Origin of the sequence: uncultured Parabacteroides sp. (genome assembly GCF_905196875.1) — a bacterium.
Classification (GTDB): Bacteria; Bacteroidota; Bacteroidia; order Bacteroidales; family Tannerellaceae; genus Parabacteroides.
Map to the genome: position 1 here is coordinate 1 of NZ_CAJJWO010000044.1, position 43,491 is coordinate 43,491.

Annotated in this window: 35 protein-coding genes; 14 read left to right on the forward strand and 21 right to left on the reverse strand. The window is 43.3% G+C overall.

The features are described from left to right. Nucleotides 1-16 precede the first annotated feature (16 nt). The 4 genes from QZ076_RS14455 to rhuM all read right to left on the reverse strand — a co-directional run bounded on the left by QZ076_RS14455 (nucleotide 17) and on the right by rhuM (nucleotide 6,783). On the reverse strand, nucleotides 17-4,621 hold the full coding sequence (locus QZ076_RS14455) for a DUF6383 domain-containing protein (protein ID WP_293714181.1): 4,605 nt from the start codon (nucleotides 4,619-4,621) through the stop codon (nucleotides 17-19). 543 nt (nucleotides 4,622-5,164) lie between these two features. Continuing rightward, nucleotides 5,165-5,494, reverse strand: coding sequence for a hypothetical protein (locus QZ076_RS14460; RefSeq protein WP_293714183.1), 330 nt, complete (start codon nucleotides 5,492-5,494; stop codon nucleotides 5,165-5,167). Between the two features lie 77 nt (nucleotides 5,495-5,571). After that, a complete protein-coding gene (locus QZ076_RS14465) occupies nucleotides 5,572-5,742 on the reverse strand; it encodes an AbrB/MazE/SpoVT family DNA-binding domain-containing protein (protein ID WP_293714185.1) in 171 nt (56 codons plus the stop codon). Between the two features lie 201 nt (nucleotides 5,743-5,943). Continuing rightward, entirely contained in the window at nucleotides 5,944-6,783 is an 840-nt protein-coding gene (gene rhuM, locus QZ076_RS14470) for a RhuM family protein (RefSeq protein WP_293714186.1), read from the reverse strand. Between the two features lie 257 nt (nucleotides 6,784-7,040). On the opposite strand from rhuM, the gene QZ076_RS14475 reads away from it, so the two are divergent. The 6 genes from QZ076_RS14475 (at nucleotide 7,041) to QZ076_RS14500 (ending at nucleotide 10,722) form a co-directional block, all read left to right on the forward strand. After that, on the forward strand, nucleotides 7,041-7,391 hold the full coding sequence (locus tag QZ076_RS14475) for a CidA/LrgA family protein (protein WP_293714187.1): 351 nt from the start codon (nucleotides 7,041-7,043) through the stop codon (nucleotides 7,389-7,391). After that, nucleotides 7,384-8,082 (forward strand): LrgB family protein, encoded by a 699-nt coding sequence (locus QZ076_RS14480; RefSeq protein WP_293714189.1) that lies wholly within the window; start codon nucleotides 7,384-7,386, stop codon nucleotides 8,080-8,082. Before QZ076_RS14475 ends, QZ076_RS14480 begins: the two co-directional genes overlap by 8 nt. Before the next feature lie 169 nt (nucleotides 8,083-8,251). Continuing rightward, nucleotides 8,252-8,818 (forward strand): elongation factor P, encoded by a 567-nt coding sequence (gene efp / locus QZ076_RS14485; RefSeq protein WP_293714191.1) that lies wholly within the window; start codon nucleotides 8,252-8,254, stop codon nucleotides 8,816-8,818. Nucleotides 8,819-8,873: 55 nt separating this feature from the next. Further along, a complete protein-coding gene (radC, locus tag QZ076_RS14490; RefSeq protein WP_293714193.1) occupies nucleotides 8,874-9,560 on the forward strand; it encodes a DNA repair protein RadC in 687 nt (228 codons plus the stop codon). 71 nt (nucleotides 9,561-9,631) lie between these two features. Continuing rightward, entirely contained in the window at nucleotides 9,632-9,949 is a 318-nt protein-coding gene (locus tag QZ076_RS14495; RefSeq protein ID WP_293714195.1) for an SUF system Fe-S cluster assembly protein, read from the forward strand. Further along, nucleotides 9,946-10,722 carry a UDP-2,3-diacylglucosamine diphosphatase gene (locus QZ076_RS14500; protein ID WP_293714197.1) on the forward strand — a complete coding sequence of 259 codons (777 nt, stop codon included), beginning with the start codon at nucleotides 9,946-9,948 and terminating at the stop codon, nucleotides 10,720-10,722. Before QZ076_RS14495 ends, QZ076_RS14500 begins: the two co-directional genes overlap by 4 nt. 99 nt (nucleotides 10,723-10,821) lie before the next feature. Here QZ076_RS14500 and QZ076_RS14505 read toward each other — a convergent pair whose 3' ends face one another. The 4 genes from QZ076_RS14505 to folP all read right to left on the reverse strand — a co-directional run bounded on the left by QZ076_RS14505 (nucleotide 10,822) and on the right by folP (nucleotide 14,838). Further along, nucleotides 10,822-12,021: an acetate kinase gene (locus QZ076_RS14505; protein ID WP_293714199.1), complete on the reverse strand. Its 1,200-nt coding sequence runs from the start codon at nucleotides 12,019-12,021 to the stop codon at nucleotides 10,822-10,824. Nucleotides 12,022-12,042: 21 nt separating this feature from the next. Next, entirely contained in the window at nucleotides 12,043-13,059 is a 1,017-nt protein-coding gene (gene pta / locus QZ076_RS14510; protein ID WP_293714201.1) for a phosphate acetyltransferase, read from the reverse strand. A gap of 128 nt (nucleotides 13,060-13,187) precedes the next feature. Further along, the gene (gene cdaA, locus QZ076_RS14515) at nucleotides 13,188-13,973 is read right to left on the reverse strand and encodes a diadenylate cyclase CdaA (RefSeq protein WP_293714203.1); all 786 of its coding nucleotides are present in this window, start codon (nucleotides 13,971-13,973) and stop codon (nucleotides 13,188-13,190) included. Nucleotides 13,974-13,977: 4 nt separating this feature from the next. Beyond that, nucleotides 13,978-14,838, reverse strand: coding sequence for a dihydropteroate synthase (gene folP / locus QZ076_RS14520; protein ID WP_293714248.1), 861 nt, complete (start codon nucleotides 14,836-14,838; stop codon nucleotides 13,978-13,980). A 117-nt stretch (nucleotides 14,839-14,955) separates the two neighbouring features. Here folP and murF point away from each other — a divergent pair, with 117 nt between their 5' ends. Next, the gene (gene murF / locus QZ076_RS14525) at nucleotides 14,956-16,239 is read left to right on the forward strand and encodes a UDP-N-acetylmuramoyl-tripeptide--D-alanyl-D-alanine ligase (protein ID WP_293714205.1); all 1,284 of its coding nucleotides are present in this window, start codon (nucleotides 14,956-14,958) and stop codon (nucleotides 16,237-16,239) included. A 114-nt stretch (nucleotides 16,240-16,353) separates the two neighbouring features. Here the strand turns inward: murF and QZ076_RS14530 are convergent, their stop codons facing one another. From QZ076_RS14530 to QZ076_RS14560, 7 genes are all read right to left on the reverse strand, one after another. After that, the gene (locus QZ076_RS14530; protein ID WP_293714207.1) at nucleotides 16,354-17,499 is read right to left on the reverse strand and encodes a metallophosphoesterase; all 1,146 of its coding nucleotides are present in this window, start codon (nucleotides 17,497-17,499) and stop codon (nucleotides 16,354-16,356) included. A gap of 8 nt (nucleotides 17,500-17,507) precedes the next feature. Further along, nucleotides 17,508-18,962 (reverse strand): RagB/SusD family nutrient uptake outer membrane protein, encoded by a 1,455-nt coding sequence (locus QZ076_RS14535; protein WP_293714209.1) that lies wholly within the window; start codon nucleotides 18,960-18,962, stop codon nucleotides 17,508-17,510. 19 nt (nucleotides 18,963-18,981) lie between these two features. Continuing rightward, the gene (locus tag QZ076_RS14540) at nucleotides 18,982-22,344 is read right to left on the reverse strand and encodes a TonB-dependent receptor (RefSeq protein WP_293714211.1); all 3,363 of its coding nucleotides are present in this window, start codon (nucleotides 22,342-22,344) and stop codon (nucleotides 18,982-18,984) included. A gap of 44 nt (nucleotides 22,345-22,388) precedes the next feature. Next, entirely contained in the window at nucleotides 22,389-23,567 is a 1,179-nt protein-coding gene (locus tag QZ076_RS14545; RefSeq protein WP_293714213.1) for a FecR family protein, read from the reverse strand. A gap of 76 nt (nucleotides 23,568-23,643) precedes the next feature. Then, on the reverse strand, nucleotides 23,644-24,180 hold the full coding sequence (locus QZ076_RS14550) for an RNA polymerase sigma-70 factor (RefSeq protein WP_293714215.1): 537 nt from the start codon (nucleotides 24,178-24,180) through the stop codon (nucleotides 23,644-23,646). A 621-nt stretch (nucleotides 24,181-24,801) separates the two neighbouring features. Next, nucleotides 24,802-27,114, reverse strand: a complete 2,313-nt coding sequence (locus tag QZ076_RS14555; protein WP_293714217.1) for a DUF2339 domain-containing protein — start codon at nucleotides 27,112-27,114, stop codon at nucleotides 24,802-24,804. A 45-nt stretch (nucleotides 27,115-27,159) separates the two neighbouring features. Next, the gene (locus tag QZ076_RS14560; protein WP_293714219.1) at nucleotides 27,160-28,125 is read right to left on the reverse strand and encodes a helix-turn-helix domain-containing protein; all 966 of its coding nucleotides are present in this window, start codon (nucleotides 28,123-28,125) and stop codon (nucleotides 27,160-27,162) included. Nucleotides 28,126-28,235: 110 nt separating this feature from the next. Between QZ076_RS14560 and QZ076_RS14565 the strand changes: the two genes are divergently transcribed. After that, a complete protein-coding gene (locus tag QZ076_RS14565; protein WP_293714221.1) occupies nucleotides 28,236-29,129 on the forward strand; it encodes a PfkB family carbohydrate kinase in 894 nt (297 codons plus the stop codon). Between the two features lie 64 nt (nucleotides 29,130-29,193). On the opposite strand, the gene QZ076_RS14570 is transcribed toward QZ076_RS14565, so the two are convergent. Together QZ076_RS14570 and QZ076_RS14575 are read right to left on the reverse strand one after the other, a co-directional pair. Then, nucleotides 29,194-30,408 (reverse strand): MFS transporter, encoded by a 1,215-nt coding sequence (locus tag QZ076_RS14570; RefSeq protein WP_293714223.1) that lies wholly within the window; start codon nucleotides 30,406-30,408, stop codon nucleotides 29,194-29,196. Between the two features lie 62 nt (nucleotides 30,409-30,470). Next, complete coding sequence (locus QZ076_RS14575) at nucleotides 30,471-32,642, reverse strand: ATP-binding protein (RefSeq protein WP_293714225.1); 2,172 nt, start codon at nucleotides 32,640-32,642, stop codon at nucleotides 30,471-30,473. Nucleotides 32,643-32,856: 214 nt separating this feature from the next. Between QZ076_RS14575 and QZ076_RS14580 the strand changes: the two genes are divergently transcribed. Continuing rightward, nucleotides 32,857-33,429 carry a DUF4840 domain-containing protein gene (locus tag QZ076_RS14580; RefSeq protein ID WP_293714227.1) on the forward strand — a complete coding sequence of 191 codons (573 nt, stop codon included), beginning with the start codon at nucleotides 32,857-32,859 and terminating at the stop codon, nucleotides 33,427-33,429. A gap of 110 nt (nucleotides 33,430-33,539) precedes the next feature. Here QZ076_RS14580 and QZ076_RS14585 read toward each other — a convergent pair whose 3' ends face one another. Together QZ076_RS14585 and uvrA are read right to left on the reverse strand one after the other, a co-directional pair. Continuing rightward, nucleotides 33,540-34,682, reverse strand: coding sequence for an iron-containing alcohol dehydrogenase (locus tag QZ076_RS14585; RefSeq protein WP_293714229.1), 1,143 nt, complete (start codon nucleotides 34,680-34,682; stop codon nucleotides 33,540-33,542). A 4-nt stretch (nucleotides 34,683-34,686) separates the two neighbouring features. Further along, a complete protein-coding gene (gene uvrA, locus QZ076_RS14590) occupies nucleotides 34,687-37,473 on the reverse strand; it encodes an excinuclease ABC subunit UvrA (RefSeq protein WP_293714232.1) in 2,787 nt (928 codons plus the stop codon). A 101-nt stretch (nucleotides 37,474-37,574) separates the two neighbouring features. Between uvrA and QZ076_RS14595 the strand changes: the two genes are divergently transcribed. The 5 genes from QZ076_RS14595 (at nucleotide 37,575) to QZ076_RS14615 (ending at nucleotide 42,934) form a co-directional block, all read left to right on the forward strand. Further along, nucleotides 37,575-39,104: a family 10 glycosylhydrolase gene (locus tag QZ076_RS14595; protein WP_293714234.1), complete on the forward strand. Its 1,530-nt coding sequence runs from the start codon at nucleotides 37,575-37,577 to the stop codon at nucleotides 39,102-39,104. A 14-nt stretch (nucleotides 39,105-39,118) separates the two neighbouring features. Beyond that, nucleotides 39,119-39,976, forward strand: a complete 858-nt coding sequence (locus tag QZ076_RS14600) for an AraC family transcriptional regulator (protein WP_293714236.1) — start codon at nucleotides 39,119-39,121, stop codon at nucleotides 39,974-39,976. 123 nt (nucleotides 39,977-40,099) lie between these two features. Next, entirely contained in the window at nucleotides 40,100-41,011 is a 912-nt protein-coding gene (locus QZ076_RS14605) for a DUF5119 domain-containing protein (protein WP_293714238.1), read from the forward strand. 48 nt (nucleotides 41,012-41,059) lie between these two features. Next, nucleotides 41,060-41,983, forward strand: coding sequence for a hypothetical protein (locus tag QZ076_RS14610; protein ID WP_293714240.1), 924 nt, complete (start codon nucleotides 41,060-41,062; stop codon nucleotides 41,981-41,983). Nucleotides 41,984-42,052: 69 nt separating this feature from the next. After that, complete coding sequence (locus tag QZ076_RS14615) at nucleotides 42,053-42,934, forward strand: fimbrillin family protein (RefSeq protein WP_293714242.1); 882 nt, start codon at nucleotides 42,053-42,055, stop codon at nucleotides 42,932-42,934. Here QZ076_RS14615 and QZ076_RS14620 read toward each other — a convergent pair. Beyond that, nucleotides 42,890-43,213, reverse strand: a complete 324-nt coding sequence (locus tag QZ076_RS14620; protein ID WP_293714244.1) for a hypothetical protein — start codon at nucleotides 43,211-43,213, stop codon at nucleotides 42,890-42,892. The two genes, QZ076_RS14615 and QZ076_RS14620, sit on opposite strands and share 45 nt — an antisense overlap. Nucleotides 43,214-43,249: 36 nt before the next feature. Beyond that, a partial coding sequence (locus QZ076_RS14625; RefSeq protein WP_293714246.1) for a RagB/SusD family nutrient uptake outer membrane protein occupies nucleotides 43,250-43,491 on the reverse strand: 242 nt, incomplete at its 5' end.

The following is a 43,491-nucleotide window of genomic DNA, read 5'->3' on the forward strand; positions in this document are numbered from 1 at the left end:
GATTATAAATAGTTTCTTATTTTACGATTGCTTTTACAGCTGCTTCACCTTCAACAGCTACTACAACTACACCAGCAGGAGCTGCGATTGTAGCGTTGTCAGAAGAAAGAACTGTGTTGGCGATTGTCTGACCAAGAACGTTGCTGATAGTAACTTTCTTACCGGCTGCGCCGTTGATTGTTACATTACCATTACCAGCAATTACAGATACTTCAGAAGCGTTGATACCTTCGTTAGCAACAGGTTTGTCGTCTGTCTTAGCGATATTGAAACGTTCAGCATCAGCGATATCTTCTGTTAATACAGCTATACCATTAACCAAACGAACAAATTCGTTATTCTGTGTTTCAATGTAGAATTCTGCTTTCTGATCATCATTTTTTGTCAGACGGAACTGGACAGCAGCATTGTTAAAACCATTCTTGCTCAGGTCAATTGTATCATTCTTAGCATCTTTTGTTCCCTTGAACTTAGAGTCCATGATAACCAAAGAATCTCCCTGGTGAATTGCATCTACAAATGCCAGACGGGTATATGTTCTGCTTTCATACATGAACTTATCCAACATAGGCTTGTTTCCTGCATAAGCAGCTACAGAATCAGACAGGGTTACCAGATAGTTGGCACGAACCTGATCTACCAATTCGTAAGCATGACCATGATTTACCGGACAGAATGTTGTATCCGGAGTAAAGTCAGGACGTACAGCCAGCAAGTACTGAGGACGTGCTGTTTCGTTACGTACATAAGCTGTATCAATAAACATAGCTGCCTTGTTAGCACCATTGAACAGAGCACCCAGATAGTTAAGACCTGTAGGATCTGCATCGTAACCGGCTACCTTATTTGTTGTATTTTCATACAGATAACGATTATCTTCACGAGTTACATTGATCTTAGCCACATTAGTCCCCAGATTCTTCAGACCATCTTCAGGATCTGTTACACCCAAACGACGATATTTAGGAGCGTCTTTAGCTATCAATGCGAAAGTTGATGTACGACCGTCAACAACAGTTCCATAATAATCCCAGTTAACTCCCTGCGGTCCGTTTTCACCTTCCAGATCTTCCACGATCAAAATTGAAGGATAATCTTTTACAGATATCTTTTTCTTACCAAGTTCACCTGTCAGTGTATTAGTTTCATAATCCTTATCAGCTTCAATCAGCGCATAATAATGAGTATCCGCTTCTTTAAATTCTTTCAGGAAGAAAGCATCAATATTATTATAGTTTACTTTACCATTTGTCAGCGTAGAGTTAACCAGCTTAAACTTACCATTTTTATCACTAGCAATAAACAGTTTATCTTCATCCTTGACATTCTTGTTAGGAGTTTCTAACTGCAGGTAGTAAGCCATACGTTTCAACTCTTTAGCAACACCGTTTGCAGATGCACCATAGGCAAGAGAGTCTGTTGCACGGATTAAGCGGAAGTAAACCAAGTCTTCAGCATCTGTCTTTGCTACATTCAAGATAGAATCCTTATCACTGTAACCGACAAACAGATCAGAATTCAAATCGTTCAGATATTTCAGAGAGAATACAGTCAACTGATCTGCTGCTTCTTTGTTATCTTCAGGATTTGCAAAATAACCAAGTGTAACGTCTTTTGTAAATTCTTCCGGAACCGGAGTGAACAGTAAAGAGTCACCACTCATATTAGTGTACAGATTCTTTGTTGTTGTTGCATACATATACTGTTCCTGAACTCTGCCGTTATCATTAATGAACATCAATGGAGCGGCAGTCTCACGGTTTATGATAGAATTCAGATTTTCACCCTTTGCCTGCGTAACGATCCATTGAGCAGCAGGAATATGGTTTAAGTCCTGATCTTCCACAGTTGCCATAAACTGTCCACCTTCTGCTTCCAGCAACCAATTGTGAGTAATATAACGACCGTTCAAAAAAACCTTAATAGGAGTCTTATCATTGCTGACATATTGAATTGTGTAAACACCAGCCGGGATTGCAGAAGAAGGAGCGAAAGCAACATTCAAACCAATACGAGTATTTAATGTCGTTTTGTTGAATGCAGAGTTTTCAATCAGTTCATCAGCACCGATTGTTACTTCACGGTGTTTGGTAGCGTCGTTCAAAACAACGATCTTCACAATGTTTTCTTCTGTCGGAGTTCCGTTAACATCAACTGTATGCAGTTCCCATGATTTAACCATTTGCTGATTACTCATATCCAGATATTTAACATCTGTCAACGGATGTGCAAAACCTGCAGAACGATAGATCAAAGCATCTTCATCTTTCAACGGAGTTTTGATCACCAGAGAGTCTTCAGTAGGATAATAAGTGAACTGGAAGTTGTAACGCGCATTATAATCATGCTGTACATAAGCTGCAACATCCAGACCTTTAGTCGTTTTCAATTCAGGGTTCAACTTACCTGATGCAAATGTAAGATGTTTGTTTCCGCTGTTGCCAGTCAGGAAAGTAGTATCTACACGCAGGAAGTTTTCTGTGCTGTTCGGCATCTGCAATGAAAGATAACCATCGTATGTTGAAGGATATTTTTCATCCATTCCACCTAAAGCCTCTACCGCTGCAGCAATGGCAGTAGCGACAGATTCATTACCTTCTTCTTCTACATCCCCGGCAACCTCAGCCAATTCTTCAAAAGCATCTGTCACTTCCGACATGTTTGCATATTTTGATGCTACGCTAAAAGAGGTAATCGCATTGGCAACATGTGTTTTATCTACAGCTAAAGCAGCAGTTTCAGCATCTGTTGCAGCGGCAAGGTCTGCCTTGGCTAACTCTTCATTTTCAGTGAAAACAGCAATTACGGCATCCTGATCATTTGAAGATGGTTTAGTATATGCATCACCATCTTCCTTGCCATCCACCAATGCTATAAATTCATCCAGAACTTCTGCTTTCAAATCTTCAGTTGATGTCACTGTAGCAGCTGCTACTGCAGTCTTATATTCGCCAACAGTGTTAACACCTTTCAAAGCATCTACTGCAGTCAAAAGGTTTGCAGATAAAGTAACGTTAGCTTCCGCCGTCGTTACAGCATTTGCATATACAGTCGTTACTGCAGCAGCTGCGGCATCTCTTAATGCTTCATAAGCAGCGTCATCGATACCTGAAGTTGCATTGTCGCGAACATAATTAATAGCTAAAGATACCATTGTACGGTTGGCTTCAGTCTGATAACCAATAAGCTGATTTGTCAATCCTGCATTAATTTTGTCAGCATCAGTCCAACTTGCATCATAAGTAAAGGCTTCAATAGCAGCAGCTATAATATCCGCAGCTTCTTTATCTGCATCCGCTTTCTCTTTTGCTGTAGTATATCCGGCATCCAGTGATGCAGCACTTTCTTTAGCAGCTTTCAAGCTATAAGGAGTTACATCGCCTAAAGCGGCATAAGCAGCTCTCACTGTGCTATTGTCTGCATCGGAAACATCGACAACCTTATCGACAGCAACAGCAGCCTTAAGAGCTCCCCCTGTTGCAACGCCTAATTCTTTATCATCAGCCAATAAGTCTTTCAATGTATTTGCATCAGTCAGTTGCGCTGTAGCTTCAGTTACCAAATCAGTAAAATCTGATTTTTCAGACTTTACAGCATCTACTGCAGCCAGAAAACTTTTTGCATCTGCTGCTTCATCAGCAATACCTTGAAGAACCTGGATCTGACGATCAGTGTATTTATTATTGTTAACATCATCATCGTCCTCATCATCGTCATCCTCATCATCATTTACAGCCAGAGTCTCAATTTGTTCTTCACTCAAAGTACGAATCAAATCTGCGATATATGCGTTTGTATTAACCTTCTTTGCGTCTTCAACTGCTAATTTGCTATTTACAAGAACAGCTTGGTTAACAACATTCTCGCCCTGAGCCTCGACTGCTTTGTATTCACTTGTCCATAAGTTGGAAGATCCTTTGGATACATCCGGATTAAAGGTAAGTTTGAACAACTCACTTGCATTCGAAGCGATAAACATACTGTTCAAATCGGCAGCAGTAAGAGCTACACCCTGTACTGTCATCGGTTTCAATGCCAATGCAGAAGCACTATTCTCTTTTGCCTGTGCATATTTGATAGCACCTACTTTACCGCTTTTTACAGCTAGAGTCATTACTGAGTCCGGATTGCTGAAACGGTATTTCAAAGGAATAGGGTCTGACTTAATGCCAGATCCTTCAATACCTTCCTGCCATTCCCATGTAGCTATTTTCCCAGGGAATTCGTAATTAATATCAGCACTCAAACCATCTTTACCGGCATTTTCTGTAGAGAACGACAAAGGCAAATTGTTGTATGCACTTCTGAAAGTGAAGTAATACTTCTTTGTAGTGTTGTCGTAGGTAGTCCATTCGATCTTCCATAAAGTGGCTGCCAGGCTAACTTTATCACTTGCACCCACCATTTTTAATTGGTAAGTTCCGCCTTTCATAACCAAAGCCAATACTTTACCACTGCCATCACTCAGTTGGAAAGCACCTTCTTTTTTAAATGTGTTAGCTACAACTCCGGTCTGGTTAGAAAACAAGGTCATAGAAGATGATTTCTCCTGTGCCCCTGCCGTTCCAAAACTCGAAACAAGTAGTAAACCTGCTACCAGCGTAGAAAACTTTTTGTTCATAAATTTAAATTTTAATATTAATAATAGTGTTCCTAAAAACTCTTTTACAGCCAGTCTTCAGACAAGCCTATTTTAGCAAATGACTAGCTAAAACGTTCCTTTTTTCTAGTCATCTTTTTGAGGCGATTTTAACTTTGTGCGAAAAAGAGCTAATTTCATACTAAGTTTGTTATCCAATTGATAAGAAAGCAGATAGATTTGGAAAAATTATTTGGAAAAGAATTGTAGATTAAAAATTATGCTTTACCTTTGTTGACTAGAAAAAAGGAACGTTATTTCTAGTCATTTCTATTTTTTCGTACTTAACTATTCATCAATCAATTAACATCATATTTAAATCTTTTATATTATCTGTAAATAGGTACACGCGTACATTGATAATATACTGATAATCAATATACCAATTTTCTGATTTTTTACTACTTTCCCCAAAAGGGATGATTTTGGCCTATTTTAGGAGGGAACCGGTCACTATAATTCAAAACACAATAAAGGCCATCGTTTTACAACGACAGCCTTTATCTTTATTATATAGAAAGAAGTTTACAAGTTATTGATTTCTTCTTCGGAAAGGCCGGTGCATTTCCTTATAAAGTCAAGGGGAGCACCTTCTGCTTTCATATTCTTGGCAATGGATATTTTCTCTTCCGCTCTACCTTCTGTTCTACCTTTAATTATGCCTTTAGCTTCCCCTTTTGCCTCTCCTTCCTCTTTTGCAAAGTCCACGATATTCGTGCAATCGCGGTACACCTTGAGTGCCTCGTCATATTCCAGACGTTCCTTTTTAGTCAGATTAGCTATACCGGCTATCTTTTCCAATTTATCGAATAGTTGTTTTTGTGCCTTAAAGGGCATACGCTCCAATTTATCCATATTCTTTATTAAAAAAACTACAGTATAAACATTTCTTCCAGTGTTTCAATCAGGTTATCATCTCCTGCAGCATGCATCTATGATGCGGCAGCTTCCCAATTCCTACGTGGAACAAGCTTGATAATAATACTATTATCTCTATGCGTAATTGTTACCGGATCTTTGGCCGACAAATTTAAGCGCTTTAGAATACTGGCAGGTAATATAACGCCCATGCTGTTTCCGATTTGTATGATACGTCTTTTCATTATTATACTATATCATTTACACTACACAAATAGTGTAATAAATTTGTTGGGGAATTAATTTTGTTCAGAATTTGACAGTTATGAATGTTGTGTTCGTAGGGACGGGGTTTGCCCGCCCTCCTTCACCGTTTGTTATATCAGTGTCGCAAAGGGTGGGCAAACCCCACCCCTACGAGGCCTGTTATTTTAGTTCACATTTTTCTATAAATGCCTCAACAACTCCTGTATATCTAATTGCATTTTAGAGAAGGCGAACCATTTTTTACCCAAATCTTTTAATGAAGCGCCGATATGGTACAGTTCTCTTTCGTCTATAATGAGGAAACGGTCATGCGACTGGTGGAATTGCCGGATATCAATGGGTTCGTATTGCGAATTATGACGCAGCAAATCTAATGATAGTTGTTTGGATAGCTGGGCAGTATAGATCGTAACCGTTACTCCGGGAATGCGCTTGGTGAAAAGTGTCAATACTGTGTCATCAATATAGTTATCAATCAGGATAAGAGAGGTAGTAGCCGTACGGATCAGGTCAGCTACAAACTTATAAGCATCGAATAGTTGGCCATCATAGAAAACTCCTTCTACCGGCGGCAGCGATGTTTTCACAAAGAAGTCGATCTTTTGATCATGTTCAATTATTTTTGCTTCAATATTTTCGATTCTCTTATTGATAGAGTAGCCTTTAAGCAAATAGTCTTTTAAAATCTTATTTGCCCAAATACGGAACTGAGTTCCACGCTTTGATTTGACGCGATAGCCAACAGAAATAATAACATCAAGATTATAAAATTTCTGCATTCTTTTTACCACCCTGCTTCCCTCTTCACGAACTTGTAAGAAATCCTTACAAGTTAAATCTGCAATTAACTCCTGTTCTACATAAATATTCTTAATGTGTAGTGTAATATTTTGAGGGGTTGTCTCAAATAATTCAGCCATTTGCGCCTGGGTCAGCCAAACTGTTTCATTTTCCATTCTGACTTCCAACTGTAAGGTCTTTTCCGGTTGGTAAACAATGATCTCTCCTTGATTTTTCATAGCTATATAATTTCGTTTGTTACAAAGTTAGGATTATTATTTATTACATATCTGTTTTCTTCTCAAAAAATCATGAGAATATCACAAACAGGTTCATTATTTCCTATTAAATGAGCCATCTGGTTATAACACACCCACGTTAAATGTTGTTATTTAGCAGCCTCCTCCAACAAGTATTTATGTTAAATCACTATGTTATAGAACATATTTAATACAAAGCTGTTATCTTTGCAGTGACTATTAAACAGTAAAGAGATATGCTAAAACAAGCATTTTACATTCTGTTCTTCTATTTTACCGGAGAGTTTATCAGCTCTTTTATCGACGGTTTCATCCCCGGAAGCGTGATCGGTATGATATTGTTGTTTCTGGCATTGGTTTTCAAACTGGTAAAACCTGCAAATGTTAAGAAACTGTCGACTGTACTGACAGAGAATATGGGTTTGTTCTTCCTTCCGGCAGGTGTCGGGCTTATGACTTCGCTGGGTGTTATATCGCAATATTGGGCAGTCATTCTTACTGCATCCGTTGTCAGCACCATCTTAGTAATTGCCAGTGTCGCACTTATCCAGCAAAAACTAGGCAAGGAGGGCGAAAGCAATGAATAACCTCGCACAATCGGAAATATTTGCACTCACACTGGTAATCGGTACTTACCTGGCTGCACTGGCCTTATACAAGAAAACCCGCATCAGCCTTTTGCACCCGTTATTGACCTCCATCCTCGTTATTATTGTCGTACTAAAGACAATGGGCATAGAGTATGAGTCTTTTCAAAGAGGGAGTCATCTGATCCATTTCATGCTGGGCCCATCGGTTGTTGCACTGGGATTCGTACTCTATGAACAAATGCAGTATCTGAAAGGGAATGTGATCTCTATCCTCACCTCTGTATTCGTCGGTGCCATCGTCGGAATTGTGAGTGTGATCGTGATCGGTGACCTTATGGGAGCCGACCAGGCATTGATCGCCACCCTTCAACCGAAATCCGTAACGACTCCTATCGCTATGGGCATTGCTGAAAAGTCCGGAGGAATACCTTCGCTAACAGCTGTCATTGTTGTTGCCGTGGGTATATTCGGCAGTATCGTAGGCCCGTTTGTTATGAAAGTGTTAGGCATTGAAAGCCGGATTGCCAAAGGTCTGGCATTGGGAGCATCTTCCCATGGCGTAGGGACTTCAGTCGCTATACAGATCGGAGCTATTGAAGGTGCACTGAGCGGATTAGCCATCGGACTGATGGGAATCATGACGGCTATTCTGGTTCCTGTTATCAGTTTTATCATTTCCCTGTTTTAGGAATTTCCTGCATCAGGTAGCATTCGTAAATCATATCAGACTGATTTGCAACTCTTTTCTGAACAAAAAGAATGTTACATGTTGGTACTTTAATAGGAAAACACTACTTTTGTACCCGGAAATGACCGAAGATAATTCAATAAATCATTATAAATAAAAAATAGATCGTATGATTAATTCACAAGACATTAAAAACGGAACGTGTATCCGCCTGGACGGGAAATTATATTTCTGCGTTGAATTCCTTCACGTAAAACCAGGAAAAGGAAACACTTTCATGCGTACCAAACTGAAAGATGTAGTAAAAGGTGGTATCCTTGATCGCCGTTTCAATATCGATGAAAAACTGGAAGATGTACGTGTAGAACGTCGTCCTCATCAATATACTTACAGAGAAGGCGAACATTATCACTTCATGAATCAGGAGACTTACGAAGATATCATCATCGACAAGGCGCTGATTAACGGGGTTGATTTCATGAAAGAAGAAGAGATCGTAGATGTTGTTTCCGATGCTTCTACAGATACAGTTCTTTTCGCTGATCTGCCTGCTAAGGTTCAATTGAAAATCACTTACACAGAACCGGGTGTAAAGGGCGATACTGCTACTAATACATTGAAACCTGCTACAGTAGAAACAGGTGCAGAAGTTCGTGTTCCGTTATTCATCAATGAAGGTGAAATTATCGAAGTAAACACAGCGGACGGTTCCTATTGCGGACGCGTTCGTTCATAAGATAAAACAAGTAGGGGCGGTTCGCGAACCGCCCCTACAACCAAAACACATCGCTATGAAAATAAAAGAATGGGCAGAGGAAGACCGCCCACGTGAAAAAATGCTACTCAAAGGTATTACATCCCTCAGTGATGCCGAACTCCTGGCCATTCTCATCGGCTCAGGCAACAGCAGTGAAACGGCTGTCCAACTTTCACAACGTATCCTCAACAGCGTAGACAACAACCTGAATGCATTAGGCAAACAGACGATCCATGACCTGGTCTCCGGTTTCAAAGGAATCGGTAAAGCTAAGGCTATCACTATCTGTGCAGCTCTGGAACTGGGTAAACGGCGCAATCTGGCCGATCCCATCCTGCGCAACAGTATCCGGAGCAGTCGCGATGCCTACAATCTCTTTCATCCCCTGCTCTGCGATTTACCGTACGAAGAGTTATGGATCGCACTGACCAACCGGGCAGGGAAAGTGATCGGTAAAACGAAGATCAGCCAGGGCGGAACAGGGGAAACGTCCGCCGACCTCCGTATCATCCTCAAAACGGCAATCAATGGGTTGGCTTCAGGGATTATCCTCTGCCATAATCATCCGTCGGGAAACGTACGCCCCAGCTCGCAGGACGACACCCTGACCAGGCGGCTGGACAAAGCGGCAGACCTGCTGGAGATAAAGTTGTCAGACCACCTGATCGTTTCCGATGGGACTTACTTCAGCTATGCAGACGAAGGGAGACTGGGGTTGTAAAACATTTTCTCTTTTCTACGGTTTAGTATATAGAAGATATTAATGTATATTTGCATTCAAATTAAAGAAAGATGAACAACGAATTCCTCCAAACAGAAGAAGCGATTGTCGCCATGCTGAAGACAGTATACGACCCGGAAATTCCGGTCAATGTGTTTGATCTCGGCCTGATATATAAAGTTGATGTAGACGACAAAAAGAACGTCCGTATAGATATGACCCTGACTGCCCCTAATTGCCCGGCAGCCGATTTCATCCTGGAAGATGTACGCATGAAAGTAGAATCGGTAGACGGTGTGAACAATGTGGAAGTCAATCTCGTGTTCGAACCGGAATGGGATAAAGAAATGATGTCGGAAGAAGCTAAACTGGAACTTGGTTTCTTATGAATCCTTCGCGGAAGAAAATATATTTTGCATCGGACGCCCACTTGGGCGCCCGCTTTCACAAAGACCCGCTGGCTGTCGAGAAAAAACTCGTTCGCTGGCTCGACAGCATCAAGGAGGATGCACTGGCAGTCTATTTCCTGGGAGACATATTCGACTACTGGTATGAATATAAATATGTAGTACCCAAAGGGTTTACCCGTTTTCTAGGAAAACTCGCCGAACTGTCGGACAGTGGTGTAGAGATTCATATATTTATCGGTAACCACGATATCTGGATGTTCGACTATCTTCCTAATGAGATAGGAGCAACTATCCATCGGGATGTATTGACTGTCGATCTGTTGGGTAAACGTTTCTTTCTCGGACATGGCGACGAAGTGGATTACCGCAGTAAGGCTTTCCGTTTTATCCGTGCTCTTTTCCGTAACAAATTCTGCCAGTGGCTGTATGCCGGCATTCATCCCCGCTGGACTTTCGGCTTCGCTCTCGGATGGTCGCTGAGTAGTCGCAAAAAAGGGCTGGAAAAACACAAGACTTGTGAATCTCCCGACTATCAAGGTGAAGAGCGCGAGTATATGGTTCTCTTTGCCAAAGAGTATCTGAAAACACATCCGGATATCAACTTCTTCATTTTCGGCCACCGTCACATCATGCTCGACCTGATGCTCTCACGCACATCCCGCCTACTGATTGCCGGCGACTGGATGACGCTCTTCTCCTATATCGTATGGGACGGGGAAAACCTGTTTCTTGAACAGTTCGAAGCTGAATAACTTCACATAACGACATAAAAAAAGACTGCTCCAACCGGTGTCGGAGCAGCCTAAACACTAATCCTGTGTTTTGTAAGCTGTGAGGACTAGTACTATTTATTATTTACCTAATATATCCATTGTATCGGAAGCGATCATATATTCTTCGTCGGTAGGAACAACGATAATCGTTACCTTACTGTCCGGAGTGCTGATCACCATTTCTTCACCACGCATGCCATCGTTCTTCTTTACATCGATCTTCATTCCCATGTATTCCATGTTTTCGCATACGACACGACGGGTAGCCCACTGGTTTTCACCTACACCGCCTGTCCATACCAGGATATCGCAACCACCCATGGCAGCAGCATAAGCACCGATGTATTTCTTGATTCGGTAGTTATAAACATTCAGAGCCAGAATAGCACGTTTATCGCCTTCAGCAACAGCAGCTTCGATCTCACGCATATCGGAAGAGATACCAGAAAGCCCCTGAACACCGCTCTGTTTGTTGATCAGATCGGATAAGCCTTTCGCATCCAGTTTTTCTTTATCCATGATAAATGAAAGTGCACCTGCATCCACATCACCGCAACGGGTTCCCATCAGCAAACCTTCAACCGGAGTCAATCCCATGGAAGTATCTACGCTCTTACCGTTTTTTACAGCAGCGATAGAACCACCGTTACCTACGTGAGCTGTAATGATCTTCTGTTCTTCGTAAGGAACACCCAGGATTTCGCAGGCACGTTTCGATACGTAGCGATGGCTGGTTCCGTGGAAACCGTAACGACGAATACCATATTTCTTATACAGAGAATAAGGCAGACCGTACATATAAGCATAGTCCGGCATTGTCTGGTGGAAAGCAGTATCGAACACTCCAACCTGACGGATGCCCGGGATCAACGCGCTCATGGCACGGATACCTTTCAGGTTTGGCGGGTTGTGAAGAGGTGCCAGGTCGATGCACTCAACCATTTTACCGATCACCTCCGGAGTAATTTCCACACTTCCGCTGAATGCTTCTCCACCGTGTACCACGCGATGACCTACAGCGTCAATTTCGTTAAACGACTTGATACAGCCGTATTTATCATCTGTCAGTACGCTCAGGATAAACTCGATAGCCGCATTGTGCTCCGGCAATTCTTTATCCAGAATAACCTTCTTACCATCCGGCTGAGTGAACTTCAGGAAAGAACCCGGCAGACCCAGTTTCTCCACCCCACCCTGTGCAAGTACTTCATGTGTGTCCATATTGAACAACTTGTACTTTACAGACGAACTTCCGCAATTTAAAACTAATATCTTCATATCTTACTTGTTGTGTCTTTTTTACTTTTTAGCAGCCTTTAAGCCGATCGACTGATTGCTGGCGATAGCAACCATCTTATAGATATCGTCTACGGAGCAACCACGGGAAAGATCGTTCACCGGAGCAGCCATTCCCTGAAGGATCGGACCTACGGCTTCTGCATCACCCAGACGCTGAACCAGTTTATAAGCGATATTACCTACTTCCAATGTAGGGAATACGAGTACGTTAGCCTTACCTGCCACTTCGCTGCCCGGAGCCTTCAATGAAGCAACCGATTCTACCAAAGCAGCATCAGACTGCAATTCGCCATCGATCTTCAGTTCCGGAGCCATTTCTTTAGCCAGACGGGTAGCTTCAACGACCTTGTCAACCATTTCGTGAGAAGCACTTCCCTTCGTAGAGAAGCTCAACATAGCCACGCGAGGTTCTACACCTACGATATCGCGAGCTGTTGCAGCAGTAGCCACAGCAATACTAGCCAGTTCGGGAGCAGTCGGATTCGGCATCACAGCACAGTCGGCAAATACAAGGAGACCGTCTTTTCCGTATTCCGGTTTCTTTGTGAACATAAGGAATGCACCCGATACACAGCTCATACCTGGAGCAGTCTTAACGATCTGCAGAGCAGGACGAAGCACATTACCTGTCGTATTCTGTGCACCGGCAATTTCGCCATCGGCATCACCAGCCTTGATCATCAGGCAAGCCAGGAACAAAGGATCTTCAACAAGGACAGCAGCCTTTTCAGGTGTCATACCTTTTTTCTGACGCAATTGGAAAAGCAGATCTGCATAAGCAGCTTTCTTTTCATGATCTTTAGGGTCAACAATAGTAGCCTGTCGGATGTGGTTCAGACCGTAATTAGCTGCCAAAGAGGAAATCTCTGCCGGATTTCCAATCAGAATGATGTCGGCAACTCCATCGGCCAGTAAACGGTCGGCGGCTTTCAATGTTCTTTCTTCTGTTCCTTCGGGAAGAACAATACGCTGCTTGTCAGCTTTAGCGCGTGCAATAATCTCTTGCATTAAGTCCATAGTGGAAGATATTTTTTATAGTATTTAGTAATTGCTACTGTTTGCGGCTACAAAAGTAGACAAAATGCAACATAGAGTTTGCAAAAAGCACAAACTATTTGCAACCAGAGCTGTCACTTTCAGAACATTTAACAGTAATTCACGACTTCTCGCCCTCCGGAAAGGATTTGTTGAAGATCTTCGGCTGAAATATTGATCTCCAGTTTACCATTATGAGCAACGGATATCTTACCCCGTTCTTCCGATACAATAATTATCAACGCATCAGTTTCAAGAGACATTCCGAGTGCGGAACGGTGGCGCAGTCCCAGATCTTTCGGCAGACTGGCCTTCTGGGCAACCGGAAGAATACAACCTGCAGCTTTTATCCGTCCATCGGCAATAATCATGGCGCCGTCATGTAAAGGACTGTTTTTAAAGAATATATTTTCGATCAGGCGGGCATTGACATCGGCAGTGAACATTTCTCCCGTATGCTCGTAGACCGAGAGATCGACATCCTGCTGGATCACGATCAGGGCACCGGTCTTTTTACGGGCCATATTCATACAGGCTAAGACTACAGGGGCGACAAATTTCCCTTCACGTTCACTGTTCGTATCCCTTTTTGAAAAGAGTTTTCCCAGGAACTTCCATCCCCGGTGGGACCCCAACGCCATCAGGAAACGGCGGATCTCATCCTGAAACAGAATAACCAGCACTACAAAACCGACACTGATAAACTTATCGAGTATGGCTCCCATCAAACGCATTTCCAACACCTGCGAAACAAGAATCCATACTATAATAAACGAAACTACCCCACTAAAGATAGCCAGCGTACCCGAACTCTTCATCAGTTTGTATGTCTGGTAGAGAAAAAAGGCTACCAGCAGTACATCGATCAGGTCTTTTATTCCGAAATGCATCCACATAATATTATGAATTGATAGTCGACAATCGAGAGTCGACAGTTTTAGTAACCAGTTTCACAGCTTCGACAGCAGCTTTCACATCATGAACACGGAGGATATCGGCCCCGTTCATCAACGCCAGCGTGTTCAATACCGTAGTACCGTTCAGGCTATCGGCCGGCGTTCCACCCAGAAAGCGATAGATCATGCTTTTACGGGATATGCCCACCAGGAGGGGAAGATCGAACACACCGAACTCCTGCAGACGGTTCATCAGCAGGTAATTCTGGTCGACCGTCTTACTGAAGCCGAAGCCGGGATCGAGAATGATATCGTTCACGCCCAGCAAACGCAGTTCACGAACTTTCGTAGCAAAATACAACATGATCTCCTCCATCATATCCGTATAACCGGTATATTGTTGCATTGTTTGGGGAGTGCCTCGCATATGCATCATTATATAAGGCACATTCAGATCGGCTACTGTCGCAAACATGTTTTTATCCAGTTCGCCGCCGGATATATCATTTATGATGGCTACGCCATATTCCTCTACACATTTACGGGCTACATCGGCACGAAAGGTATCCACCGATACCACAGCTTCCGGATAATGCGTATTCAATATCTTCAACGCAAACGCCAGGCGCTCCATTTCTTCTTCCGGGGAAACCTCGGCTGCATCGGGACGGGAAGAATACCCGCCGATATCGATCAGCTCTCCGCCTTCCGAGAGAATTGCCTGTATCCGATCATTGATAGCAGCTTCATTCTGTTTACGGCTGTCGGCATAGAAAGAGTCGGGGGTTACATTCAAAATACCCATCACGACAGGAGTTGCCAACGACAAGAGTGTACCCTTAATATTGAGCGTTTTATCTAACATTTCGATCCATATTTCCAGCAAAGATACACGATTCTCATTTAAATATTCATTCTTCATTCCTCATTCTTCATTTAATTGTTACTTTTGCTCACCAATAATAAGCAAATGAAAAAAGCTATGAGTATATCAGAACTGTATGAATTGTTTATACACAATCCGAAAATAACAACAGACAGCCGCAATTGTCCGCGCGGTTCCATCTTCTTCGCCCTGAAAGGTGAAAGGTTCGACGGGAACCAATATGCGGAAAAGGCTTTAGCTACCGGTTGCTCCTACGCAGTAATCGATAATCCGGATTATGTCATTGGAGAGCGTACCATTTTGGTCGATAATGTATTGACAACTTTGCAGCAGCTGGCTTACCGCCATCGGAAAATGCTGGGCATTCCTATTATAGGAATTACCGGAACAAACGGTAAAACCACTACCAAAGAGCTATTGGCAGCTGTATTATCTACCAAATTTAACCTGCTTTATACCGAAGGAAACTTCAACAATCATATCGGCGTCCCGCTCACCCTGCTTCGTCTGACTCACGACCACGAAATGGCAGTGATAGAAATGGGGGCCAGCCATCCGGGAGATATCAAGGAACTGGTAGAGATCGCATTGCCCAACTACGGGATCATTACAAATGTAGGTCGTGCGCATCTGGAAGGTTTCGGCTCGTTTGAGGGAGTGGTGAAGACCAAAGGAGAGTTATACGACTATATCCGCCATACCAAAGGCAAGATATTTATTAAGAAAGAAAACAAAGACCTACAGGAGATTGCCAAAGGAATCGAACAGATCACTTACGGGAACGATGATAGTTCTTTCGCCTCAGGTCACGTTATCAGTTGTAACCCATATCTTACTTTCGACTGGAAACAGCAGGGTAAGATACATACGGTCGAAACGCATCTGATAGGCGGATATAACCTCGACAATGTATTGACAGCCGTAGCCGTGGGCCGTTATTTCAAGATTCCGGCAGAACGTATCAGCCGGGCTATCGCGGCATACGAACCGACCAACAACCGTTCGCAACTGAAGAAAACAGAACATAATACTTTACTGATCGATGCATACAATGCTAACCCGAGCAGTATGAAGGTCGCTATCGAAAACTTCACTTCCATGCCCGTATCCTCTAAAGCCGTTATCCTGGGGGACATGCGTGAACTGGGCCCGGCAAGCGACGAATTGCATGCCGAAATAATAGCAGAAGTAAAAGCAGGTAAGTTCGATAAGGTATTCCTTTGCGGAGAACATTTCCAGAAAGCAGGTAAAGAATTTGCCACTTATGCAACAACAGAAGAACTGATCGATGCATTAAAAGCCAACCCCTTAAAAGGATATCATATCCTGATCAAAGGATCGCATGGGATGGCGTTGGAAAAGACGGTGGAGATATTATAAGATAAAAGCTGTAATACTTTTTCAATAAAAAGAGCCATGCTTTCCTTTAAAAGCATGGCTCCTTTTATAAATTTCCATTAAGTCGACTTTGCAGTTTGAAAAGCGAAATCACTTTTACTCTTCTTTAATCAATGTTTTCTTTCCGGAGTCGTAAATGACATACATCCGGTTATCTTCCACCAATACACCGCGGCCACGCTTCTTCTCCATATTCTCTTTGTTGTCTACATTTACAGCAACCACACGATACCGATAGAAGGTAGAGATATCATCAAAGATGGTGTGTCCCACGAAAAGGCGTTTTGCCTGATACTTACTGAATATCTTCGGCAAGTCTTCCGGATATAAAGGATAATACTTGTCGGCACTATGTACCATTCCCCGATACCAGATCGGTCCGTAGGTCGCATACATGAAAGCAATATCATCAGAAGCCTTTTTACGTTCTTCTTTCGTGAGGAACAGTCCTTCACTCATAATCTTATTCACTTGGGGAATACTTTTATTCTTTTCCAGAAACTTCATACTGAGGCCGGCATGTACAAACAGGTTATCTCCTATAAGCTGCATAGTGTTTCGCATCGCCAGCCAACGCCCCAACTCTGTCTGTTCGTTCCATAGTTTCTGATAAGGGATATTCAACGTATCTGCCAAATGAAGATATTTACTTTTTGTATAACGCAGGTCACCGGCCAAAACCATCCCTTCATGATTTCCCAAAAGGAAAGTCATGCATCCGCCGGCCTCCTTCGCTTCCTTTTCTAATTTATAAAGCAACCAGTAAATAGGCAATACATCTTTTCCACGGTCGAATATATCGCCGATCACCACCAGATGATTCTTGCCGAACGACCAACGATAGTCCTTATCCACCACATTCCACTCTCTCAGAATAGAAGAGAAACACTCCCAGTTGGCATGAGGATCGGAAAGGACGATCATCTTCTCAGCTTGCTTGTTTTTCCATTCCGGACGTTTGATACGATGTAAAGTAACCGGAAACAGCTTTTCTCCTTTATCGGAATAAACGTCAAACGAAAAACCTTTCGGTACTGCCGGATAAGTCTGGTCATTCAGGTTGCCTGCCGTATCTACAGAAACCGACCGGAAACTACCGTCGGCATTATACAATAAATAAGGCCCGTCGGCAGAAAGTGACTCTACTTTTTCTTTATATTTCTTATCCGCACCCGACAACTGCACAAAGCAGCTTGTCAGGAGAACGAATAATACTATAAATTTATATTGGAAAGATTTCATATATCTATTTAATAACCTGGATTCTGTTGTGATGCGATATTCGGATTCGTATCAATTTCAAATTTAGGAATAGGAAGCACAACTTTATAATAATTCCGGTCAAATTTCTTTGCTTCATCCGGCATTGAGAGATGTTTCGTACTGCTGATAGCAGATATCTTCACATCTTTACGCTCTATTGTCTGGTTATTACGTAAAGCATCATACAGACGATGGCCTTCACCGTAGAATTCTTTACGACGCTCGTTCAATACACGTTCCAGTGAAAGCGTCTCATCCTTTACTGTCATTTCCGGATTTGCACGGTTCACGATCGGTTCAAGATACTCAACCGCTTTTGCATTATTGCCCAACTTAACAGCCGCCTCAGCTGCATTCAGATAAAGTTCGGACATACGTAACAACGGGATATTGGCATCTGCCGGGTTTTCATTTTTCTGTGGCTGATACTTATTGATATAAGCTTTTGCCTTATAGATTTCGTACACCTTGTTACGAACATCATCCGGATCCTCATTCAACAACCCGAAGAAAGAACTGGTCAGAATCATATCCGAATACCCGCTGCGCCAGCAAAGATATCCCATACTTTCTTTTCCCGGACTATCTACCGTCAGATTAACGATCTCGAAGAATACTTCACCGGGATCGGAAGCACTACGTTCATCTCCCCAGGCTGTGGGATATTCCTCGTTACTCCATAGATGATATTTATATTTCCCTGCACCGGCTATCGCCTCTTCTGCCACTTTCAATGCATTTTCATTATCACCCTTGTACAGGTAAGCACGGCTCAACAATGTCATAGCACCCCAACGATTCATCTTTCCGAAATTAAACTCCGGACTGAGTTGTGGAATGGCATCATTCAAGTCTTTAATGATAGCGTCGAAACATTCGGCTACAGTATTACGGGAAGGCTTACTATCGATCTGACGAACATCCTGCACGATACATGCTCCCCAGGAAGCACCGTTGTCCTTTGTATAGGGGTACCCATAAATACGGGTCAAGTCAAACAAAGCCAGAGCCCGGATGGTCAGTGCCTGTCCGATTATATCACTACGCTCTTCCTTATTCTCTTCTGTTTCTGGGATATTTACGATCTCTTCCAGAATGATATTCGCATTACGGGTAAGCTGATAAGGAATCTGCCATAAGGTGGAAGGGGCATTGTCTTTCGTATACTTCAACAAGTAATAGCTACCGGTACGCTTGGTTGCACCGTTAGCTTGTACATCATCAGCTGTTACATCGCCGTAATAAGTGATACGTCCGGAATAACCGTCCGAATTCTGCATGGCACTGTAGATACCGTTTAACGCATACTGAAAATCAGACAAACGTTCGAGAGAACCTTCCGAGGGTATCTCTGTCGATGAGTCTAAATCTAGCCAACCGTCGCCACAGGAAGTAGCGAACAGGGTTAAAACACCGGATAATATATAATTTAATGCTTTCATTATATTGTAGACTTTATGATTAGAAATTAACATTTAATCCAAAAGTAACCGAGCGTAATGGAGGAGTACCCCAAATGGCAGTACCACCACTAACTGCTTCCGGATCGTAATATTTATACTTCGCCCATGTCAGCAGGTTATTGCCGGATACGTACAGACGGACCTTGTCGATACCGGCAGCACTTGTCCATGCTTTCGGTAGAGAATAGCCGAATGTCAGATTTTTCAGACGAATAAAATTCGTGCTGTGCAAACGACGAGTCGTTGCATACGATTTCATAGAGACATCACCATTCAGGATAAAGCGTTCTATATCCGTCTGATCGCCCGGGTTCTGCCAACGGTCACGATAATAAATGGGGATATTGGCTTCAGGGTCATCGCCGCCATGTTCCGTTTTCTGCGCCCAGTTATCATACGAATAACCACCAAACTGGTAAGAGAGCATAAAGTTCAAATCAAATCCTTTATAACGCAGGTTGTTAGAAAGACCTCCCTGCACTACAGGATCTGCATGTTTTGTAGCGATACGGTAAGCTTCACCGGGATCTTCCGTAATTGTTTTATCCAGACTGCCGTCGGCATTCTGCTTATTGGTATAGAACTGAGGAACACCGGTTTCAGGATTAATACCTGCAAATTCAATCAAATAGAAGGTACGGTAAGGCATTCCTACTTTACGAATCTGCGAACCGCTGACAATTTCAGTCTGCACACCATCCAAACGAACGACCTTGTTCTTATTATGCCCCAAGTTAAATGTCGTATTCCAACTGAAATTCTTATTGGAAATATTCGTCGAATTAATTTCCAGTTCGACACCATGGTTCTTCACCTCACCGATATTCATCAGAAACTTATCGAAACCGGTTGTCATAGACAGTGGACGATCCATCAACAAGTTTTTAGTGCGGCGAGTATAGTATTCAAGCGTCACATTCAACCGGTTGAAGATACCGAAATCGAGCCCCAGATTGAAGTTATGATTGGTTTCCCAGGAAAGATCTTTATTTTCCAGTTGCGACTGCAAGATACCAGGCTGTTCCAGATAGCCTTCTTTGATAGAACTCAAACCCATATATCCGTAATAATCAGAAGGGAGCGTACCGTTCACACCATAAGAGGCTCTTACCTTCAAATCGGTAAGCTGATCTTTTAAGTCTATCATGAAATCTTCATCAATAACTCTCCATGCTCCGGAAACAGACCAGAAGCTACCCCAACGGTTTGAACTCGACAATCGGGAACTACCGTCCAGACGATAACTACCACCTAAATAATATTTATTCTTAAAATCGTAGTTTATACGTGTCAGATAAGAAACCAAGCGATATGCCCGGCTGTATCCTCCTACAGATTCAAGCTTCATTCCGTTTTCCACATCGTTTCTGTCGTAACGGGCAAAGTTTGATGATTCACCGGACAAATGGTCACGGTCATACATATCCGTTTCGTAGCCGGCCAATACATCCAAATGATGATTGTTGGCGATAGTTGCCTGATAACTCAAGGCATTTTCCCAAACCAGCTTTCGGTATTCATAAAAAACTTTTTTCATATCTCCATTCAAGTCTTCACCGTTTGAGGTACGCGGGTCATACCAGCGATCCCCTTTCGACAAGGTATAATCGTAACTCAATGTCGTCTTGAATTTCAGATTATCAATAAATTCATACTGCCCATAAACCGTATTGAATGCACGGGTAAGATGTTCACGGCGATAGTCGTAAGTAGCCGATAGCAAAGGATTGCGATCGGCAATGCGAATTAATTCGCGATTCCAGCTGCCATCTTCGTTATAAACAGGGTCGGAAGGTGTAACAGCACTCTTGGATGTATAAAAAGGAGAAGTATAAGAAGTTCCCTCATCGTTCACATCCTGGTTCACATTCGCAAATAAAGCTTTTACACCCAGGCTAAACCGCTTGGTTGCCTGATAATCGACATTTACACGGCCGGTAATACGTTCCAGACCGGAATTCAAAGCAACACCCTCCTGTTTCAGATAGCCCAAAGAACTATAATATTTGAATTTATCCGAACCTCCGGTAATAGAAGCTTCATAAGTCTGATGGCTACCCTTCTGGAACAGTACATCATCCCAGTCGATATATCCGCACCAGGGCTTCGGGGCATAATCGTCGATTTCACCGTCGGCATACTCACGGGCTTCTGCTTCCGTCATTTTTTTATGAACCATACCGTCGGCTACCAACCCGTCATAAATCAGATTGCGACGTTCTTCTCCACCCATTACTTCACGGTAATCCATAGCAAAGTCAGAGAAACCCCAGTCGGCTTTCAACGAAACCGAAGGTTTTCCTGTTTTTCCCTGCTTGGTTGTGATCAGGATCACACCGTTGGCTGCACGCGAACCATACAAAGAAGCTGCCGCAGCATCTTTTATAACGGTAATATTCTCTATATCCGAGGTATTGATAGTTGACATAATATCCATACCTGCATCTGATCCTGTGCTACTGATATTCCCGGAGTTTACCGGTACACCATCTATCACATACAGAGGTGAATTGGAAGCATTAAAAGATCCCATACCACGAATATTAATAGAGGAAGCAGCCCCCGGCTGACCGGATGTCGACGAAATCTGTACTCCGGGAGCTGCACCCTGCAATACCTGAGAGAATGAAACGGCCGGAACATCTTTCACCTCCGACGTCTTTACCGTTGAAGCAGAACCGGCATAAGCCGATTTCTTATATGTTCCATACCCGGTAATAACCACCTCTTCCAGTTGCTGGTTTTCCGATTCCAATACAATTTTCAAAGGAGTATTTCCCGATACACGTACTTCTTTCGGACTATAGCCGACAAAAGAAACAACGAGCGTTACATTCTTTTCGTCTTCCACTTCCAACGCAAAGTTTCCGTCCATATCGGTTGTCGTACCATAAACAGTACCTTTCACGATTATATTTGCTCCGGGAACAGTTTCACCTGTCTCATCGAATACTTTTCCCTGTACCATCTTTTTTTGCTGAACAACAGCAGCGCTTGCCATGTCCGCTGTATGGCGGATAGCCACCACTCCATTATGAATAGTATATGTCAGATTCGTTTTATCCAAACACTTATCGAGCACCTTATAGACATCTTCATTAGCAACATCCACCTTATTCACTTTCACATTCTGCACATCGGGAGTGCTGTATACGAAGGTAAAATCGGTCTGTTTTTGCAACTCCCAGATCACATCCCGCAAGGTTGCATTACTGAAAGCGACAGTCACAGTCGCACTAGGTATCGCCGAACGGGCGGGAGCTTGTGCAAGCCCGGTTGTCAGAAATAAACAGACCAGACCGGATATACAGAGGATTCTCTTTCCACTGCCTTCTCCGAAGTTCTCTTTGTCTTTTCTCATAATAATAAAATTTTAAATTAGACCTTATGCTATTTTGTTTTTAATCAATAGATAGTGATGTTTCGTTTCTCCACTTTCGTCTTTACTTTGCCGGTAGCCCTCAACAGTTCCAAGAAAGGATCGATTTCTTCATACCGGTTCAGGTTACATCCAAACCGAAGATTCTTCACATTTTCATTACCATAAATGACATTCACATCGTACCAGCGTGACAAAGCAGTCATGATATCTTCAAGCCGTTCGTCTTTGAAATAGATCTTTCCATGTATCCACGAAGTATAAAGAGATACATCTACGTGTCTGACTACCAGTTCGTGCGATTCATTATCGAGTTCCGCCTGCTGTGACGGTTTTAAATCTATACTTCCCCCTTCTTTCGTATGAATACGAACAGAACCGGTCACCAGCGTTGTTTGTATACAATGGTCGTCCGGATAAGCTGACACATTAAACGTTGTACCTAACACGCGTACATCTATACCTTTTGTTTTTACAATGAAAGGAGATCCACTTTTGCTGACTTCGAAAAAAGCTTCACCTGTCAGTTCCACTTCGCGGGCATCACCGGAGAAATGAACCGGATAACGCAGTGAACTCATTGCGTTCAAATGAACCAGGCTACCATCGCTCAGCCGAAGTTTATATTCTCCTCCACGTGGAATATCTATTTTATTATAGACTACTTCTTCTTTGGCTACGACATCAGTTTCTTTCTTATTATAGGCCAGTTCTGCACCTTTTACATTGATCTGTATACCGGATTCCTTGAGTTCATCCCGGGATTCGGCATCGAGACCGACCACTGTCCCATCACCGAGAGTCAATAAAGCCTTGCTCTCTCCCGGAGTTATATGCATAGTCTCAGCCAAAACCGGTTTCGAGAAAGTCTGTCCTTCGTCACGGGTAAAATGCCAGGTAAGGATTCCTGCGGCCAACGGAAGAAGGAAGATGGCGGCATACTGACAAATAGTTAGATAGAGTTTTTTGCGGCGTGTCACACGGATACGCTTCTGTACCTGTTCCCAGCCAACTGTCTTATCATATTTCTCTGCCCGACAGGAATGTGCATACAAGTTTTCCTTCCGGCACATCGACTCGAATAAACGGAGATTATGCTCAGAGGCATTTTTCCACCGTTCCAGCTCCAGCGCTTCTTCTTCAGACAATGAGTTTGTTACTGATTTAGCAATTAATGCTGCAATATAGAAATCTTGTTCCAACATTCCTGTGATCTTTTATTAAGTAAAACAGGCGAAGTTAAAAACAGGGTGAATGGCATTGAATATTTTTTTAACTGGGCTAGAGAAATAGTACGTAATAGTAGTATTCTTTGAGGAAAGAACGGAGTTTCTTATAGGCTCCTTTCTTTAGTGTATGTACGGTTTCTTTGGAGACGGACAGTTTTTCTGCAATCTCTGCATTCGAGTTATTCTCCAGGGCCAGCCGGATAATATTACGGCTTTGTGAAGGCAGTTTATCCACTGCTTCCATTACAACGCGGTGCATTTCTTCTTCTATCAGATAATCATGGAAAGTGGATTCTTCCATATAAGCAGCCGTTGTTTCTTTATATCCTGACACCACTTGGCGATGCTCCAGTTCGTTCAAACAGGAATTGCGGACACAGGTGTACATAAACGACCTGACCTGATAAATAAACTGAAAGTCATTTTGCTTCTGCCAAAGCCTGGCAAAACATTCCTGCACAATATCCGACGCTAATTCTTCGTCTTCCACATAGCGTTCCGCAAAGACACACAAAGGTACATAGTAGCGGTCAAACAGATTTCGAAAGACCTGTTCGTCAGTTAAATTTATTTTCTCGTCATTGCTCACACTCTTTTTATAATCGCCGGATATCTAACACTTTACTATTTTTTGGCGTTTAAAGTTACACAAAATTATATATTACACAAGAAAGCCCCGGAAATTTGAAACTTCCGGGGCCTTTTTTGTGTCTGTGTTCCTCCTTCGCAGGAGTACTGGCAGATGAACTTTATTTTATTACTTTAGTATTAAACTGTCACTTGTTCGCCCTCGCGGGGTAATTGGCCGATGGCCGCGTGACAGATTATTTTTGATTTAAAAAATTTCTTATTTTACGATTGCTTTAACAGCTGCTTCACCGATTTTCAAACTATCCCCGAAATTTGCCTGAAAAGTAGGTTATTTTCTCTTTTTCCAGCCATCTGTCGGCTACTACTACGGAGGCAGTTTAAACGATCTGGTATCTGCCGCCAATCATCTGCCGGGTAAAGGGAAATACATACCGAAGTAATCTTTGTTCGACACAGGTCAAACAGCTGTTCGACGAGTGTCAGACAGCTGTCCCATATGGGTCGGACAGCTGTCCCAGCACTGTCAAACATAAATTAAGTGAGGACTCAGCAAGAATAGGAAGCATGTAAAGAATATCAGAAGGAAGGAGAACAACAACAACACAAAGGTAATTGGTACTTACCCGTTTGCCGATAGATTGTCATCGTTATCCATAAACAACACCTTCTTCAGCTTCTGATACAGGAAGGACAGGACAAGCAGGATAATCCCCAGCATGATAAAGACAATGATCTTTCCGATCGTAGGCAGCAACCACAAATCGACAATGACCAACTTTAGAAGGACAACGCCAAAGACTGCCAGGCTAATCATACGCAGAATCTTCAGATGCAAACGCATACCAAACGACATTTGAATAAAGCCCGCAATACTCAGGGAAATGGAAAGGGCTGCACTCGATTCATTCTGTAAACCGGAAAGATACAGCATATTATGCACAGCAACTACCCATAGTATAGTTGAAGCAATTGCAATAAACGAAGTCATCAGGTTCGCCCTTTTCTGACGAAAATCGAAAGAACGGTAATACCATTTTCCAAGAAGAAACAGATGGATCACTACAATAACGAGGGACGTCCACTGCAAAATAAACAGGGAAGAATCACCATACTCGTTGGCAACCCGCGAAAGCTGGATAAACAAACAGCCGGAAAGCCCCGCTGCCACCGCGTAAACGGCAGAGAACCGCTCCATCGGAAAACGCTTCCTCAACCCTATCAACAGTAATAATAGAGAAAAGCCTGTAAAAGCCAGACAAGAACAACAGCTCAACGGCCAGTACGCTATATTACGGTAGAAATCTACAATAAACGAAAGATATACCACACTACAGGCTACCAGTAACGAAATCACACTAAAAGGAATATATTTCAGGCTTGCCGCCCCGGCAAACAGCTCTTTCTCCCGTTCCATCAACCAGGCAAACAAGCCAAAAGCCAACCCGGTAAAGATCCCGGTAGCAAAAGTACCGTTCAGCAACAAAGGCTGAACAAGACCTTCTGATAAGGCATTCTCCACATCTATCAGGAAAGAAATGATTGTCAGAAAAAGAAGAGCTAAAGCAAAATACTCGTAAACAGTCTGCCGGAACTTTGTGAAAAACCACAGGACAGCAACCATTTCGGTAGCCCAAAGCAGCGTAATGAAACTGCCTTCCAATTGGATAGGTATACTTATCGAAATAAAGGTCAGAAACATACCAGTCAATGCGGTAAACAGATAACCTGTATCCGGCTTTCTCCGACGTATGGCAAAAGCAAGAGATACGTTAACCAAAGCAATAAACAGGGTGAATGCACCTTTGATATTATAAGGCAACTGCAACTCATGGAGATACCATAAAGCAAAATAAAGATATATGAAATTATTCAATACAACAATCATCATCAGTGGCTGATTCGCTTTCTTATTATCCGTACGCAACACAGAAACGACAGGCAGCAGGAATATCAGATAAAACAAGGTAGAGAAAAGTAACAGATGGATCAATTGTCCGCTTCCGGCAATATCCAGGTCAGCCACCAGTGAATATCCCAGCATGATCACATAAGTAGCCACAAAACCGATAACAGGTAACTCACCCCATTTTTTATACAACGACAAACCGAACATACCCAGATTCAAAATTGTCAGATAAATAAACAGAACCAGATAATTCCCCATCCCGTTACTGACCAGGAAAGGAGCGATAAAGCCCCCCACCAGACCTATAATAGCCAGTTCACGCCGGTTGTAAACCACCGAAAGCAAGGACATCAACACCGTCAGTACCACCAATATAACAAACGCAACAGTCTGGCTGAATAAACCGTAATAATGATAAGCCATCGCCACCGTTACATAAAAAATAGCAAAAGCGCCACCCGCCAGCAGGGAACTGAATGTACGATAAGTGTTCTTCAGCCTTTGCGACACCACCAGCAAGCCACCGCCGACCACAAAGCCCAGGATCGTACGGAATACTTCATTTATCCAATCCTTATCGATCGCATATTTAACAAACAATCCCATCCCGACTACAAGGACTAGGATACCGATCTTTCCGAATAAATTCTCTCCGATATATTTTTCGTAATCGACTTTCTTTTTCTCTTTGACCAACCCGAACGGTTTGATCACAGGCTGCGGAACGACTTTCTTCTTTTCCGGCAGAGGGATAACTTCTGCTTCATTCGGTTCGTCTTCCGGCTCCGGTTTTACTTCCACTATACTTACAGGTTCTTCCGTGACAGGTTCAACCGCAACCTCTTCCGTCACCACAGTCGTACTTGTCTCCGATTGCCGTTTTATCTCTTCCAACTGAGATTCCACAAACTTCTTCAGACTATAAATATCTTTCCGGAGAGCATCTGTATGAGCATTCATCTTGCTTATATGAGAATATAGGCTGACCCACACGACAACGATCAGTACGACTAGTAGAAATTCCATAACGTTATATTTAAAGATCGCAACTAAGATACGGTTTTTTTTGGATTACAGGCAATCAATGATCGCCCTTTGCTTTTCAAAAAATAAGATACGCTGTTTCTCTCCACTGACAGAGATCATCGTCGATGACTTCAATAGCGACTGCATCCAGTTGTAAAAGATCTCATACGCCCTCTCGTCCAACGAAATAACCGAATTCAGGATAAAAGCACGGATCATACTGATACGCAGGTTCTTGGTTTCCAGATAACTGTAACTGGCATCAAAATTAATATTGGATATATAGAGTTGGATCGGATTACCGGTCTCGCTATATGTTCCCCTCGAAGCAAGAATCTCCAACCTATTAAGAAAATGTTGTAACTCTTGTTTTATCGAACAGACATCCTCTGTGTCGATCAGCCGGATACTGCTGTAATACTGGAGGTCATTTACTATATACTGGAAGATCAAAGGGTCCCACACGTAAGTAGTATTCTTTATATGTTTGGACTCGATAGCTGTTACGCGCTGGACCGCCAACAATTTCTCTGCTGATTCAATATCCCGGAAATGGACAGTCCTGTCCGAATGGCCATACTGGTTATACCATTTGAACAAATAAAAACGGGTGATATGTGTGTAATCGAGCAGAAAGATGGTTGGCAGAACATTCATACATTCCACATTACAGGAGGCCGGATCTTCCCTTGCTTCCTTCAGTCGTTCGTTGTACAATCCCCACATCCTGTAATCGTCTTCAATCGGATCGACATACTCCACCAGACTCAACTGGTAAGGACGGCTTTTAGCCGAGTTTGTTCCGACCAGATTATCCAACGAGATCCCTAATTTATTGGAGATCGCCGCAATCTCCGCGAAGGAGAAAGCCACATCGCCCCTCATACGACGATAAACAGCCTCTCTCTCCAGGCGCAGTAATTCAACCAATGTATTAGTCAAGGTAGCTTTGTGCGGTATCTTCTCTCTGATTGCGCCAACGAATTTTTCGTGAATCAGGTTTTTACTCATAACAACAATTTTAATGATCGTCAGTAGACAAAAATAATAAAAATAAAGATACGGTTCCTATCCGTTGCAATTTTGACTACTTTTGTGCGTATTTACAAATAATCAATAATATGCATGATCTTTGCTGTATAGGGCACATCACGTTAGACAAGATAGTGACCCCCAAAAATACCGTACACATGGCGGGAGGAACCGCATTTTACTTCTCGCATGCGATCAAACACTTCAACGATATAGATTACACATTGATAACCGCGCTTGCCGAATCTGAAATGAAGGAGGTCGACAGACTGCGGTCTGAAGGAATCGACGTCGCCGTAATGCCCAGCAAACATTCCGTTTATTTCGAAAACATCTATGGAGAAAATCAGGATAACCGTACACAACGGGTATTGGCTAAAGCCGATCCTTTCACCATCGATTACCTGAAAGAGGTGGAAGCAAAAATATTCCACCTGGGCAGCTTGTTGGCAGACGACTTTTCATTGGATGTAGTAAAATACATGGCTAACAAAGGGTTTGTCTCGGCCGACTCGCAAGGTTATTTACGGGAAGTGAGGGATAAAAATGTATACGCTACCGACTGGGTCGGAAAAGAAGAAGCACTGAAATATATCCATTTCCTGAAAGCCAATGAACTAGAGATGGTCGCACTGACCGGATACTCTGATGTTGCCAGTGCTGCTAAGCAGCTATATGCTTGGGGAGTAAAAGAGGTGCTGATCACTTTAGGCAGTCTGGGATCTGTCATTTACGACGGACAGGCATTCCATAAGATACCGGCTTATAAGCCGAGAGAAGTTGTCGACGCCACCGGCTGTGGCGACACTTACATGACCGGCTACCTGTATCAACGTGCCAAAGGTGCCGGGATAGAAGAAGCAGGCTGTTTCGCTGCTGCCATGTCGACCATTAAGATCGAAGCATCAGGTCCTTTCAACGGAGCCAAGGAAGATGTCATCCGTTGCATGGAAACAGCAGAACAACGTTTGCCGGAAATTTAAATTTAGAAAATTGTGAAGCAATTTTCGAGTAGGGGCGGTTCGTGAACCGCCCGATAATACCGAATCATTTAAAAGCTTTACTGAACGTAGTCATCAACAAGATACATAGACCTAAAAGACCTACCACCATATAGGCATATTCCATATTGAATGCCTGCGAAATAGCACCAATAAGTAGCGGGGCGATCAGTGAGCCTATAAAGCTGATACTCGACAGAATAGTCAGAGCAATACCGACCGGTGTTTTGGACTTTGCACCGACCAAGCTATAAATTGTAGGCACCATACTGGAAATACCCAATCCTACCAACATGAAACCGAAAGAGTTTACGATCACCTTCAATACCATCGAATCAAACGAACTTCCCAGTAGAGCCGATATAAAGAATCCAAGAAAAATAAAAGCACCGGACAACTGCAATACCCGCTGTTTACCTAATATCCGGTACGCATAATTAGCCAGGAAACGACCTACGGTCATCATCACCATAAATACCAGAAATCCGATCTGTAACGATTTCGGTACCCGCAATACCGACTCAAAGTACACTCCGCTCCAGTCAAACATCGCACTTTCCACGATCAAGGCAAATAAACCTACCAAACCGAGTTTGATAAGCAGCATCTCGGGACGTTTGATATATTGCCATTTCTCCGACTTATCTTCTTTTACAACTTCCTCCTCGACCTTCACCTGCTCCATATCTTCCTGCAAGTAACTCCGGCTAGACATCGTTATAAGAAGGATTATCACGGCAATCATCGTAAAATGCCAGAAAGGAGTAATACCGAAAACGATCATAATAAAACCAATCAGAGCTCCCAGACAGGCTGCCAGGCTCCATCCTCCGTGAAAAGAAGCCATGATCGTCCGCCCATAAAGACGTTCGATCCCGATCCCCTGCGTATTCAACGAGATATCGCATAAATTCCAGAATACGCCAAAGGAGAAAAGACATGCTCCCAACATATAGATATTCACGGCAGATCCGATAGCAAAAAGGGAAACGGCATATCCCATAATACTCACCTGCACCATGATACGGCTTCCCAGTTTCGACACCAGGTAACCCGCCAGTGGAATAGCTATGAATTTTCCAACCGGGATCATAAACAACACCATTCCCCAATAGAGCGCATCATTGACTGTGAATAGTTCTTTAATATCGGGAATACGACTCGCCCAACTAGAGAAACAAAGTCCCTGGGCAAGAAAAAAGGAAAGAACAGCATAACGTATATGTTCCTTCGGATAAGTAGCGAGGTTATTAAGATTCATTTTGTCAAATGTTTTGAACAAATAAAAATAGGTATATTTTCTTTATTTCGGTAATTTTTCCTTTACGAAGCCGGGGAAGATGTAAAAGCAGATGCAGATTCTTCTGGCAACGTAAACCAGAAGGTCGAACCTTTCCCTTCTTCAGATACCACCCCGATCTCTCCTCCCAAAGACTGTACAATAGACTGGCAAATAGATAGTCCTAACCCTGTGCCCTGGATGAAAGAATCGAACTTGGCAAACCGGTCAAAAACGTTTGCCAAGTTCCTTGCCGCAATCCCTTTACCGGTGTCCGTAACAAAAAAGCGCAAACCACCGTCGATATGCTCATACCCTATCCGGATCGAACCCGTAAACGTAAACTTACAGGCGTTACTCATAAAGTTGGAAAGTACCTGGATCAGGCGGTTTCTTTCCGAATATATTATATAGGATACATCCGGTATCTCGCAGATCAGTTGTACCCCTTCTTTGGTCCGGCTCTTATAAACCTGCTCCAGGTCACGAATGATTACAGGGAGATCCACCTCCGAATAATTAAAGTCGAGTTGTCCGGCTTCGATCTTCGACAAGTCCAGAATGTCATTGACCAGTTGCAGCAACAATTCATTGTTCGTTTCAATGATCCGGCAGTATTCCTCTACCTCATCCGGATCTTCTGCCATGGTTATCAGATTAGAGAAGCCGACAATTGCATTAAGCGGCGTACGGATCTCATGGCTCATATTGGCAAGAAAAGCACTTTTCAAACGGTTGGATTCTTCCGCTTTATCACGCAGGCGGATCAGTTCATTCGTCATCTTCAGGTCGGTTATATCACGACGGATACCCAGGATACGCGACACACGCCCCTGATCGTCATGTTCATACGATACTGCTTGCAACTCAAACCACCGCTCTTCCTGCTCGGGGAAAGCGATACGTGCCTGGATATCCATGACCTTATCACTGCCATTAATCAGATCGGCCAGTCCATCCTTTACCAGTTCCACATCTTCCGGATGCACATACGACAGATAATTAGCTTCCGAGATCACCCTTCTACCTTCATTTGTCAGATATCCTTGTGTATAGAAGGTACGTTCGACCACACTAAACTCCCAGGGTATGATCTGTGCAGCGTCGATCGTAAACTCCAGTTTAAGTTTATTCTGCTCCATCTCATGTTCTTTCTTCCGTACCTCCGTCGTATCGACAAGGATAGCGACGATATAACACCGCCCGTTACTATCCATCAATTTCGACTTGGTCGTTACGCCCCAACGGAAGCCAGTACCGGAAAGCTCGTTCATAAAAACACGGTCGAAAGAGATCGGGTGGTCACTATTCAACACCAGCTCATCCTCTTTCCTATATTTTTCAGCATTCGGATCATCCACCTCAAAGTCATTTTTTCCCAGCATGAACCTGCGGTCTCCCTGGTAGAATTCATTCACTTTAGTATTATAGAACAGATACCGGTAGTTGTCAGACACATCCTTTACAAAAAGTCCGACAGGTAAATTATCCACGATCGACTGCAGGAAAGTTTTCCACTTCAATATTTCTTCCTCCGCAGTAACCTGAGGAGTAACATCATGAATAAAGCAGATAACCCCTTCGTCGGCAAACGGAGCCGAATGGGCATTCATATAATAAGTAGTCTCAACACCAGACACCTCGTAACTGAACGAAATAGTTTTCCCCGTTTTCCGGGTTTTACCGATATTACAACCTATTATCCGGGAAGCATCGGCATGTGCCGGATACCTTTCTGCCACATCACTCATTGTTATACCGATCAGGTTCTCTTTCTTAATACCCAGCAATATTCCCTCCTGCGGATTTATGATATCCACAATCTTTAATTCCCGATCGTATACCAGAACCATACTAGGCATCGCCTCCAGCAACTGCATCATTTTCCTGTTCGCCGCCTCATAACTTTTTTCTTTTTTACGCCGATAATAAAAGATGGTAAAAAACAGGATAAACATAAATACGAGTAATGAGAGTATCAGTATGATCTCTAACGAGTGTTCGCACCAAAGGCCAGATTCTGCAGTGTCCTCCGACAAACAATGGAAAGAAACAGCCTCCTTTCCCCACAATACAGTAGAAAACAAAAACAAGCCACCCAAAAAGAATCTATACCTTATACTCGTCTCCCGGCCAAACAATGCCATAAACTTATTAATTTCTTTGTAGGCTGCAAATATACTCAGAAAAAAAGAAAAAGAAAATACGTTTATCATTGATTTATAGCCAGTTTTATCAAAAACAATAAGAATATACTTTGCCGGGAAATACAGACCCTTGAATGGACGCTTAAAAAAGATGGTTTAAAACGCTTCAAATAAAAATCTTATTTCTTTTTTCAATTATTATTTGATTTCGATGCAGCCTTTTGCCAACTCCTTTCATCTAATTAGTCGTACATAATTTATTAACATTAAAATAATAAGAAAGATGAAGAAGACGTTGAAATGGTCGCTTGTGATGATGTTAGCAGTATTTGGTTTAACTTTTGCTTCTTGTAGTGATGATGACGATGAGACCCCAACAGTACCGACAGTAGAAGAAGTTGTTGGAGAGTACAGTGGTAAAATGACTTATGCAATAGCTAAGGCTGCTGCATCAGAAGAAGTTCCGGGTACGACATTGGATCTGACAGTGAAGAATGATTCTATCAACTTTGACAAATTTCCTTTCGAAGCATTAGTAAAAGCAATTATCCCTAATGAAGAAGCGGCTAATGGCATTATTGCACAAGTTAAAGAAGTGAAATACAAAGTCGGTTACAAAGCAAAAATGAATGCTGCCAACGATTCTGTATACTTGACATTAGATCCTAAGCCACTAGCAATCGCTTTAGGTGAAAACATGGCTGTCAGTGTAACAATCACTGCAGCAAACGAAGGCTCTTATGCCGTTAATAAAAAGAATCTGAAGTTCAACCTTACAGCTACTGAAGCTAAATTAGGTGATACAAATGCTCTTCCGGCTCCGATTGTTCTGTCATTCGACATGACAAAGAAGTAATTTAGAAATATTACAACCTATATAAAGAAAGGAGAATGTTCTCGATATGAGACATTCTCCTTCTGTTTTATCTAACTCTTCACACTCTCAAGAGCAGAAAGAGAACTTTATTATTTACAATTCTCCAAAATCTGTTTAGCCACAGCTCCCGTTACATTTCCGGCATCACCATAAGCGACATTGGCTGCATTGAAGCGGCGCTCGATTTCAGCAATTGTTTCTTCGCCGATGTTTTCTTCCCCCAGACGGGTAGACAATCCCAGGCTACGGAAGAACTCTTCAGTCTTCTGAATAGCCTGATCGACACGTTCGTCAACCGAGCCTTCCGTGATACCCCAGACACGTTCGCCATACTGAAGGATCTTATCCTGTTTCTGCTGGCGGAGAGTACGCAGAGTTCCTGGGAAAACAATCACTAAAGTAGCGCCATGTGTCAGACCATGTAAAGCAGTCAGTTCATGACCGATCATGTGAGTAGCCCAGTCCTGTGTAACGCCCATGGCTATAAAGCCATTCAACGCCATAGTGGCTGAAAGCATAAAGTCGGCCATTACATTATAATCATGTTGATTCGCTTTGATCTTAGGAGCGATCTCAATAATAGTACTCAGGATACTTTCAGCCCAGCGATCCATCAGACGAGATTGTCCGGTCGTAGTCATATATTGTTCCATTACATGCACGAACGTATCAGCCAGACCGCAAGCGATCTGATGAGCCGGCAACGTAAAGGTCGTTTCCGGATCAAGTATGGAGAAGACCGGGAAATTGCTATAAAACGGATACTTCTCTTTCGTTTCATAGCGAGAGATCACTGCCCCGTTATTCATTTCTGATCCCGTAGCCGGCAAGGTAAGCACAGCTCCCATCGGAATCGTATCTTTGGCTGCTCCTCTTTTTACCAGATCCCAGGCATCACCGTCATACAATAAACCGGCAGAGATCAGCTTAGTCCCATCGAGGACCGATCCGCCGCCCACAGCCAATAGAAAGTCCACATTCTTTTCCTTACCTAAAGCGATCGCCTTACGCAAAGTCTCGATGGAAGGGTTCGGTTCGATTCCCCAGAACTCTACATACTCCCGTCCTTCCAAAGCTTTTACTACCTGGTCGTATACGCCGTTTTTCTTTACGCTGCCGCCACCGAAAGTAATCATGATGCGCTTACCGGCGGGAATAGCCTTGCTCAATTCCGCAATCATTCCTTTACCGAAGATCAGTCGGGTAGGATTCTGAAACTTGAAGTTGTTCATAGCTCTATAATTTTTCTTTTAAATACTTTCCTGTATACGATTCCGGACACATAGCCACTTCCTCCGGTGTTCCGGCACAAACCAGATAACCACCGGCGTTACCACCTTCCGGACCTAAGTCTACCAGATAGTCGGCACATTTGATCACGTCCATGTTATGTTCGATGATCACAACCGTATGTCCTTTATCGATCAAGGCATTAAATGCTTTCAATAATGTTTTTATATCGTGGAAGTGCAGTCCGGTGGTCGGTTCGTCGAACACGAACAAGGTCGGTTGCTGCTTTTCCTGTCCCAAGTAATAAGCCAGTTTCACACGCTGGTTCTCACCGCCGGAAAGCGTAGAAGACGTTTGTCCCAGTTTGATATAACCCAGACCGACATCCTGCAACGGTTTCAGTTTCTTGACAATCTTCTTTTCCTGTGAGCCGGGATACTGTTCGAAGAATTCGATCGCCTGGTTCACCGTCATTTCCAACATATCATAGATGTTTGCCCCATGATATTCCACATCGAGCACATCCTGTTTGAAACGTTTGCCGTGACAAGTTTCGCACTCGAGCGTGATATCCGCCATAAACTGCATCTCGACAGTGATCCGGCCATCGCCCTTACACTCCTCACAGCGTCCTCCTTCTTTATTAAAAGAGAAATATGCAGATGTATAACCCATTTGCTTGGCCAAAGGTTGTTCGCCGAACAACTTACGGATCTCGTCATAAGCACCGATATAGGTCACGGGATTAGAACGGGAGCTCTTACCGATCGAATTCTGGTCGACAAACTCGATACCCTGGATCAGATTCATATCCCCGCTCAATCCGGAACAATCCACCATCAGGCGGGCGGCATCATCCAGATAATGCTTCACTCCTTCATAAAAGATATCACGGACAAGCGAACTCTTACCGGAACCGCTGACACCCGTTACCACCGTCATCACATTCAGCGGAAACTTCACATCGATCCCTTTCAGGTTATTCTTACGGGCCCCTTTTACCTCTATATAATTATTCCATAACCGCCGGAAAGCAGGAACCTCTATCTTATCCTCCCCGGTCAGGTAACGGACGGTATGACTGTTACTACTGGTCTGCAGGTTGTTCACATCCCCCTGATAAACCACTTCGCCACCCAGACGGCCGGCTTTCGGACCGATATCGATAATATAATCGGCTGCACGGATAATATCTTCGTCATGTTCCACCACAACCACCGTATTCCCCAGCGACTGCAACTGCCGCAACACCTTCACGAGCAGATCGGTATCCCGAGAATGCAGACCGATACTCGGCTCATCCAATATATATAAAGAACCTACCAGGCTACTACCCAATGAAGTGGCCAGGTTGATACGCTGGCTTTCACCTCCGGAAAGAGAAGCCGACAGACGGTCGAGCGACAAATACCCCAGCCCTACATCCAACAGGAACTGCAGGCGATTCATGATCTCCGTCAACAGACGCTTTGCTACGGCAGCATCCGTTTCATCCAGTTGCAGGTTATCGAAAAATGCTTTGGCATCCGTAATAGGCAAAGTCACCAGTTCGGCAATATTCTTCCCGCCTACCTTTACATACAAGGCTTCCGGTTTCAGGCGGGCACCCTTGCAGGACGGACAGGTCGTTTTACCCCGGTAACGGGCCTGCATCACCCGGTACTGTATCTTATATAAGTTCTCTTCTACGAATTTAAAGAAGTCGTCGATGCCGTGTAGTCCCCTGGCACCATGCCACAAGAGGTCTTTCTCCTTTTGTGTCAGATCGTAATACGGACGGTGAATCGGGAAGTTATATTTTTCACTCTTGGCAATAAACTCCTTCAACCATTCTCCCATCACTTCACCTTTCCAACAGACTACCGCACCCTGATAAACCGACAGGCTCTTATCGGGCACCACCAGGTTCTCATCTATCCCGAGCACCTTACCGAATCCTTCGCAGACCGGACAAGCCCCTAACGGATTATTGAAGCTGAACATCATATCCGTCGGCTCGATAAAGGTGATACCGTCCGCCTCGAACTTCTTCGAGTATTCCTTCACGACCGTACCTTCGGCCGCATAGATACGGATGATACAAGTATCGTGTCCTTCGAAGAAAGCCGTTTCCGCCGAATCGGCCAGACGACTCTTCAACGTCTTATCGTCCGAAACGGTCAGACGGTCTACCAACAGTTCGATAGACGGAGAAGCCAATAACGACTCGTCTGCCAGCACTTCCGCCATACGGTAAGCCGTATCGTCGATCGACAAACGGGTATATCCTTCTTTCTGCAGGATCTCCAGTTGTTCTTTCATATTTCGTCCCTCGGGCAACACCACCGGGGCGAATACGGCAAAACGCGTTCCGTCGGGATAAGACAAAACCTCTTTGACAATATCTTTCACCTGGTGCTTCTTCACCTCCAGCCCGGAAACAGGCGAGATCGTCTTTCCGATACGGGCGAAGAGCAGTCGCAGGTATTCATAAATTTCCGTGGATGTACCCACCGTCGAACGGGGATTACGGGTGTTCACCTTCTGTTCGATCGCGATAGCAGGCGGAATACCTTTAATATAGTCACACTCCGGCTTGCTCATACGTCCCAGGAACTGGCGGGCATAAGCCGAAAGGCTTTCCACATACCGGCGCTGACCTTCGGCGTATAAGGTATCAAAAGCGAGCGAAGACTTTCCACTGCCGGATAATCCGGTGATGACGACCAACTTGTCGCGTGGGATCTCTACATCAATGTTCTTCAGGTTATTGACACGAGCCCCCTTGATAAATATAGAATTATTTTCAGACATAAATCTTTCCCTAATAAAGGATACAAAAATAGCAAAAAGAAATGTATCTTTGCCACAAGATTTGATAATGTGTTACAATAATCCCAAACCAACGAAAATTCATGAAGATCCAATATATCCGCCTGCTGCTGGCCATACTCCTATGTGCCGTAACGTCTTGTTCGACAACCAGACAGATATCAACTCAAAAAACAGAAGGAAAAGATAAACGGGAATTCAGGGGAGCCTGGATACAAACCGCATTTCAAGGGGAATACAAGGATATGACTCCCGCTCAACTCCGCAAAGACTTCGTTCGCAAACTCAACTACCTGCAGGCTTGTGGCATTAATGCCATCATTTTCCAGGTACGCCCGGAAGCCGATGCTTTTTATAAATCGGATATCGAACCCTGGAGCCGTTTCTATACAGGCGAACAGGGTGTAGCCCCGGCCGGAAACTTCGACGTGATGGCCTTCCTGATAGAAGAGTGCCACAAACGGAACATGGAATTTCATGCCTGGCTCAACCCTTACCGGGCAAGCACGGCCGGAAATACCCGTTTCGCCGATTCACATATCTATCACAAACACCCGGAGTGGTTCGTTACCTATAATAAACAGATCCTGTTCGACCCGGGATTGCCCGACAGTCGCCAGTTCATCTGTAAGGTGGTACGCGATATCGTAAGCCGTTACGACGTAGATGCCATCCATATGGACGACTACTTCTATCCCTATCCCGCAGCAGGAATGCCTTTCCCAGACGACGACAGTTTCCGGAAATATGGCCTGAATAAAGGATACACCTCTGCCCAACGGGGCGACTGGCGCCGTGAGAACGTAAACACGCTGATCCGCGAACTGAAACGGACCATCCTGCTTACCAAACCCTGGGTACGTTTCGGCATCAGCCCCTTCGGTATCTACCGGAACAAAAAAAGTACACCCGACGGCTCAGGCAGTAACACCAACGGCCTGCAAAACTACGACGATCTCTACGCCGATGTACTCCACTGGGTGAAAGAAGGCTGGATCGACTATAACATGCCACAGATATACTGGGAAATCGGGCACCCGGCAGCCGACTATATCACCCTGATCCAATGGTGGAATAAGAATGCGACACCCGAAGGTACACATCTTTATATAGGACAAGACGTCGCCCGTACCATGAAAGCCGACCAGCTGACCCGCAAAATGCTTTACGAACGTTCGCTCTCGAAAGTAAAAGGCAACTGTTTCTGGCCTGCCAACGAGATCCTATGGAACAACAAAGGCGTAGCCGACAGCCTGAAAAGAAACTATCACCGTTACCCGGCCCTGATCCCGGCTTATAGCCACATGCATAACCGCGCCCCGCAGGAAGTAAAAAAACTGAAAGCGGAATGGACAGCCGAGGGTTATAAACTGCACTGGCAAGCCGAACAAAGCCCTACAAATCCGGAACTTGCTTCTTATTTTGTAGTTTACCGTTTTGAGAATAAAGAACCGGTCGACCTGACTAACCCAGCCAAAATCGTAAAAATAACCCGGGAGGCAAGTTATTTAATGCCTTATAACAATGGAAAGCAAAAATATCACTATATTGTGACCGCTGTCGATCGTTTTCACAACGAAAGTTCAGGGAAGAGTAAAAAAGTTAAGTTATAAGACTTTAGGGCAATATGTTCTCACAAGATCTGAGATATACCAAATTCACGGATTGTGCCTCCTGTCCCGAATACAGGAAGCAAATCTTTAAATATCGTTCTTATCCGAAGGGGATAATAATTCCCCAGGAAAAATGCATGCAGAATACACTCTATTTTCTGCTGAAAGGAACCGTTGAAGTAAACAGTGAAGAACATCCCCACACTATCATCAGTGACGGCCAGTTCATCCTGCAACCGATCGGCTCGAAGGTGGAGTTCAAAGTCCTCGAAGCCGTAGAATGTATCCTGTATCTGTTCGAACGCCCGATCAACGTCTGCAACGAGCGTTTCAACAAAGGAGCAAGCATAGCCGAGACTTCCCGCCCCGAGGCCATCGTGATGGAAATGTGTCCGCCGTTGCGCTATTTCGTGGAAGGAGTAAGAATGTACCTGAACGACGACCTGTTGTGTGCCGGCTTCCTGCAGGCCAAACGGACAGAGTTGGTCTACCTGCTCAACTGCTACTATACATTAAAAGATCTTGCTGCGTTCTACTCACCGATCTACCGTTACAGCAAAAGCTTCCGTTACTTCGTTATGCAAAATTATATGAAGGCAAAGGATGTGGAAGCCTTCGCCCAATTGGGAGGGTACAGCACGCCAACCTTCCGCCGCCTGTTTAAAGAAACGTTCGGTGAACCGGCCTACCAGTGGATGCTGAAAAAGAAATGTGAAGACATCCAGAACGACCTAACCACCACCGAAATGTCTATTTCCGAGATCAGTTATAAATACGGTTTCGAGTCGCTGTCCAACTTCTCCCACTTCTGCCGGGCTAACTTTGGGCAGTCACCCCGTTCAATGCGTACTACAAAAGGCGAAAACCAGTAAAAATCAACGGTTATTGCATTTTTTACAACTTATTGAATAGAAAAAGCAATATTTTGCCTGTTTTTTCCCGATATATTTGCGTCATCAAAGAACATTAATTGATATTCAACGCATATTTACAGGATGAAGACTAAAGAGGCTGGTTGCTCATGTGGAATAGTAGTCTGCATATTTTTGATCATTACATGCTTCATAAAATGCAGTTCGAAAGATGAGTCAGAAAAGACATCCTACGGTTTCATTTCGTATTCGTTGAAATGGGAACAGGCCATGAGCGGCTACAAAACTCCCCAGAAATTACGTTATTGCTTTTATCCTCTGGAAAAGGGAGCCATGACACAGATCGAAGGCGATGCCGACGGTTTGAAGTTTACCCTACCTCCGGATAAATACCGTTTACTGATCTTCAACTGCGATGCAGATAATATTCAGTTCCGCAATATGGAGTCATTCGAAACGGCAGAAGCATACATCCCGGAGACAAAAGCATCCGGAAGCGTAACATCGGGACGTACTCCTTTATATGGGATAGCCATTAATGATCTGAAAGTGGAGGCCGACGAAGGCACACAGAACAAACGTGAGTTTAGTCCGACTCCATTGATCCGCGAAGTAACGCTCGACATAAAAGTCGACGGTATGGAACATATAAAAGACTGCAAAGGAGCGTTATCGGGCGTACCATCAGCTTTCAGCTTAAGCAAGCTGGAGATCGTACCGGATAAAACCACCACGGTTAACTTTGAAACAACAACTTCAGCGGAAGGTGTAAACACTAAAGTATTGATATTAGGCACCGCTCCGAAAAAAGGAGAAACCCCTCCCCCTACCCCTGCAAACGAGGTAAAGCTGGATTTCACCCTCACTGACGGCAGTACCACTTCCGCCACAATCGATTTAGGAGAATCGATAGGTAAGACGGAAGGCAACAACGTAAATGTAGACGTATCCGTAACGGTAGAAAAGACCGCTTCCTTCACTGTTAAAATCAACAACTGGGAAGTCTCTGCCGGCGACAACATGGTCATTGAATAAAACACTATTAGAAACAAATAAAGTGCAAACAATTTAAATTTGATAAGTATGAAAACATTAGTATTAAGTATGATTTCAATTGCTGCAACTGTTGCAGCAATGACCGCTTGTACAAGCGAGAGTAATGAGATAGACGACATTACAAAAAATGCAAAGGTGGAGATTAATGCTACCGCTGGAATTGGAGAAATTATAACCAAAACCGCAGGTGTAGTAAATCAAGGAGAAGCAATGGATGATATAGGATTTGTTAGAGTTGACAAAGCTGATGTTATATCAGATTGGGCCACTGAAACACTATCAGATATTCCCGCAACAATGGTGGCTGGAGGAGCAATAACTTTTACTCCTACACAATACTTTGATTCACAAAAGACTGTTTATACAAACATGATAGGCTATCACCCTAAAGCTAGTTTTACAAGAACACAAAACACTATTGCTTATCAGATAACAGGCCAAGAAGACATTATGTGTACGGATCCCGTAAGGACAAATAAAGAGGCGGTTAATATGAGTTTCGGTTTTGAACATTTACTTACTCAATTCTCTTTTCTTATAAAAGCAGAGAATGCTGAAGTTGCTAAAGCTTGGGGTAATGTAGAATCCATTGATTTAATCAACCAGAAGACAAACGCCACATTGACATTGGATACTAAAGATCTTGTTTTCAAAACTCCGGCAACAGGAACAATTTCTGTAGGATCAACTGCTACTCCTTTCAAGGCTAATGATGTTACACAAACAGTTCCGTTTGGTTCACCTATTATGGTCGAAGCTGGTCTAAGTGAATATAAAGTAAATGTCAAAACAGCAAATAATTTAACAGGCGTAGATATCACACTTTCTGTTACAAATGCAGTTGTTAGCACTTCATATGTTATAACACTGACATTCCAGGGAACAACAATTGTCCCAGCTGCAACAATTGGTGAATGGAAGCAAGAAACAGGAACAGGTGAAGTTAAATAAAATTTTAAACTAAAACCTGTTTGCTAAAACGAACAGGTTTTAGTTTATCACTAATTAATAATAACCATCATGAAAGCTCAATCCTCATACCTACTAACACTCCTATTCATCCTATGCGGATGCAGTAGCGAAGTTGCCGAGGAAGCTGATAAGATTATAGAGAAACCCGTCCCTATTCTTATCACTACCCCTAAGCAGATTGATGTAAACAGCAAAGCGGTTGTTGATGCTTTCACTTCTGATAATATCTCTAATATCAGAATATACAGAACAAGTGAGACAGACAATTCATATCCCAATGGTATATCTCCCTATAACAACTCGCTGAATTCCGAATTAGAGTTCGAATCTCCACTTGTTTATCCGGTAGACGGTAGCAACGTTAGCATATACAGTTTCTACCCTTCAAACATACAAAATATTTACCAATCAACCGCAACAAACGAAATTGCCTTTTCCATAACAGGACAAGAAGATTTAATGTATGCTTCTGCTCCGGCAGGAAATAAAAGCAACCCTATTGCTGTCAACTTAACCTTCGACCATAAACTGGCACAAATCAAATTTAAACTTAAAAATAACACCATAGACACATTAGAACGAAAAGAGCCTGTCAGTATCATCGCGACCGGCCCCAACTCCGGAACAATGAATCTCATAAACGGGGAATTATATATATCATCCGCAACGACAGAGACATTTGAGCTTACTACTCATTTAACCTTTGATCAATTAACCCTTAATACAGAAACGGAAATATCAGGAGAATTATTACTATTTCCCCAAAGCGAATATAGCTTTTCTTTATTAATAGGAGATAATTATTACCCTGTTACTTTCGACCAGAAAACAACAAAATCCTGGCAGGAAAGCTCGGTCTATACCTTGACCATTTGTATCAACTCATTAAGCAATCCTATGACAACACCTGTCATAAAAGAAGATATATAATATGACAAACAAAAGATATTTCATAATAACCTTACTCATTCTCATATTCGGTTGTAATAGCGACAACGATGTTCCCCAAAATGAGACAGCAGTACCAAATGCAAGATCTGCGTAAAAACGTTCTTTGATTTCATTTTCGTCGTTCTCGATAGCTGTTAATTCTTTTTTTGTATCTTCATCAAAATAAGGATTAGAAACACCCGTGTCAATCACCTTTTGCTCCGTATCACAAGCCCAGACAAGAGTAATAATTCCCCATAATAGCCATATCTTTCTCATAAACCAAACTTATTTTTCATGATTCAACAAATTCATTTACAAACGTCGATGCCAATACGCATTTTGCCGAAGCAAGGGATTCCGGTTGAAAGCACCGGAACCGATCATCAAAAACAAAGCACCATCTTTCAAATCCTGATTAGTTACCGTCCGGAAATTCCCTCTCAACTCTGTCCGGACATAATCATTCCGGATAATATCATAATAGCGTTGCCCCTCCAGCAACAACTCCTTCTCCCGTTCTTTAAAAATGGCATATCTCAGGTCTCCCCCATACT

What these genes read in the sequence shown, in the direction of transcription:
- QZ076_RS14580 (WP_293714227.1), top strand. Translation starts at nt 32,857, where the DNA reads ATGAAGAAGACGTTGAAATGGTCGCTTGTGATGATGTTAGCAGTATTT.
- QZ076_RS14560 (WP_293714219.1), bottom strand. Translation starts at nt 28,125, where the DNA reads ATGAGTAAAAACCTGATTCACGAAAAATTCGTTGGCGCAATCAGAGAG.
- QZ076_RS14530 (WP_293714207.1), bottom strand. Translation starts at nt 17,499, where the DNA reads ATGAAATCTTTCCAATATAAATTTATAGTATTATTCGTTCTCCTGACA.
- QZ076_RS14570 (WP_293714223.1), bottom strand. Translation starts at nt 30,408, where the DNA reads ATGAATCTTAATAACCTCGCTACTTATCCGAAGGAACATATACGTTAT.
- radC (WP_293714193.1), top strand. Translation starts at nt 8,874, where the DNA reads ATGAAAATAAAAGAATGGGCAGAGGAAGACCGCCCACGTGAAAAAATG.
- QZ076_RS14535 (WP_293714209.1), bottom strand. Translation starts at nt 18,962, where the DNA reads ATGAAAGCATTAAATTATATATTATCCGGTGTTTTAACCCTGTTCGCT.
- QZ076_RS14615 (WP_293714242.1), top strand. Translation starts at nt 42,053, where the DNA reads ATGAAAGCTCAATCCTCATACCTACTAACACTCCTATTCATCCTATGC.
- pta (WP_293714201.1), bottom strand. Translation starts at nt 13,059, where the DNA reads ATGGACTTAATGCAAGAGATTATTGCACGCGCTAAAGCTGACAAGCAG.
- QZ076_RS14545 (WP_293714213.1), bottom strand. Translation starts at nt 23,567, where the DNA reads ATGTTGGAACAAGATTTCTATATTGCAGCATTAATTGCTAAATCAGTA.
- QZ076_RS14500 (WP_293714197.1), top strand. Translation starts at nt 9,946, where the DNA reads ATGAATCCTTCGCGGAAGAAAATATATTTTGCATCGGACGCCCACTTG.
- QZ076_RS14475 (WP_293714187.1), top strand. Translation starts at nt 7,041, where the DNA reads ATGCTAAAACAAGCATTTTACATTCTGTTCTTCTATTTTACCGGAGAG.
- QZ076_RS14575 (WP_293714225.1), bottom strand. Translation starts at nt 32,642, where the DNA reads ATGATAAACGTATTTTCTTTTTCTTTTTTTCTGAGTATATTTGCAGCC.
- folP (WP_293714248.1), bottom strand. Translation starts at nt 14,838, where the DNA reads ATGTTAGATAAAACGCTCAATATTAAGGGTACACTCTTGTCGTTGGCA.
- QZ076_RS14555 (WP_293714217.1), bottom strand. Translation starts at nt 27,114, where the DNA reads ATGGAATTTCTACTAGTCGTACTGATCGTTGTCGTGTGGGTCAGCCTA.
- efp (WP_293714191.1), top strand. Translation starts at nt 8,252, where the DNA reads ATGATTAATTCACAAGACATTAAAAACGGAACGTGTATCCGCCTGGAC.
- cdaA (WP_293714203.1), bottom strand. Translation starts at nt 13,973, where the DNA reads ATGTGGATGCATTTCGGAATAAAAGACCTGATCGATGTACTGCTGGTA.
- QZ076_RS14495 (WP_293714195.1), top strand. Translation starts at nt 9,632, where the DNA reads ATGAACAACGAATTCCTCCAAACAGAAGAAGCGATTGTCGCCATGCTG.
- uvrA (WP_293714232.1), bottom strand. Translation starts at nt 37,473, where the DNA reads ATGTCTGAAAATAATTCTATATTTATCAAGGGGGCTCGTGTCAATAAC.
- QZ076_RS14565 (WP_293714221.1), top strand. Translation starts at nt 28,236, where the DNA reads ATGCATGATCTTTGCTGTATAGGGCACATCACGTTAGACAAGATAGTG.
- QZ076_RS14465 (WP_293714185.1), bottom strand. Translation starts at nt 5,742, where the DNA reads ATGAAAAGACGTATCATACAAATCGGAAACAGCATGGGCGTTATATTA.
- QZ076_RS14610 (WP_293714240.1), top strand. Translation starts at nt 41,060, where the DNA reads ATGAAAACATTAGTATTAAGTATGATTTCAATTGCTGCAACTGTTGCA.
- QZ076_RS14585 (WP_293714229.1), bottom strand. Translation starts at nt 34,682, where the DNA reads ATGAACAACTTCAAGTTTCAGAATCCTACCCGACTGATCTTCGGTAAA.
- rhuM (WP_293714186.1), bottom strand. Translation starts at nt 6,783, where the DNA reads ATGAAAAATCAAGGAGAGATCATTGTTTACCAACCGGAAAAGACCTTA.
- QZ076_RS14595 (WP_293714234.1), top strand. Translation starts at nt 37,575, where the DNA reads ATGAAGATCCAATATATCCGCCTGCTGCTGGCCATACTCCTATGTGCC.
- QZ076_RS14455 (WP_293714181.1), bottom strand. Translation starts at nt 4,621, where the DNA reads ATGAACAAAAAGTTTTCTACGCTGGTAGCAGGTTTACTACTTGTTTCG.
- murF (WP_293714205.1), top strand. Translation starts at nt 14,956, where the DNA reads ATGAGTATATCAGAACTGTATGAATTGTTTATACACAATCCGAAAATA.
- QZ076_RS14605 (WP_293714238.1), top strand. Translation starts at nt 40,100, where the DNA reads ATGAAGACTAAAGAGGCTGGTTGCTCATGTGGAATAGTAGTCTGCATA.
- QZ076_RS14505 (WP_293714199.1), bottom strand. Translation starts at nt 12,021, where the DNA reads ATGAAGATATTAGTTTTAAATTGCGGAAGTTCGTCTGTAAAGTACAAG.
- QZ076_RS14620 (WP_293714244.1), bottom strand. Translation starts at nt 43,213, where the DNA reads ATGAGAAAGATATGGCTATTATGGGGAATTATTACTCTTGTCTGGGCT.
- QZ076_RS14600 (WP_293714236.1), top strand. Translation starts at nt 39,119, where the DNA reads ATGTTCTCACAAGATCTGAGATATACCAAATTCACGGATTGTGCCTCC.
- QZ076_RS14480 (WP_293714189.1), top strand. Translation starts at nt 7,384, where the DNA reads ATGAATAACCTCGCACAATCGGAAATATTTGCACTCACACTGGTAATC.
- QZ076_RS14540 (WP_293714211.1), bottom strand. Translation starts at nt 22,344, where the DNA reads ATGAGAAAAGACAAAGAGAACTTCGGAGAAGGCAGTGGAAAGAGAATC.
- QZ076_RS14460 (WP_293714183.1), bottom strand. Translation starts at nt 5,494, where the DNA reads ATGGATAAATTGGAGCGTATGCCCTTTAAGGCACAAAAACAACTATTC.